Origin of the sequence: Streptomyces sp. NPDC006365 (assembly GCF_042870755.1) — a bacterium.
Taxonomy (GTDB): domain Bacteria; phylum Actinomycetota; class Actinomycetes; order Streptomycetales; family Streptomycetaceae; genus Streptomyces; species Streptomyces xiangluensis.
The window spans coordinates 85,487-141,990 of the sequence record NZ_JBIAHS010000003.1 but is presented as its reverse complement, the minus strand read 5'-3'; the positions used below and the strand labels follow the sequence as shown (position 1 = coordinate 141,990).

The following is a 56,504-nucleotide window of genomic DNA, read 5'->3' as shown; positions in this document are numbered from 1 at the left end:
CCGATGTGATGCGCGCCAAGGAGAACGTCACCGTCACCGACTTCCCGTCGATGATCCGCGTCGACGGCGAGCGGGTGCTCACCTTCGACTTCGAGGAGATCTCGGGCGCCCTCGGCTTCGACTTCGACGTGTCCGACTTCGAGGAGATCATGTCCACCCACTACGGGCGCATGGTGCACCTCGACGACCGCACGGTGCTCTTCGCCAACCCCGAGGACGCCGCCGAATACATCGACTTCGACCTCAGTCCGGTCGACTGACGCCCGGGAGGAGCAGTCATGTACCGCAAGGACGGCGTCGACTACTTCATCGTCGACGGACACATCCACTTCTGGGACGCCAGCGAGGAGAACACCGCCAACAAGTACGGCGATGGCTTCATCCGCTGCTTCTACGACTACCAGCGCAACCTCAGCCCCCAGGAGTGGGTGTGGCCGCTGGAGAAGTTCCGCAAGTACAGCGAACAGGACCTCGTCCACGACCTGTTCGAGACCGGATACGTCGACTGGGGCATCTTCCAGCCCACGTACCTCAACGAGTTCTACCGCAACGGCTTCAACACCACCGAACGCAATGGTCAGCTGGCCCGCAAGTACCCCGACCGGCTCATCGCCAACGGCTCTTTCGACCCGCGGGAGGGCGAGGCCGGCCTGGAGCGGCTGCGGAAGCTGCACGCCGAGTGGAACCTGCGGGGTGTCAAGCTCTACACCGCCGAATGGCGCGGCTCCTCCAAGGGCTGGAAGCTGAGCGACCCCGAAGCACAGGACTACCTGGCGCTGTGCCAGGAGCTCGGCATCCGCAACATCCACGTCCACAAGGGCCCCACCATCTGGCCGCTGAACCGGGACGCCTTCGACGTCGCCGACATCGACCACGCGGCCAGCGCCTTCCCCGGCCTGAACTTCATCGTGGAGCACTCCGGGCTGCCCCGCCTCGACGACTTCTGCTGGATCGCCACCCAGGAACCCAACGTGTACGCGGGCCTGTCCGTCGTCATGCCGTTCATCCACACCCGCCCCCGCTACTTCGCCCAGATCATCGGCGAGCTGCGGTACTGGCTCGACGACGACCGGATCGTGTTCGGCAGCGACTACGCGATCTGGAGCCCGAAGTGGCTGATCGAGAAGTTCGTCGACTTCCAGATCCCAGAGGACCTCCAGTCCGAGTACGGCGTCCTCACCACCGACGCCAAGCGCAAGATCCTCGGCCTCAACCACGCGCGCCTGTACGACCTGAAGGTCCCCGGGAGTGCCCAACTGCCCGCCGCCTCGGTGGCGGCATGACCGCCGTCACCGAGGCGGTCGACCGGGTCACCGCCGTCAACGCAGCCCTGGCGGCGGTGCTCGACCCGGAACTCGACCGCCCCATCACCGAACTCGGCTTCGTCCGCTCCGTCAGCGTCGGCGCCGACGGCTCGGTGGAGGCCAGACTCCGGCTGCCCACCTACTTCTGCGCTCCCAACTTCGCCTGGCTGATGGTGGAGGATGCCCGGCGCGAGCTGGCCCGGCTGTCCTGGGTGGGGGAGTGCACGGTGGTCCTGGAGGACCACTTCGCCTCCGATGAGATCAACCAGGGTGTGGGAGGCAAGAGGACGTTCGACGAGGCGTTCCCGGGGCTCGCCGACCCCGACCGCATGCAGGAGCTGCGCGCCGTCTTCCTGCGCAAAGGGCACCTGGCGGCCCAGGCCCGCCTCGGCAAACGGCTGCTGGAGCGCGGCTGGACCCACCGGCAGCTGGCCGACGCGGTCCTGGGCGACCTGCCCGAGCGCCTGACGGTGACGCTGCGCCGCCGACGCGCCCTGCTCGGCCTCCAGGCGGACGCGTCGGCGCCGCTGTTCACCGACAACGAGGGTCGCGCCGTGCCCGCCGCCGGTGTGGAGCGGCACCTGCTCATGGGCCGCACGGCCGGTGTCGGCATCGGCACCAACACCGAGTTCTGCGAGGGCCTGCTCGCCACTCGTTACGGGCCGGCCGGCTGGACGGAAGTGAGCCGTAGAAAGGAGGAAGCGTCATGAAAGCCGTACGACTGCACCAGTACGACCACCAGCCCCAGCTCGACGAGGTGCCCGACCCGGTGATCTCCTCACCGCTGGACGTGATCGTGAAGATCGGCGGCGCCGGCGTGTGCCGAACCGACCTGCACATCATCGAGGGCCAGTGGGAGGCCAAGAGCGGGGTGAGCCTGCCGTACGTCCAGGGGCACGAGAACGCGGGATGGGTCGCGGAGGTCGGATCCGCCGTCACCTCGGTCGCTCCCGGCGACCCGGTGATCCTCCATCCGCTCGCCACCTGCGGACTGTGCGCCGCCTGCCGGCGCGGTGACGACGTGCACTGCGCGGCGAGCGCCTTCCCCGGCATCGACTCGGACGGCGGGTTCGCCGAGTACCTGCGCACCAACGCCCGCGCGGTCGTCCCACTCGATGCGGGCCTCGCCCCGGCCGACGTGGCCGCGCTGGCCGACGCGGGTCTGACCGCGTACCACGCGGCGAAGAAGGCGGCCCACACGCTCGCTCCGGGTGCCAAGGCCGTGGTGATCGGCGCGGGCGGGCTCGGACACATCGGCATCCAGGTGCTGCGGGCGCTCACCCCCGCCGAGCTGATCGTCGTCGACCGGTCGGCGCAGGCACTGAAGCTCGCCGAGACGCTCGGCGCGCACCACACCGTCGTCGCCGACGGCAGCCAGGTCGACCAGGTCGCCGCGCTCACCGGAGGGCAGGGCGCCGAGGCCGTGCTCGACTTCGTCGGCGAGGGCGGCGCTCTGGAGGACGGCGTACGGATGCTGCGCCGGGCCGGCGACTACTACGTCATCGGTTACGGCGGAACCCTGTCCGTGCCGACCATCGACATCATCTCCACCGAGATCAACTTCATCGGAAACCTGGTCGGCTCCTACACCGACCTGGTGGAACTCATGGACCTCGCGGCCCGCGGACTGGTCACCCTCCACACCGTCACCTACCCGTTGGACGACTTCGGCCGGGCCCTGGACGACCTGAATCAGGGCCGGGTGCGCGGGCGCGCCGTCCTCGTGCCCTGAATCAGTACCCAAGCAGGTGGCGGCGGCCGATCCGTGGACCCCGTTCGTGAGGGTCGGCGCACCGCGGAAACCGCACGCCCGGCCGCCGCCACCGTCCGTACACCTGCCGCATTGCGTACGCACCTGCCCGAGCCGTACCCGAAGGGACGACACCGCCATGGCGAAGGAACTGCGCTTCAATGCCGAAGCGCGCGCACTGCTGGAGAGCGGGGTGAACGCGCTGGCCGACGCCGTGCGTGTCACCCTCGGTCCGAAGGGCCGCAACGCGGTCCTGGAGAAGCTGACCGGGCCGCCCACCATCACCAACGACGGCGTCACCATCGCCCGCGAGATCCAGCTCAAGAACCCCTTCGCCAACATGGGCGCCCAGCTCGTGAAGGAGGTGGCTACCCGCACCAACGGCGACGTCGGCGACGGCACCACCACCGCCACCGTGCTCGCCCAGGCGATCGTCCGCGAGGGGCTGAGGGCGGTCAACGACGGTGCCAATCCGGTGCTGTTGAAGAACGGCATCGAAGCCGCCGTGGCGGCCGCCGTCGACTCGCTGACCACCCAGTCGCGCCCGGTCCGCACCGACGGCGAACTCGTCCGAGTAGCCGCCCTGTCCGCCAACAACGACCCCGCAATCGGCGAGGCCATCGCCCAGGCCGTGGCCCGCGTCGGCCGCACCGGCGTCGTCACCGTGGAGGAGTCGTCGGCCTTCGGGATCACCGTCGAGTACGCCGAGGGGCTGGAGTTCGACAGCGGCTGGATCTCCCCGTACATGGTCACTGACCAAGGACGCATGGAAGCCGTCCTGGAGAATCCGTACCTCCTCTACTGCGACACCAAGATCACCAAGGTGCAGGAGCTGATGCCCGTCCTCGAGCTGGTGATGCGCACCGGCTCCCCGCTGGTCGTCATCGCCGAGAACGTCGACGGGCCCGCACTCGGCATGCTCGTCACCAACGCGGCGCACGGCACCTTCCGTTCGCTCGCCGTACGCGCTCCCGGCTTCGGTTTCCGGCGCATCGCCGAACTGGAGGACATGGCCGCGCTCACCGGTGGCCGGGTCATCACCGGTACCGCGGGCCGCACCCTGGAGAGCGCCACCCTCGACGACCTGGGGCGCGCCGAGAAGGTCATCGCCACCGAACGCTCCACCGCCGTCCTCGGCGGCGCCGGCGGCGACGAACGGGTGGCCGAACGCATCGAGAACCTCAAGATCGAGATGGAGCGCGCCACCAACGAGCACGACCAGGACAAGCTCGGCGAACGCATCGCGAAACTCTCCGGCGGCGTCGCCGTCATCCGTGTCGGCGCCGCGAGCGGCGTCGAACTCAAGGAGAAGCAGATGCGCCTGGAGGACTCACTCGCCGCCACCCGGGCAGCGGCCGAGGAGGGCGTGGTGGCGGGCGGTGGCGCGGCGCTGCTGCACGCCAGGGCCGACATCGCCGCGCTCGACGGACCCGAACCCGGCCGCGGCGACGGGGACGCCGCGGCGGGCCGCGCCATCGTCGCCAAGGCGCTCGCCGAACCGCTGCGCTGGATCGCCATCAACGCCGGTCTCGACCCCGACGAGGCGGAGAACAAGGTGGCCACGCTGCCCGTCGGCAGTGGCCTGGACGCCTTGCGCGGCGACTACGCCGACCTGCACCAGCGCGGGATCATCGACCCGGTCAAGGTCACCCGCAGCGCGCTGCTCAGCGCCGCGTCCATCGCCGCCCTGCTGCTCACCACCGAGACGCTGATCGTCGAGGAGATCATCGGCAATCCCGGCTCCATCCACTCCCCGGAGATCGGCGACCTCGCCGAGGGGCTGCCGCGGCCGTCCAACATCCCGTAACCAGAGGCGTGTTGGGTGGCGGGGCGGGTGCAACGCCCGCTCCGCCACCATGCCCCGCGGCGGTCCCACGCCCTTGGGCCACCTGAACGTCCGCGCCTCGCGTCCGACAAGGAGAACAGCGACGCGTACAGGCGGCTCGTCGGCCCTGCAGTGTCCCTCGCCTTCGCGTGACCACGTACTGCGCCTGAGGGGCAGCCCGGTGGTGGCGCTCGACGTGGCTTTGCCGACGAGCGTGTTCGCGGGCTGAGCGCCCCTTCGTACGTGTTCCAAGGAGCCGTCTCAAGGAGCATTGAATGATCTTCATCGCCGTACGATTCACCGTCCGCCCGGAATACCGAGACCAGTGGCTCGACCGCGTGGCCGACTTCACCGCCGCCACCCGGGCCGAGCCCGGCAACCTCTTCTTCGAGTGGTCCGTCGACACCGCCGACCCTGGGCGCTTCGTCCTCCTGGAGGCGTTCGCCTCCCAGGAGGCGGGCGCAGAACACGTCAACTCCGACCACTTCAAGGCGGCGATGGCCTGGATGCCGGACGTGGTGGCCGTGACACCCGACATCATCAACGTCGAGACGGAGGGGCAGGGATGGTCGCGGATGGCGGAGGTCACACCACGGAAGTGACCGCGCCGGGCAGCGGGCGTTCTCGCGCTGACCGGTCGGTTCGGCCGACCCCCGCAGGGAGCGTCCGGTGCCTGATGAACCTGTCCCTTGCCATCTCTGTCCAGCGGAGCCACACATGCCGAAGAGATTCGCCCGCAGCGCCTGGATCGCCTGTGCGACGACGATGGTGTTCCTGCTGGCCGCATGCGGGATCGGGAGCGCGAGTGCGGCCCGTGCCGAGCGGCCGGTTGTCCTGACGACGTTCACGGTCCTGGCCGACATCGCCGCCAACGTCGCGGGAGACCACCTCCGGGTGGAGTCCATCACCAAGGCCGGTGCGGAGATTCATGGGTACGAGCCCACACCGGACGACATCAAGAAGGCAGCCGGAGCGGATCTGATCATCGACAACGGCCTGCAACTGGAAGCGTGGTTCGGGCAGTTCGTGGCCGAAATCGACGTGCCACACGCGGTGGTCAGCGAAGGAGTCACGCCGATCGACATCGCCGAGGACGCCTACCGGGGACGGGCCAATCCGCACGCGTGGATGTCACCGCTGAACGTGCAGATCTACGTGGACAACATGGTGAAGGCGTTCAGCGACCTCGACCCGGACAACACGGCCGCGTTCAAGGCCAACGGCACGAGCTACAAGCGACAGCTGCAACGGCTTCACGACGAACTGGTGGGTGCGCTGGGCCGCCTGCCGGACAATGAACGTGCACTGGTCACCTGTGAGGGCGCCTTCTCCTACCTGGCACGCGACGCGGGCCTGACCGAACGGTACGTCTGGGCCGTCAACGCCGAGCAGCAGGCCACTCCGCAGCAGATCACCCGCACGATCGAGTTCGTCGAACGGAACAAGGTCCCCGCGGTGTTCTGCGAGTCCACCGTGTCCGATGCTCCGATGCGCCAGGTCGTCTCGGCTACCGGCGCGCGGTTCGGCGGTGTGCTCTACGTCGACTCGCTGTCCGGACCGGACGGTCCCGTGCCCACCTACCTCGACCTGATCCGCCACGACGCGGACACCATCGTCAACGCGCTGACCGGGACCGCCCGATGACCGCGCCGGCGATCCACGTCGAACAGGCCACGGTCCGTTATGGCGACGTCGTCGCACTCGATCGCGTCACTCTGTCGCTGGCCGCCGGACGCGTGTGCGGGCTCGTGGGGATGAACGGCTCGGGCAAGTCGACGCTGTTCAAGACCATCATGGGTTCCCTGAAGCCGGACAGCGGCACAGTGCGCGTCAACGGTGGCCCGCCCAAACGGGCACGCAAGTCCGGAGCGATCGGCTACGTACCCCAGAGCGAGGACGTGGACTGGGCGTTCCCGTTGTCAGTACGGGACGTCGTGATGACCGGCCGCTACGGGCACATGGGCTTCACCCGGCGCCCGCGTCGCGCCGACCACGAGGCTGTGGACCACGCCCTGGAGCGAGTGCAGCTCACCGACCTCGCCGACCGCCAGATCGGACGGCTCTCCGGCGGCCAGCGCAAACGCACGTTCGTCGCCCGCGGAATCGCCCAGGGGGCCGGCATCCTGCTGCTGGACGAGCCCTTCGCCGGTGTCGACAAGAGCTCGGAGGCCACTATCACCCGTCTGCTGCGCGAACTGGCCCGCGACGGGGCCGCCGTCCTGGTGTCCACCCACGACCTGCACGCTCTTCCCAGCCTCGCCGACGAGGCGGTCCTGCTCATGCGCACGGTCCTCGTTCACGGCTCACCGGACGAGGTCCTTCAGCCCGACAACCTCGCGCGGGCGTTCGGTCTGGACGCACTCCGGCGAGAGGAGACGGTGTGACCCTCTACGAGTTCCTCCTGGAACCCCTCACGTACAGCTTTATGGTCCGGGCCCTGGCAGCTACGCTCGTCGCGGCCGTGGTCTGCGCGGTGCTGTCCTGCTGGCTGATACTCATCGGCTGGTCGCTCATGGGCGACGCCGTCTCCCACGCTGTGCTGCCCGGCGTGGTACTGGCCTACATCCTCGGTGTGCCGTTCGCGTTGGGCGCCATCGTCTTCGGCGTGCTGGCCGTCGCGCTCATCGGTGTGGTCCGGGACACCAGCCGGGTCAAAGAGGACGCGGCGATCGGCATCGTATTCACCACCCTGTTCGCGCTCGGTCTCGTGCTGATCTCGGTCACCCCCAGCCAGACTGACCTCAACCACATCATCTTCGGCAGCCTGCTCGGCGTCGACAGCGCCGACCTGATCCAGATCGCCGCCCTCGGCGCGGTGACCCTCGCTGTGCTGATCCTCAAGCGCCGCGACTTCACCCTCTACGCCTTCGACCCGACACATGCACAGGCCATCGGCCTGTCCCCCCGTCTGCTCGGCGCCGCCCTGCTCGGGCTGCTTGCCTTCACCTGCGTCGTGGCTCTCCAGGTCGCCGGCGTCATCCTGGTCGTGGCCATGCTGGTCATCCCCGGCGCGACCGCCTACCTGCTGACCGACCGATTCCAGCGCATGCTGCTCATCGCACCGGTCTTCTCCGCGGCCGCGGCCGTCGCGGGCCTGTACCTGAGTTACTACCTCGACACCGCCTCCGGCGGCATGATCGTCCTGGTCCAGGGCACCGTGTTCGCCCTCGTGTACCTCTTCGCCCCACGCCACGGGCTCATCGGCAACCGGATCATCAGACACCGACGCCGACATCAGCAGGCACACGTGTGAACGCCCCGGCGAACAGTGGTGGCGGAGGGCCCCGTGGCCCAGGTGACCTGACGGCCGTCGGCCAGGCCGAGGACCTCCCCGATCACCTTTCAGCAGCTCGGGCTCATCGTTGGCAACTCGTCGCGACAACAGCGTCTTGCCGTCGGTATTCAGCGCGGGGCCATGATGGTGTCCTCTGCTGAGCCGCATGGACGGGCGGCTGTGCCGCTATGCGTACTCGCCGAGCGCCGCGCACGGTCCGCAGTCCCACGTCCGCAAGAACATGCCCCCCTCCCGGTAGGGGTGCTCCGCCAACAACCCGAAGCGCAGTGCACGGCTGGGTCCCGCGCCCAGTCGTCGGCGTGGGCGGCCCTCTTGCCCGTTGGGTGTCGGCGACCCGGCGTGCGGGATCGGAACACCATGTCTGTGGATGTGCCCCCATTGGATCGACCTGAGTGCGCGGATCTTGTTCGGACTCGGCTCGCTGCAGAGCCATGCCGGACGCGAGAGCTCGATCAGTGCCACCTCCAGAATGCGCTTCCGATTGCGCTGTGCGTTCGACTGCTGAGGCCCGTCCCGCCTCAACTCCGCTCACTCTCCTCCCGGGTTTACATCCCAGCCTTGCTAACCGGACTGCGGTCCGCTACGTTCTCGGAGTAGCGGACAGCGGTCCGCTTAGTGACGCGGCGGCGCCGGATACGGCCAAGACCCATGGCCGACTATCAGCCCTCGTGCCCAACAACGCGCCGGTACGCGACCGGCGTACGCCACTACCACCTGCCCGTCCGACCCAATCGCGTTCTGTCCGCGGAGGGACCAAGTGCTTGACATCGCCCACGAGTTGAGTGGATGGATCGAAGAGGGCAGGGAGTTCGCCGTGGCCACCGTGGTCGGCGTCAGCGGCAGCGCACCACGCGGACTCGGGGCGGCTCTGGCCGTCGATCGCGACGGCAACGCCGTCGGATCGGTCTCCGGCGGTTGTGTGGAAGGAGCCGTTTACGACCTCTGTACGCAAGCGCTCGAGGCCGATGGCAGGTCGGTCGTCGAACGGTTCGGCTACAGCGACGAGGACGCCTTCGCCGTCGGTCTCACCTGCGGTGGGATCATCGACATCCTGGTCACGCCGGTCACCGCCGGCGCACCGGGCAGCACGGTCTTCCGGTCCGCCCTGACCAGCGCCGCCCGCAACGAGCCGGCAGCCCTCACACAGGTGTTCCGCGGCCCGGCCGATCTCCTGGGCAAGAGCCTGCTCGTTCGCCCCGACGGCACCTACGAGGGATCGCACGGAGACGACCATGCCACGCTGGACCGGACCGCGGCCGCCCAGGCGCACGCCCTGCTGGAGGCTGGCCGCACCGGCACGGTCGAACTGTCCGCGAGCGCAGCGAGACGGGGGTCCCCCCGGACGGAGTCTGGGGGAGGATCCCACTGTCCTGGCGGTCTCACCCTGCTCGTCGAAGCGAACATGCCGTCACCCCGCATGATCGTGTTCGGGGCGATCGACTTCGCGGCGGCACTGGTCAGGGTCGGCAAGTTCCTCGGCTTCCACGTCACCGTGTGCGACGCCCGCCCCGTCTTCGCCACCCGGGCCCGCTTCCCGGACGCCGACGACATCGTCGTCGACTGGCCCCACCGCTACCTCCTGAGCACATCGACCGACGCGCGCACCGTCCTGTGCGTTCTCACCCACGACGCCAAGTTCGACGTACCCCTGCTGAACGAGGCTCTGCGGATGCCGGTCGCCTACGTCGGTGCCATGGGCTCCCGCCGCACTCACGCCGACCGCGAGCGCCAATTGCGCGAAGCCGGCCTGGGCGAGCGGGAGTTGGCCCGGCTCAAGTCACCGATCGGCCTTGACCTCGGCGCCCGTACGCCCGAGGAGACCGCCCTGTCCATCGCGGCCGAGATCATCGCCGCCCGACACGGCGGCACAGGCGTCCCCCTGACCAACGCCCAGATGCCCATCCACCGCGACGCAGGTCAGCTGGCCGTACTGCGGGCCGTACTGGGAGTCGCCTGAAGGCCGCGCCCGACGCGTCACAAGTAAGGCATCCGAGCCTCTCCGGACGGGGGTGGAGACCAGCAAGACCACATCCATATACCGCAGATCATTTTGGAGACTGTCATGAAGTCCCGCATCCTCAGCCGCCGCGTCACTCTCATCGGCGTCGGTGTCCTCACCACAGCCGCACTGACCGTGGGCACCACCGCCTTCGCCGGCACGACCTCGGCCAACGACAACACCATGTTCTGACCCACGCAGGGGTCCACACGATGGCGCCGGGTGATGCGGATCCTGTCCGGCTCGCCGCGTCCCGGGTGCTGCTGCGGCCGGGGGAGTCGGAGTGCCGAGCATCAGTCCGCCGCGCTCAACGCACTCCTGAACGCAGCATCCCGCCCTGCCGTCCGGCGACAACCACCCTGCTCCTACCGCCCGTTGACGGAACAGCAACCCGCCTGGGCAACGGGCACGGGGCGCCCTCGCGGGGGCACAGCCACCCGTAAGTCCCTGACAACCACCTGTATCCCAACAAGGGAGAGTGGACATGTCCACCGAGCTTCCTGACTCAGCCGCATTTCCATCCGCCGAGCCTCCATCGGCGCCGACCCGACGTACATTCATCGCGACGACCACCGTGGTCGGAGGGGCTGCCCTGGCCGGCGGCCTGGTCGCGGCGCCGCCCACGCTCGGTGCCGAGGAAGCGGTGGCCGCCGAGGCGCCGCCCGGCAGTCGCGTTTCCTTGACCGTCAACGGCGTCCGTCGCACCGTCACGGTCGACAACCGCACCTCGCTGCTGGACCTGCTGCGCGAGCACCTGGACCTGACCGGCGCCAAGAAGGGCTGCAACGCCGGTGCCTGCGGCGCCTGCACCGTCCTGGTCGACGGAAGCCGGGTCAATTCCTGTCTGACACTGGCGGTGCGGCTGGAGGGCGCCGAGGTCACCACCATCGAGGGCCTGGCCAAGGGCGACCAACTGCACCCGCTGCAGCAGGCGTTCATCGACGAGGACGCCTTCCAGTGCGGCTACTGCACCCCCGGCCAGATCGTGTCCGGTGCCGCCTGCATCCAGGAGGGCCACACCGATTCCCCGGAGGAGATCCGGGAGTGGATGAGTGGCAACCTCTGCCGCTGCGGCTGCTATGTGAAGATCGTGCGCGCGGTCGAGCAGACCGTCCGCGGGAAATGAGGCCCGGCCACCATGTATCCCTTCTCCTTCACCAAGGTCTCCGACACCCGGGGCGCCCTCGACGCCGGTCGCCGCGGCGGGCGTTACATCGCCGGCGGCACCACCCTGGTCGACCTGATGCGCGAGACCGTCGAACGCCCTGAGACGCTGGTCGACATCAGCGCCCTGCCCTTGCGCGAGGTCACGGCCACCGAACGCGGCGGCCTGCGGATCGGCGCGCTGGTGCGGATGGCCGAGGCCGCCGCCCACCCCAAGGTCCGCACCCTCTACCCGGTGATCTCCCAGGCGCTGGAGCTGAGCGCGTCGCCCCAGCTGCGGAACATGGCCACGATCGGCGGCAACATCATGCAGCGCACCCGCTGCACCTACTTCCGTGACGTGACCGCAGCCTGCAACAAGCGCGAGCCGGGCTCCGGCTGTGCGGCCCGCGACGGCTTCAACCGCACCCACGCGATCCTGGGCACGTCCGAGTCCTGCGTGGCCACGCACCCTTCCGATGCCGCCGTGGCCTTCGCGGCGCTGGAGGCGAGCGTGCACCTGCTGGGCCCGGACGGCGAGCGCACCGTCCCGTTCGCCGACTTCCTGCTGCGGCCCGGCAGCACTCCGAACCGCGAACAGGCGCTGCGAGAGGGCGAGTTGATCACCGCAGTGGAAATCCCGGTCTACCCGCGCCCGCTCAGGTCGGGCTATCTGAAGGTGCGGGATCGGCAGTCGTACGAGTTCGCCCTGACCTCGGCGGCCGTCGCGCTGCATATCCGCGGCGGGGTGATCCGCGAGGCGAAGGTCGCCGCCGGGGGAGTGGGTACCGTGCCCTGGAAGCTGCCCGCCGTCGAACGGCAGCTCATCGGCGAGCGGCCCTCGAAGGCCCTGTGGACCGAGGCGGCCGAGCGGGCGGCGGACGGGGCCCGCCCCCTTCGGCACAACCGCTTCAAGGCCGAGCTGCTCAAGCGGACCGTCGAACGCCAGCTGCGCACCGTAGGAGGCACCAAGTGAGCCAGCCACAGGCAGCCGTCGGCGCGTCCGTCGCCCGGGTCGACGCACGGCTGAGGGTCACCGGGAGAGTGAAGTACGCCGCCGACAACAGCCCCGACGGGGTCGTGCACGCCGTCATCGTCGACAGCAGTGTCGGCCGCGGCCGTATCACCGGCATCGACGCCCGCGCCGCCCTCGCCCAGCCGGGCGTTGTGAAGGTGATCAGTCACCTCAACGCGCCCAAGCTCCCGCCTCTGCAGGGGGGATGGCCGCCCGCGACGTCGCTGCGTGCCTTCCAGGACGACCGCGTCCGGTTCTTCGGGCAGCCCGTCGCGGTGGTGGTGGCGACCACTCTGGAGGTGGCACAGCACGCCGCGAGCCTGGTGGAGGTCTCCTACGACGCCCAGTCTCCCTCGACCGACATAGGTGCCGCCGACCCCACGGGCAGTCCCCAAACCTATGCGCGCGGCGACGCGGACGGGGCACTGGAGACCGCCGACGTCAAGCTGGACCTGGCGTACCGGATGGCCCGCAACCACCACAACCCGATGGAGCCGGCCGGCACCGTCGCCCGTTGGGACGGTGACAGGCTCACCCTCTGGGAGAAGACCAACTGGGTGGGAGGTAGCGTGATGACCATGGCCGCCGAGTTCGGCATGGCGCCGGACAAGGTCCGCATCATCGCGCCGGTCGTCGGCGGCGGCTTCGGCAGCTCCGGCCGAACCTGGGTGCACACCGTCATCGCGGCCATGGCCGCCCGCGAGGTGAAGCGCCCCGTGAAACTCGCGCTCACCCGCAGGCAGACGTACTTCGGTGTGGGATACCGGCCCGCGTACGAGTACGGCCTGCGGCTGGGCAGCGACCGGCGGGGCCGCCTGACCGCGTCAGCGCACGACGTCCGCGCCGAGACTTCCAGCTATGAAGCGTTCAGGGAAGGCGTTCTCGTTCCCGGCCGGATGCTCTACAGCACGCCCAACGTCCGCCAGACGTACGGGCTCGTACCGCTGGACGTGAACACGCCGACGTACATGCGCGGCCCCGGCTACGCCAGCGGCGCCTACCCCGTCGAGTCGGCGATGGACGAACTCGCCCACGAACTGGGTCTCGACCCGATCGAGCTGCGGCTGCGCAACGAACCCGCCGACGACGAGTCCAGCAATCTGCCTTTCTCCACCCGCCGCCTGCGCGACTGCTACCGCGCCGGCGCCCGCGAGTTCGGCTGGCACCGGCGCAACCCCAAGCCCCGCTCGACGCGCGACGGTGACTGGCTCATCGGTATGGGGATGGCCGCCGGTGTCTACGACACCCAACGCGGCGAGGCCCAGGTCTCGGTCAGGTTGGACGCCGACGGCACCGCCCTGCTGCAGTCCGCCACCAGCGACATGGGCCCCGGCACGGCCACATCCATGACCCAGGTCGCCGCCGACGCCCTCGGTCTGACCATGCGCCAGGTGACCTTCCGGCTTGGCGACTCCCTCATGCCCCCGGCCACCATCCACGCCGGATCGCGGACCATGGCCAGTGTCGGCTCCGCCGTCCTGGACGGCGGCGACAAACTGCGCAAGCAGGCGATCAAGCTGGCGGTCGAGGACGAAGGATCACCGTTGCACGGCGTTGATCCCGCCGACGTCGTGGTACGCGGCGGCCGGTTGCACGTCAAGGACAACCCCGCGCGCGGGGAGACGTACCAGCGGCTCCTGGCCCGCAACAACCGCACCCACCTCGAAGCGCTCGGCTCGTACGCCGGGGCGCCCGAATCGGAGAAGTTCTCCTTCTACGCCTACGCCGCGACCTTCGCGGAAGTAGCCGTCGACGCCCGCCTCGGCCTGGTACGGGTCCGGCGCATGGTCGGTGTGTACGACGCCGGCCGGATCATCAGCCCGAAACTCGCCGACAGCCAGGCCATCGGGGCCATGGTCGGCGGCATCGGCCAGGCCCTCCTCGAGCACACGGTCACCGACCACCGCGACGGCCGGATCGTCAACGCCAACCTCGCCGACTACCTCGTGCCGGTCCACGCCGACATCCCCGCTGAACTGAAGGCCATCTACATCGACGGGGAGGACTACGAGGCCGACCCGATCGGCGTCAAGGGCCTCGGTGAGATCGTCATCGTCGGAGTGGCGCCCGCCATCGCCAACGCGGTCTTCAACGCCACCGGCCGCCGCATCCGCGAACTGCCCATCACCCCCGAAGCCCTCCTCTGAACACCCGGGTGGGTCGGTCCACGCGCCGGCCACCCAGGCGTTCCCACCAACGTCCGGCGGCGTACGACACGACTCCGCCGGGCATCAGGGCCGCCGCCGAGACCTCCTCCCCCGGGGCACGGCGGCGGCCCGCTCAAGCAACCCGCTTCTGACGTAGACGACCGTGGACAGGGCGAAGGAGGCGAGCCTCGCCGCGCAGCGCACCTCTCCCGCCCGGAGAGAGGGAGTAACCCCTCAGCCAGTAATCCGTCCGGACATCAGGTGCCGGCGTCCGCCGCGTGCGTGGTGGTGCCGGGGCCGCCGTTCCTCGCTCGGCGGGCTGTGTGCCTTCGGGATCGGCGAGCCGGGCGAGTGTGAGGCCGCGTCGAGCGTGACCGCCATGAACTGGGCGGCGGTGAGGGCGCGTTGGGGCCCGACGTCATTGCGTATCGGGACGAGGGCGTGCGCCGCCCGAAGCCCTTGCTAAGCGGACTGCTGTCCGTTAGCTTTTACCTCGCTACCGGACCGCTGTCCGGTTGAGTTGTTCGCAACCGGTGGCCGCATGCGGCGTGAACCCCGAGGGGTCGGCGTCGCCGGTCCACCTGGCGCCGGCCCTTGGCTGCGAGTCGATCTGCCGCGCCGTCAGCCTTCGGGTGACCCCGGAAGGCTTCTCGGCATCCAAGGGGCGTGAGCGACGTCGGGCACCTTCGGGCGCCATGGCCGCGGCCACACGTCGACGGGATTCGATGCGTCGCTTTCGCCCTTCGGGTCCCAGGCCACTTCCAACATCGCCAGTCCTTCCGAGACAACGGAGACGAACCATGAATCTGCCCCGCCGAAACGTGCTGACCGGGGCGGCCGCCGCCGCGGCCGCTGTCACTCTGAGCGGATCACCGGCGACCGCGGCGCCCGGTGGAAGTCGGCACACCGGCTCAGCGCACCTGGCGGGAGAGACTGGCAGTGGCATGCCGAAAGGCCGCATCCTGATCCGCAACGGCCACGTCATCGACACAGAGCCCCAGCCGGTCGCCCACGCTCACACCGACGTCCTGATCGAGAGGGGCAAGATCACCGCCGTCGGGCGCAACCTCCCGTCCAAAGGCGCCACCGTCATCGACGCCACCGACCGCATCGTGCTCCCGGGCTTCGTGGACACCCACCGGCACGTGTGGCACTCGGCGCTGCGCAGCGCGGCCGTGGACGTCGACCTCGCCGCCTACTTCCGCCTCCTGGGGCAGGTCGGCCCGAAGTTCCGGCCGCAGGACGTACACATCGCGACGCTGGCCGGCGCGCTGGAGTGCCTCGACGCCGGCATCACCACCCAGCTGGACTTCGCGCACATCGCGTACTCACCCGAGCTCGCGAACGCCGCCGTCGGCGCCCTGCAGGAGGCGGGGCTGCGTGCGGTCTTCGGCTACGGCACCCCGGTCAACGTCACCGGGGGCGGGAGGCTCGCCGACGTCCGCCGGATCCGCGAGCGTCTGGCCGACGACAACGCGCTCGTCACCATGGCGTACGCCCCGCTCGGCCCCTTGTCCACCACGATGGAGACGGTGGCCAAGGACTGGCGCATAGCCGACGAGCTGGACCTGCCGCTGACGATCCACCTCGCCAGCAGCCCCACCAACGAACAACCCGTCTTCGCCCTGCGCGAGGCCGGCCTGCTCCGCGAGAAGACCCTCTACGTCCACGCCAACGGCATCGGCGACGACGAGTTGAAGCTGATCGCCGACTCGGGCGCCACCGCCTCTGCCACGCCCGGCGACGAGGCCGGCCGCCTGCGGCGCGCCGGCATCACCACAGGCACCGGCGTCGACACCGTCGCCTTCGCCCCCGGCGACATGTTCTCCACGATGCGGGCAGCGCACCTCGCCGGCCAGATCGCCGAAGACCCCCAGCTGACCGCCAAGAACGTCCTGCGGATGGCCACCCTGGACGGCGCCGCCGCGATGGGACTGGCCGACCGTACCGGCTCGCTGCGCCCCGGCAAGCAGGCCGACATCATCATGCTCCGCCTGGACGACCTCAGCATGCTCACCGCCGAGCGCGACCCCATCGGGGCGGTGGTCACGGCGGCGCAGTCGCACAACGTGGACACGGTCCTTGTGGCAGGGAAGGTCGTGAAGGCCGCGGGCCGGCTGGTCCACGCCGATCTCCGCCGTACCGCCAGGGCCCTGCGCGCCACCGCGGCCGCGATCAGCGGTCGCTGACCGGTAGCCACCGCCTCCGGCCCGGACCGCAGAGAGCTTGATCACCGGCACCGACCCGCCGCTGCTCATCCGAACCACGGTGGGGCCCGAGGCCGAGGGCAGGTCGCCTCCCGAGAGGCCGGCGTGCGGCTGTGGATGCTGGAGCAGACTCTCGGGATCACGCCCGCGATCGAGGGCGAGGGAAGCCGAAGTCGCGCCGCGAGGTGAAAGCTTTCCGTAAAGCTATTGCGCTAGTGACCTATAGTTTAGAAGGTGACAGCGACATCAGATCCCGTGGACGAGTGGATTCAGGCGTGGCGTGCGGAACTGCCCGAGGTCGTGTTCCCCTCGTCGGAGCTGAGCAAGCGGATCATGTTCCTCTCCGCGGCCCTGGACCGCATCACGCGGCGCGATCTGACCGAACTCGGGCTGACGGTCGCTGAGTGCGACGTGCTGGTGACGTTGCGCAGGGCCGGTGAGCCATACCGCATGAAGCCCAACCAGTTGGCCCGCTCCCTGATGCTTTCCACCGGCGGTACCACCAACGTCACCCACCGACTGGTGGCCCGCGGCGCCGTCGAGCGGGAGGACGACCCGGCTGACGCCCGAAGTACCTGGATACGGCTGACGCCGGACGGCATCACGCTCGCCGAGCGCGCGGTCCTCGCCATGTCGGCCGAGCACGACGCCTTCTTCGAGGGTGTGCCGGCAGAAATCGTCGATGCCGCGACCGCCGCACTTCGGGACCTCATCACCGCCTGCCCGGCCCTGCTCCCTCGCGGCTCCGCGGCGCGGGACGCCCGAGCCGAGGGCCGGGTCTGAAGAAGCCGCCGTCACGCACAGTGACGCCGGTGCCGAGAAGCTCCGGGATCTCGATTACGCGTCCGCGCTGCGCGCGGCCGTCTCGGGTGCATGGGCGGTGTACATGATTCCTGCTCTGGCAGGCGTAGTCCGTGCCTGTCCTCGGTGGAGTCCGTGCCCCCACTTCTCCGGCCCGCTGACGACCGTGGCTGAGATGGTCGCTGTCATCGCGGTGCGAACGGTGTCGACCTACGACCGGCCGGCTGCCTCTCGTGTCCGGCCCCTGGAGTCAGCGGTTCGACAACACCCCACGGAGGCGGTCGGCATGCTCTCGACTTTCGCCCCCTGATCTTGCGAGGAGCCCCGCGCGTGACCGCGCGGGGCTCCTCAGGCTGAGCTTCGGGTTGTGCGCAAGGCCTTTCCCAGCGCTCGAAGGCGTTGGTGGGAGTCGTTCACGCGGGCTTCATCTGTGCGACGACCTGCGCGCCCCTGCCGGTTTTCAGCGACGTCGCAGGCCGCCGTCGACCAGGTGGACCTGGCCGGTGATGAACGAGGCGTCGTCGGAGGCGAGAAACGCGACGAGGTTGGCGACGTCTTCGGGGGCCTGCTGTCGCTGCAGGTTCTGAATGTCGACGTAGTGGGCGAAGGCCTCCTCGGAGAGGTGGGAAGTCGTCCGGATCCGGCAACGTTCGATCAGTGCCGACCCGACCGCCGCTTACGGGACAGCTCCGCCTGCGACGTAGTGGGGCCGCGGGTCAGTGATCATTGACGGTGGCTGCGGTGGCGCGCAGTGCACGGACGGCCTGGGTGAGGTCGCCGTGGAGGAGCTTGCCGCTGGCCTTCACGACTTGTCCGGCCACGAGGACGGTGTCGACGTTGTCGGGGTTCGCGGCCGTCACCACAGCGGCGATCGGGTCGCGTTCGGTGGTGAGCATGTTGAGATCGTTCAGGCGCAGCAGGATGACGTCGGCCTGCTTGCCGGGGCTCAGCGAGCCGATGCGGTCGGCCAGTCCCAGTGCGGCGGCGCCGTCGAGCGTGGCCATCTTCAGGACGTCTCCCACGGCCAGCGGAGGGTTGTCGGCGATCTGGCTGGCCAGCAACGCCGCGCGCATCACGGCGAACATGTCGCCGGGCAGTGAGGAGACCGCGTCGACGCCGAGGCCGACGGTGACGCCGGCGTTGCGCAGTCGGCCGGCCACGGGCGCGCCGACCCGCATCTGAGCTTCTGTGGCAGGTGTGACCGAGGCGGTGCCGCCGGACTCGGCGATCAGCTTCAGTTCGTCGTCGTCGAGCGAGTTCCCGTGCACATACAGGGTGTTGCCGTGGAGCAGGCCGTGCTCGCGCAGGGCGGTGATCGGCCGCGCGGCGACCGGACCGCTGCTGACGTGGATCGTCAGGGGGAGGCCCAGCTCGTCGGCCAGGTGCCAGTCGGCGGTCACGGTCTCGATCGGTGAGAACGACGGCCCGGCCGGGGCCAGCGACATGGTGACCAGGGCGTGGTCGTCGGACAGGCGCTCGCTGCGGATCCGGCGTATGTCGGAGGGGTGCTGGTCGCCGTGGAACGGGAAGCCGTAGCCGAACACGGTGCGCAGCCCTGACGTGTGGAGGGCGTCGATGGCCGCGTCGGCGTGCTCGGGGGTGTGCAGCGCGTGCGAGTAGTCGATCAGGGTGGTGATGCCGGTGTCCAAGGCATCCAGCGCGCCGACCAGGGTCGCGGCGTGGATGTCCTGCGGCCGGAACCGCGGACCGTACTGCCCCAGGACCAGCCCCATGTAAGCGCCCAGGTCCAGGTCTGCGGCCCCGGCGCGCACCGCCGTCTGCCACAGATGCCTGTGGGTGTCGACGAACCCCGGCAGCACGATCCGGTCGCTGGCGTCGATCACGGTAGCGCCGTCGGCCGACAGTCTTGGCCCCACCTCGACGATCCGGTCGCCCTCGATCAGGACATCGGTGCCGGGCCGGGCGATCGGCGCGGGATCGGTGTCGATGACGTAGCCGTTGCGCAGCAGGAATCGGGACTCGGCCATGGCCGCATCTTCCTCTCATAGGAAAGCTTTCCTGAAAGCTACCTTGAAAGTAATGTGCTGGCAACAGCCTCCTCGTCGGGGCTGGCGAAACGGTCGTGCGCCTCGGCGGCGTGGTGGACCGAGCGGTGTGCTCGCCGCTGGTCAAGTTGTTTCGATTCCGCTGGGCTCGAGCCCCGTGGGGGGCGTCATGACGGGGCGGTTCCGCCCGGACGACCGCGCCCACCGCGGCCGGGATGTGAAATCGAGTCGGCTGGTGGCACCACCCCGGCCACCCTCACCCCACGTATGGGGAAGCCGCCGGGCATACGACCGACCTGGCGATGATGACGTGGTCGCAGGACCGGACACCGGAGGACACCGGGCCCAAGGCGGCGTCGGCCTCGATCAGGCGGGAACCGAACCTCGGCGCCTGACCCGCTTCGGCCCGGGCGAAGGTCTGCTCACCCGCGGGTCAGGCCCAACTCGCCCGCACGCATGCCGGCCTGGAAGCGGGAGTCCGCGCCCAGGGCGACGAGGAGCTCGGCGACCCTGCGGCGGTACGTGCGCAGCGACATGCCCAGTTCGCGTGCGGCGGTCACGTCGGTCATGCCGGAGCCCAGTGCATACAGCACCTCGCGGGCTTTCGTGTCGATCCGGGGCCGGTCGGCGTCGAAGAAGGCCGCCAGGTCGGTGGCCGACTCCCACGCGGCTTCGAACAGCGCGTACACCCCGCTGACCAGGGCGGGTTCGGCGCTCATCGTGTAGGTACGTTCACCACGACCGTGAGTGGACCGGGTCCGGGGCGTGGGGTCGGTGAGGAACATGGTTCGTCGGTCGATGAAGACCGTTCCCTGGCGCAATGGGGTGGTGGTGATCCGCACCTGCATGCCGTGGGCGGCCATCTCCCGCAGTATCTCCCGGTCGTGCTCGTCGGCGAGCACGGCGGGACTGTACAGCTTACGGGCCTGACGTGCTCCGTCACGTCGTATCCGCAGGCGGGCGGACTCGCGGGCGCCGGGCCAGGTGTCGAGGTCGCGTGCGGCGCTGACCCATTCCGCGTCAAACAACTCCACCAAGGGCTTGATCCGCGCGCGGAGCTCAAGATCACCTTTGAGGGCCATGTTCTGTGGCATGCGTTCATTGTGCCTTTGGCAGCAAGGTGCCACAGCCTCGTCAGCGGGTTCCGGGCCGTGCAGGCTGGGCCCATGAGTAATGAATTCCGCCTCGGCGGCGACCTGGCCGTCAACCGCCTCGGCTTCGGCACCATGCGTCTGCCGTCCAAGGAGGGCATGGGCGGTCCCGCCCGCGACCCCGAGACCGGCCGTGCCGTACTGCGCCGCGCCGTCGAGCTGGGCGCCAACCACATCGACACCGCCGACTTCTACTTCAGCGCCGGTGGTGCGGTACGCGCGAACACCCTGATGCGCGAGGCCCTCCATCCCTACGCGTCCGACCTGGTCATCGCCACCAAGGTGGGCCCCGTCATCCGCGACGGCGGACTCCACCACGCCACCCCGGCCGACATGCGTGGCCATGTCGAGGCCAACCTCGAAGGCCTGGGCGTGGACCGCCTCGACCTGGTCTACCTGCGCATCGGCCGCATGGAACCTCCGCGCGGCGAGTCCCTCGCCGCCCGCTTCGAGGCCCTCGCGGCGCTGCGCGAGGAGGGTCTGATCCGTCACCTCGGCCTCAGTAACGTCGACACCGGCCATCTCGCGGAGGCTCGCGCGATCGCCCCGGTCGTGGCAGTGCAGAACGAGTTCCACGCCGCCAAGCGCAACGACGTGGAACTGCTGGCTGCCTGCGAGGAGGCCGGCATCGCGTTTGTGCCCTTCTTCCCGCTCGGTGGCGGCCGGGAACTCGACGACGAGCGGCTGGCCAAGGTCGCTGCCCGGCACGGCGCCACCGTGTCGCAGATCGGCCTGGCCTGGCTGCTGGCCTCCTCGCCGGTGACCCTGGCCATCCCTGGCACGGGCTCCCTCTCGCACGTGGAGGAAAACATGGCCGCCGCCGGGATCACCCTCAGCGAAGAAGACCTCGCCGACCTCTCGTGACATCCGGGGCTGTGAAAAGCCCCAAGGAGAACGGGGGCCGTCGAAACGCCTCAAGGAAAACCGTCCCACGAGTAGCGTTGTGATGACGGGCGCGACCGCCGGACACGGTAGGGACGAGGCCCGTCATCACGTCGGCCGACCCCCGGTTCCCGAGCGGACCGGCGCAGTGCCGGTGACCATGAGGCGACCTTCGTCGTCAGCCATCTCGTCCACTGCCTGTCGGCACGGGCTCTCCTGCTCGCCAGTGCCAGACGGCGGACGCCTGCTCACCACCAGGAGCGCCACACACACCCGGCCATGACGCCGTTGCCGCCCAGGACGCTCGAGCCGCGGGCCTTCGCGCGTCCCTCCGCAAGCGCCGTGGCGCACGCTCGAGCTTTCGCGCGCCTCGGGGCGCACGTCGTGCGGTTCGACGACCCAGCGGCCATGCCCAGGTCGGTGCCGTGCGGTTGTCCTCGTTCGGCCCGCGGGCCGAACGCCACGTTTTCGAGGGAAGGGCTGCGCCAGGCCGTGGTCATCGTCTTCGTCGTCATCGCAGTCGCCGTTCTGGCGGCGTTCGTCACGCTCCACTGGTACGCGTGGCGCCGTCTCATACGCGAAACCTCGCTCCCGCGCTCCACCCACCGGAGAGTCGGGAACGCCGTCTTCGTGGCCGGGCCGGTGCTCACGATCGGTGGTCTGGCGGGCGGATCGGCGGGAGTCCCCTTCGTCCTCCAGCGCGTCATTGCCTGGCCCGGAGACCTGTGGCTGGCCCTCTTCCTGTATCTGCTGCTGGCACTGCTGGCAGGCGAGGCCGTCCGGCCCGGGCTGCGGTGGTGGCTCGCCCGGCGGGACGCAGGCGCCGACACTGAGCGACGGGCCTCACCGGTGGTGGACACCACGGCTGCACGGCCCGGTGAGCCCGGTCCGGCGGAGGACCAGGATCAACTCGTCGCCTTCGGCGACAAGCGGTCCGGCCGGGCGGACCTCGGCGACTCTGGTACCGCGCAGGCCACTGCCGAGCCGGTCACGGTGCCGGAACACCCGCGCGGCCCGGAGCCCGAGCACTCGCCCGGCTCCGCTCCCTCGCGCCGCCTCTTCGTCTCCCGTGTCGTGGGTGGGGCGGCCGTGGCTGTGGCTTTTGGCACCGTCGGCTACGGCACGTACGGCGTACTCCGTGGTCCTGCAGTGAAGCGGCTCACCATTCCGCTGGCCAAGTTGCCTCGCAGCGCGCACGGCTTCCGGATCGCGGTGGTCAGCGACATCCACCTCGGCCCGATCCTGGGTCGCGGATTCTCGCAGCGGGTCGTCGACACCATCAACGCCACCCGGCCCGACCTGATCGCCGTCGTCGGTGATCTGGTGGACGGCAGCGTCGAGGACCTCGCCCCGGCCGTCGAACCACTCGCCCGGCTGCGGGCACGGCACGGCTCCTACTTCGTTACCGGCAACCACGAATATCTTTCCGGCGCCGAACAGTGGGTCGAGAAGGTCCGGGAGCTGGGGTTGCGCCCGTTGGAGAATGCCCGTACGGAACTGCCCGGCTTCGATCTGGCGGGCGTCAACGACGTCCAGGGTGAAGACGAGGGACAGGGCCCCGACCTCGGCAAGGCGCTCGGCGACCGTGACCGCTCCCGCGCCTCCGTCCTCCTCGCCCACCAGCCCGTCGTCATTCACGACGCCGTCCGCCACGGCGTCGACCTCCAGCTCTCCGGTCACACCCACGGCGGCCAGCTGTGGCCCGCCAACCTCCTCGCCGAGCTGGCCAACCCCACCGTCGCCGGCCTGGAGCGGTACGGCGACACCCAGCTGTACGTGAGCCGCGGCGCAGGGGCATGGGGTCCGCCGGTCCGTGTGGGCGCGCCGTCGGACATCACCGTCGTCGAACTCGCCTCGAAGCAGGCATAGCCCCTCTTCCGCACGCCGACGAGAAACCGCCACAACTGCGCCTTGTCGGCCCGCATGCAGCAACCGACCGCGTGCGAACAACCGACCGCGTGCGATGCACCGCAAGGAAAGCGATCCATTGACCGCCGCTTCGAACGGGGCCCGTCGATCGTCCGCGCCGTGGCCGCTGCCCATGGCGGCGGCGCCCGCACCGCGCCCCGGGAAAGCGGAAACCTGATCGTGACGGTCACCGTCCGGACGCCCCCCGGTCGTCCTGAGGGAAGTGTGTCGCATCCGGTATCCGGCCCCGGTACCTGCGGGGGTCAGGCACTCGGCAGGAGGACGACTCCGTCGTGGTCGGCGTGGAGGATGTCGCCGGGGATGAACGTGACTCCGCCGAACGACACGGGTACGTCGACGGCGCCTGTGCCGGCTTTCCCGCTCTTGCGCGGGTTGGTGCCCAGGGCCTGGATCCCGATTTCCATTCCGGCCAGAACGGCACTGTCACGGACGGCCCCGTACACGATCACGCCGACCCATCCGTTGTCACGTGCCCGCCCGGCCATCACATCCCCCAGGAGCGCGGTGCGCAGCGAGGCTCCGCCGTCGACGACCGCGACGCAGCCCTCGCCGGGTGTGCGGAGCAACTCGTGCAGCAGGGCGTTGTCCTCGCGGCAGGAGACAGTGCGTACGGGACCGGCGAAGGACTGGACGGCCCCGTACGAGGTGAACTGCACGTCACAGACGCGCAGGTGGTCTCCGTGCTCGTCGACGAGGTCGGCGGTGGCCATGGGTGTCGTGTGCATCGCAACTCCAGGGTGCGGTATCAGGGTTCACCGCGAGCTGCACCGGGTTCCGGGGGGCCGGAAAGGGGCGGTCGCGGAGGGGGATGGGCGTCGCGAAGCAGGCGAACTGGGAGTCGGGAGTGGCCCTTGCCCGTCCCCTGCCCCTGTCGGTGATGGCGCCGTTGGTTGTCACCAGGACGGAATCAGGTTCCGTCGGCGGTGTCGGAATGACTGAGCCGCCACACTGCTGTCGCTCCGAGGCTGGTGTCGATGTGCTTGCGCATGACCTCTGCCGCGCCGGCGCTGTCGCCCAGGGCGACACATTCGACGAGGGCCTCATGCTGCTTGGCCTTCTGGTCCCGGGCGTCCTGGCCCGGGTCCGTGCGGAGCGCCAGGAGGCGATAGCGGTCGGCCTTGTCCCAGAGGGCCTCCAAGGTCCCGATCAGCAGGTCGTTGTGGGACGCGGTGTAGATCGCGGCGTGGAAGCGGCGGTGTGCCACCAATTGCGCGACGCTCGGGTGGGGGTGAAGAGGTGCCAGGCCCTCCGCTGCGGCGCGGATGGCCTGGATGTCGGCGTTGGTGCGCCGTTCGGCAGCCAGTGAGGCGGCCAGTGGGTCCAGGGACCGTCGGATCTCCAGCAGATCGCGGGCTTCCTCCGCGCGCAACGGCGAGACCCTGGCGTCCCGGTGGGCGTCCAGTTCGACCAGGCCCTCGCTCTTGAGGCGGCGTAGCGCCTCGCGCAACGGCGTGGTGCTGATGCCGATGAAGCTTGCGAGTTCCCGTTGCTGGATCACCGAGCCGGGCCCCAGTTCCCCGGAGAGGATCCGGTCGCGGACCTGGCGGTAGGCGAAGTCGCTCTTCGTCTCGTACGCCTCAACCGGCTGCGACATGCGGCCCCCTCTGAGTATCGACGGTTATAACGTATCGCTTCGGCGGTGGTTGGCCAATGGTCATCCTACTCTGCGGGAGCCTGGTGAAATCGCCTTCCCTGGGAGTTCTCGTAAGGCGCTCATCCGGGATTCGCCCTGGCTGACGGCGCGCGGATTCAACCCTGAAGGGTTGACGTCATAGGTTATAACCGTCACTGTTTGCGGCGACTCACCTGAGGCGCACGTCTGGTCTCTTCAAGGAGGAAGAGCATGACCGCTACCCCCCGCAGGATCGTGCCGTATGCCGGCCAGGCCACCGCGACCGCACAACACCGCCGCCTGTTCCGGACCGCTCTCGCCCTCGGCGCGGTGGCGTCGCTCGCCCTGGTCTCGGCCTGTGGCTCCGGAGGCGAGGAGCCGGGCGCCGACAACGTCATCCAGTCCGGGAAGGCCCCGTCGTACTACCCGGCCGCGTACAAGGACGTCATCGCGGCGTCGAAGAAGGAGGGCGGCACCCTCACCATCTACTCCAACACGGACCAGGAGAACTGGGCGCCGATCTTCCGCGACTTCCAGAAGAAGTACTCCTGGGTCAAGAAGATCTCCGCCAACAACCTCGACAGCGACGAGGTCTTCCAGCGGGTCCTCAGCGAACAGGCCACCAGCGGTTCACCCGCGGACGTCCTGGTGTCGAACGCCCCGCAGGCGTGGGCCGACTTCGCGGAGCGCTCCGGAACCCTGATGCCCTACAAGTCGCCCGAGCTGGCCAAGCTCCCCGCAAGCGCCACGCTCCTGCCGAACGTGTACTCGATGTCGATGGACCCGATGTCCCTCATCTACAACTCCTCGCTCGTCAAGGAGAAGCCCACCGGGCTGAAGTCGCTCGCCGACATCGTGGCCAAGGACCCCGGCACCTACAAGGGCAAGATCACTACGCGCGACGTGGCCGGTGCCTTCGGATTCTCCGTCTCCCACGCCTTCACCGACGCCCGGCCCGAGGCGTGGGCGTCGCTGGAGAAGCTGCTGCCCCTCGGCAAAGCCGAGTCGTCCTCCGGCACCCAGTTGGAGAAGGTCCTCTCGGGTGAGTACCTCGCAGGCTTCTTCGTCAGCGCCGGCCCCGCCTATCCCAAGGTGGAGCAGAGCGGCGGTCTGCTGGACCTGACGTTCCTCGACGACGGGACCGTTGTTCTGCCGCGCGGCGTCGGAATCGCCGCCAAGGCCCCGCACCCCGCGACAGCCAAGCTGTTCACCGACTTCGTCCTCTCGGCGGAGGGCCAGCGCGCCGTCGCCGAGGGCGGTCTCACGTCGTACCGCGACGGCATCGAGGCAACCGACGGCCGTCACACCTACCAGGAACTGGTCAAGGCCGTCGGCGACAAGAACGTCATCGACGTCAAGTACACCAAGGTCCCCGACGACGAGGTGAAGACGTTCACCACCCGCTGGGACGGGCTCCTCGGCCGCTGATCCGCCAGACCCACGAAAGGCGCTGAGAAACCATGTCCGCTACAACGACGCCGACATCGCCGCCGAGCAGCGACAGCCCGCCCCGGACCGGCGGTCACCCGGCACCCAGGTACCGGCGCGTCCTCGGCCGCGGACGCGAGGTGTGGCTGCACTACACGGTCATCATCGTCCTCGCACTTCTCGTCCTCGCGCCTGTCGTGCCGACGTTGTACCAGTCACTGCTCGACCGACCGCTGTACGAGGCCGGCGGCGTGCTCAGCCTGGACAACTACGTCAAGCTGTTCACCGAGGCCGGCTTCGGCCGGGTGGCTCTCAACACGGTGCTCTTCGCGGGGCTCACGACCGTGTTCACGCTGCTCATCGCCATCCCTATGGCGGTGGCCGTGGTGCGGACGAAGATTCCCGGCGGACGGCTGCTGGCCGGCGCCATGCAGTGGCCGTTCTTCATCTCGTCGCTGATCCTCGGCTTCGGCTGGATCACCATGTATGGGCCCGCCGGGTTCGTCAGCGTGAAGGTCAGCGACGTGCTGGGCTCTGTCCCCTGGAATCTCTACTCCATCCCGGGAATGGCGCTCACAGAGGCCGTCGCCCTGGCGCCGATCGCGTACACGTTCTGTGCGGGTGCGTTGCGTCAGAGTGACGCCTCGCTGGAGTCGGCCGCCCAGGTGTGCGGAGCGGGACCGCTCCGCATCCTGTTCCAGGTCATCCTCCCGATGCTGCGCCCGCCCATCGTCTACAGTTCCATCCTGGTCATCTCGATGTCCGTGGAGACGCTCAGTGTGCCGCTGCTGTACGGGCAGCCGGCCAACATCCAGGTCTTCTCGACCTTCCTCTACCGCAACGGCCTCCAGTCGACCAATCCCGACTACGGAGTGCTCGGCGCCGCCTCCGCCCTCATCCTCTTCGTCACCGTCGGCCTGGTCGCCGTGCAGGCCAAACTCCTCAAGGATGCCCAGCGGTTCGTCTCGGTGCGCGGCAAGGCCACCCGTCCCCGCCGCCTCGACCTGGGCTGGCTGAAGTGGATCAGCCTGCTCTCCATCGTCTTCTACGTCGTGATGGGCGCCCTCGTGCCCATCGTGGGCCTGATCTTCCGTTCGTTCACCCTGGTGTTCAGCCCGCTCCAGTCCCCGCTGAGAACCCTGACCACGGCGAACTACGAACGCATCTTCAACTACACCGCCTACACCGACTCCATCATCAACAGCCTGATCGTCGCAGGCGTCGGATCGGTGCTGGTGAGCGTCCTCGGTCTGCTGGCCGTGATGGTGGCGCGCCGCTCCACCTTCCGCTTCCGCCGGGCCACCGAATACCTGGCGCTCGCCCCTCAGGCGATGCCCGGCATCATCGTCGGCATCGGCCTGTTCTGGGCCTTCGCCTACGCCCCGTTCAACATCGGCACAGTGCTCCAGGGCTCCCTGTGGGCCATCATCATCGGCTTCGGACTGCGGGCCCTGCCCACCGGATTCGGATCCCTGGCACCGTCGATCATGCAGATCGGCCAGGAACTCGACAACGCGGCCCGGGTCTCGGGCGCCGACTGGATCAAGGCCTTCACCATGATCCTGGCCAAGCTCCTCACCCCCGCGTTCGGCGGTGCGCTCGTCCTCACCTTCGTGACGATGCTCAAGGAGTACTCCCCGGCCGTCTTCCTCGGCTCGGCCGACAGCAAGATCATCGGTACGACGATGCTCGAACTGTGGGTCCAGGGCAACACCGGCTCCGTCGCCGCACTGGCCGCCCTGCAGATTGCCATCACCGCGGCCTTCGTCGGGCTCGCCGGACTCCTCCTGAAGGGACGTAACACCGATGCCTGACGTCAAGGTCTCGCACCTCAACAAGCAGTTCGGCACCAATGTCGTCCTCGACGACATCCACTTCACCATCAGGGACGGCGAGTTCTTCACCCTTCTCGGCCCCAGCGGCTGCGGGAAGTCCACCACCCTCAACTGCGTCGCCGGACTTGAACAGCCCTCCGGCGGCTCGATCTCCGTCGGCGACACCACCTTCGTGGACACGGAGAGGAAGCTGTTCGTGCCTCCCGAGGGCCGCAACCTGGGCATGGTCTTCCAGTCCTACGCTCTCTGGCCCCACAAGACCATCGCCGCCAACCTCGCGATGCCGCTCCAGATCCGCAAGGTCGGCAAGGCCGAGCAGCGCCAGCTCATCGACGACGCCCTGGACAAGGTCGGCCTGTTCCATCTGCGCGAGCGCTATCCGCACCAGTTGTCCGGCGGCCAGCAGCAACGCGTCGCTCTCGCCAGGGCGCTGGTCTACTCGCCCAGCGTCCTGCTCCTCGACGAGCCGCTGTCCAACCTGGACGCCAAACTCCGCGAACAGGCCCGCGCCTGGCTCAAACGGCTCCAGGAAGACCTCGGCATCACCACCGTCTACGTCACCCACGACCAGGACGAGGCCCTCGCCCTGAGCGACCGCATCGCGGTCATGTCCGGCGGCCACATGCTCCAGGTCGGCACGCCCCAGGAGATCTACGAGACCCCGGCCACCGCCGAGGTCGCCGCATTCGTCGGCCGCTGCAACTTCCTCAAGGCCACGGTCACCGAAGCCACCCGGCACGGAGCCGTCCTGGAACTGGCGGCCAACGACCAGGCCGTGTCGGTCACGACAACCCAGCGACTGGGTGCGGGCGACACCGTCACCGTCGCCATCCGTCCCGAGCGCCTCTCCGTGCTGGCGGCTCCCGACCAGGCGGCGCCGGGCGCCAACGTCATCAGCTCGGAGGTGCTCACCAGCTCCTACCTGGGCTCCCGGTTCGAGTACGACCTCAAGGTCGGCGACCTGGTCGTCCAGGTCGTCAGCGACCGCGGCGGACTCACCGGCCAGGTCAGCCTCAGCGTCCAGCCTGAGGCATGCCTCGTCTACACCGACACCGCCGTGCTCTCCGAGGATGCCCAGGCTCTCCTGACCGTCACCGGCTGAATTCCCCACTCCTCCAGAGACACAAGGAGTCCCGTGACCCCCACCGGCACCCCCCGCCGCTACACCCTAGGTGTCCTGTACGGCGACGGCATCGGCCCCGAGATTGTTCCCGCCTCGGTCCTGATCGCCGACGCCGCCCTCGCGGCCACCGGCGCCCCGTCCATCGACTGGAGGGAACTGCCCCTGGGCTTCCGGGCCATCGAGGAGTTCGGGCAGGCAACTCCCAAGGCCACCCTCGCCGCCCTCGCCGAGACCGACGGATGGCTGCTCGGCCCGCACGACAGCGCGGCCTATCCCGAACCGTTCCGTTGTGAGCTCAACCCCAGCGGCACCATCCGCAAGCACTTCGACCTGTACGCCAACGTGCGCCAGGCCAAGGCGTTCGAGGGCGGCCACCCCGTCGTCCCCGGCACCGACCTGGTCATCATGCGGGAGAACACCGAGGGCTTCTACGCCGACCGCAACACCCACCGCGGCACGGGCGAGTTCATGCCCACGCCGGACGTCGCCATGGCGATGGGCATCATCACGCGCACGGCATGCGAGCGCATCGCCCGGGAGGCGTTCGAGCTGGCCGCGCGACGGCGCAAGAAGGTCACCATCGTGCACAAGGCCAACGTCCTCAAGCTGACCACCGGACTGTTCCGCGATGTGTGCCGTGAAGTCGCCCTGGAATACCCCGACATCACCGTCGACGACTTCCACCTCGACGCCATGACCGTGCATCTGGTCCGGCGGGCGCACGAGTTCGATGTCCTGGTCACCGAGAACATGTTCGGCGACATCCTCTCGGACCTGGCCGGCGAACTGGCCGGATCGCTGGGCGTCGCACCGTCCCTCAACGCCTCCCAGGACCGCGCGATGGCACAGGCGGCACACGGCTCCGCGCCGGACATCGCCGGGCAGGACCTCGCCAATCCGGTCGCGATGACCCTGTCCACCGCCATGTTGCTGGACTGGTTGGGCGCCCGGTACGAGGACGAGGCACTGACACGCTCCGCACGGATCGTCGAGGAGGGCGTGACCTCGACCCTCGCGCGGGGAACGAGCACCAAGGACATGGGCGGGTCGGCGGGGTGCCGCGAGTTCGCCGAGGCGGTCGCGGCCTCGATCGGGCGACTGTGAGCGGGCACCGGGCCGGTCGCCCGCCCACAGCGGCCGTCATCAACGCCACCTCGGCGTCGGTGGAGCCGGCCAGGACCGCCCTCGCCGAGGGCTACCCCGAGGCATCGGTGTGGAGCCTGCTGGACGACCGCCTCATCAGCGACGCCGAGGCGTCCGGCGGGCTCACCCCGGCCCTGTCTGACCGGATGCTGTCCCTGATCGCCTACGCCGTCCACGGCGGCGCGGACGCCGTCCTGCTGTCCTGCTCCATGTACGGTCCGGTTCTGGAACAGGCCCGCCGGGAACACAGGCTGCCCATGCTCAGCTCGGACGAAGCACTCTTCGCCGAGGTCGCCCGTCGGCGGTTCGGCAGTGTTCTGCTCCTCGGCCACCTCATCCCGGCAGTTCAGGACTCGGTGAATCGGCTGACGCGGATGGTGATCCTCGGCATGTTCTCCCTCTCTCCCGCGCGCACGGGAGTGGAGAAGTCGCTCGGTCTGCCGGTCCTGAGCGCTCCGCTGCCGGCGGCCCGCGCCCTGCGCGAGCGGGTGGCAGCGGGGGCCTGGAACCGGCTCTCCGAATCCGAATCAGCCCCTACGGAGGCATCATGAGGGGCCGTAACCATCTGGCGGGCTCCGGGCTGGACACACTGGGCACCCGGGCGCGCCTCGAAGTCGCCGGGCAGTCGCTCACGTACCACCGCATCGATCGGCTGGCCCCCGCCGACCTCCCCGTCAGTCTGCGGATCCTGCTGGAGAACGTGGTGCGCTTCCACGACGGCACGAGCCGGGGCGACGATCAGGCTCAGGCGATCCTGGCGCGCGGGGCCAGGGAGACACCGGTCGACCTGTACGCCTCGCGGGTGTTCCTGCACGACACCAACGGGGTGCCGACCGTCGTCGACCTGGCCGCCATGCGGGACGCCATGGCCACCCTGGGAGGCGACCCCGGGCTGGTCAATCCCGTCATCGCGTCGGAGCTCGTAGTCGATCACTCGGTCATCGCCGATGTCTTCGGACGGCCGGACGCGCTGACCCGCAACGTCGAGCTGGAGTACGCCCGCAACGGCGAGCGGTACCGCTTCCTCAAGTGGGGACAGCAGTCGCTCAAGAACTTCTCGGTCGTGCCGCCCGGCACCGGGATCATGCACCAGGTCAATGTGGAGCACCTCGCCCGCGTGGTCATGGTCGAGGACGGCCTCGCGTTCCCCGATGTGTGTCTCGGCACCGACTCGCACACCACGATGGTCAACGGGCTCGGTGTGCTCGGCTGGGGCATCGGCGGTATCGAGGCCGAGGCCGCGATGCTCGGTCAGTCCATGTCCGCCCTCGTCCCGGACGTCGTCGGCGTACGTCTCACCGGCGCGCTCCCCGCCGGAGCCACGGCCACCGACCTGGTGCTCACCATCACGGAGTTGCTGCGGGCCCATGGAGTCATCGGTAAGTTCGTCGAGTTCCACGGCACCGGTGTCTCGGCCCTGCCGGTCGCCGACCGCGTCACCATCGCGAACATGAGCCCCGAGTTCGGCTCGACCTGTGCTCTTTTCCCCGTCGACGACGAGACGCTGCGCTATCTGCGGTTCACCGGACGGTCCGAGGCTCAGGTCGCTCTGGTCGAGGCGTACGCCAAGGAGCAGGGCCTGTGGCACCACCCGGCAAGCGCGCCCCGGTTCACGGGCACGGTCGACCTCGATCTGTCCACGATCGTTTCCTCGCTGGCCGGGCCCTCCCGGCCGGAAGACCGCGTTCCGCTGGACCAGGCCAAGGCCCGCTTCCGTACCGCCGTCGACTCGATCCGTAAGCAGGGCACGAACGGTGACACGGCCACTACCGCCACCGTCGTCATCGACGGCATCGCGCACGAGGTACGCGACGGAGCGGTGGCCGTCGCGGCCATCACCTCCTGCACCAACACCTCCAACCCGGCGGTGATGGTGAGCGCGGGCCTGCTGGCCCGGAACGCCGTCAGGGCGGGACTGCGCAGCAAGCCCTGGGTCAAGACCACCCTCAGCCCCGGCTCACGGGTCGTCATGGACTACTACCGGCGCGCCGGCCTGATCCCCGACCTGGAGGCCCTCGGCTTCCACCTGGCCGGGTTCGGCTGCATGACGTGCATCGGCGCCTCCGGTCCGCTCATCGGCCCGGTGTCCGAGGCGATAGCCGACACCGGTCTGACCGTCGCGTCCGTGCTGTCGGGAAACCGCAACTTCGAAGGCCGTATCCAGCCCGACGTCGCCATGAACTACCTGGCCTCTCCGCCCCTTGTCATCGCCTACGCCCTCACCGGCACGATGGACGTCGACCTCCGCACAGAGCCCCTCGGCCACGGCCCGCAGGGAGACCCCGTCTACCTGCACGACATCTGGCCCGACCCGGCGGAGATCGCGGCCGTGATGGCCGGGAGCATCGACGCGACGATGTTCACCGACGCCTACGCGAACGTCTTCGCCGGCGACCGCCGGTGGCAGGACATCAGCGTGCCGGCCACCGAGAGCTTCGCGTGGGAGGAGGACTCCACGTACATCCGCCGGCCCCCCTACCTCGACAACATGGCGAGGGAACCCGAGGCCGTACGGGACATCATCGGGGCGCGGGTGCTGGTGAAACTCGGCGATCAGGTCACCACCGACCACATCTCCCCGGCCGGCGCCATCACCGGGGGCAGCACCGCGGCCCGGTATCTCGCCCAACTGGGCGTACCCAGCAGTGACTTCAACACGTACGCCTCCAGGCGCGGAAACCACCAGGTGATGATGCGGGGCGCGTTCGCCAACGTCAGGCTCCGGAACCAGGTTGCTCCCGGCACCCGCGGCGGCCGTACCCTCAACTTCCTTGCGGGCGGCCGTGAAAGCCCGATCCACGACGCGGCGGCCGCCTACCGCGCGGCAGGCGTTCCCATGGTCGTCGTGGCCGGGCGGGACTACGGCGGCGGATCCTCGCGGGACTGGGCCGCCAAGGGCCCCGCGCTGCTGGGCGTCCGCTCGGTGATCGCGCAGTCCTTCGAACGCATCCACCGGTCCAACCTCATCGCCATGGGCATCCTGCCCCTGGAACTCCTCGACGGCGGTCCCGACGACCTGGCCCCCACCGCGGCCGAAGCGATCACTGTCGCCGGCCTGGAAACCCTCAACACCGGCCGCGTCCCGGCCACGGTCCGCGTTCTCTCCAACGGCCGCGCGTTCGCCGCCCGAGTCCGCCTGGACACCCCACGCGAGGTCGAGTACTTCCGCCATGGCGGAGTCATGCCGTACGTCCTGCGCGGCCTGCTCGCGGCTACAGCCGGCACAGCCGAGACGGCAATTGAAGTGCGCCCATGAACCCACTCGTCCTCCCAAGAGAGGAAACGATGACACCAACCAGGCGTGAATTCGGTGCGTTCGTCATGGCCGGCGTAGGTGCGACGGCGATCCCGTCAACCCCGCTCGCGGGGGCGGCAGAGGCCCGGGCCGCCGCCGAGGAGGTGCCCTGGGGCGGCCCGCTGGCGCCCGACCAGCCGCTGGCCAAGGCCTACGACGACGCGGCCAGGGCGCTGGCGGACGTGGACGACAACCCGATGATCCGCTGGCAGTACCGCGTGTGGTGCCAGACCGGCTATCGCAGCCCGGGCAGCGCGGGTACCGGGCAGCCCGTCGATCAACTCGTCGACCCCGCCACCGACTTCGTGTCTCCCAAGGGTTCCTCTACCGGAACCATGTCCGGCCCATGCCCGCGGGTGGGGTCCAGTTCCTGGACAACGCCTGGTACTTCGGCACCGACTTCACCGGGCTCGTGCTCGTCAGGAGTCTGGGGATGCGGCGCTGCGTCGGCCGGGGCGGTGCAGTGCCGATGACTCCGATCAGGCAACCGCACGCTGGCAACAAGGAACGAACCAGAGGAAACTCACTGCGCCCCGGGGGCTCCCACCCGCAGGCCAGGGCCTCGTCGGGTTTCCTGCTCCTCAGGAGCTGGGGCGCACAGTCGGCGAGTTGCCGCACCTCGCAGTGGTGGACCTCGAGGACGAGCGCCTCGCGGTTGGGGAAGTTGCGGTACATCGTCCCTTGCCCGACTCCCGCTTTTTTGGCGATCAGGCTGAGCGGAGCGTCCGCGAACCTCGACAGCTCGGTCAATGCCACCTCCAGGATGCGCTCGCGATTGCGTTGGGCATCCGAACGCTGAGGTATCTCGTTTTTCGGTTCCACTCGTCCTCCTCCCGGGCATGCCCGGTCTTCCCCTTGTTGACGGGTTGTTGACGGGATACACGTCCGCCGTCTTCCCGCGTATCGGACTATTGTCCGCTTAGGTGCTGCCATAACCGGCCCTGTGCGGCCGCTGTGAAGGGTCGATGACAGATGTCACCGGTGATCGCTCCGTCGCATCGCCTGTTGCCGACTCGGCATCCGATCCGACTCCTGACCGCGCCCCTGATTCGTCTGCCTGTCGAATCGTCGCCACGGCGTGTTCCGGGAACGAGACAGGAGGATGATCGTGCGCCCGACGCCTTCGGCGACGTCCAGGGCCATCACTGTGAACATCAATGGCGAGAGGCACCCGCTGTCCGTCGATCACCGCACTTCCCTCCTCGATGCTCTGCGGGAGCATCCCGGCCAGACGGGCACGAAGAAGCGGTGCGATCAGGGGGCGTGGGGTGTCGGCACCAGGCTGGGCTGCGACTGTCAGGTGTTCATTGGCGGACGTGTTGGCGCCGTCGCCATGCCATAGGGTGCCGACGAAGAAGACGGCTGAGCCGGGTGGCGTGACGGCCTTCACCTGGGCGTCGTCAGTCGGTTGGCGGTCGCCCGGAGTCCTCGTCGCTGTAGCCGACCCGCTCGGCGACACCCCCCATCATCGTCCTGGAGTGCACGCGCAGAGGTCATGCACGGCTCCTTTTACGCAGCCGCCGGAGGCCGATCCGATGGCTTTGCCGTCACGATCCATGGCGAGGGTCGCTCCAAGTCGCCGTGGTGCGCTGCCGCTGACGCCGCCAACGGTGGCCGCGGCGAACTCTCTGGTCTCTTCGAGTCATCGACTCAACTCTTGGCGATATCAAGCACTTGGACTCTCCGCAGACAGCACGCGATCGGGACGGACGGGCGGATGGCGTCGAAGTGGGTCGGGGCGTGCCGGACTGGTGGCGAGTACCACCGCCGCGCCCACGATTTCGATCTCGCCGGTTCCTTGATCCTGGCGGGGCGTCGGGGCCGGGCCCATCCACCCGTGCGCCTGATGGCCTGACCGAATGCCGGTCGCGTGCCACCGGCCGCTCGCCTCAGCTGCAGCTGGCGCTATGGTGAACCTAAGTGGACCGATGTCCGCTACCCGGAACATACCGGACAGTTATCCGGTTGGCAAGGGGTTGTGGGGGTGTGAGCCCGGAAGGAGGGGGGAGTGGAGTCCAGGAACGGCGGGCCTCAGCGCTCGGACGCACAGCGCAATCGGGAGCGGATTCTGGAGGTGGCGCTGGCCGAGTTGTCGCGTGCTGTGGATGTCCCGCTGAGTCTGATCGCCAAGAAGGCGGGGGTTGGGCAGGGCACGTTCTATCGCAACTTTCCCAACCGTGAAGCGCTCGTCCTGGAGGTCTACGGCCACGAGGTGCGACTGCTCACGGACGCTGCGACGGAACTGCTCAAAACCCGCGCGCCCGACCAGGCTCTGCGTGCATGGCTGGACCAGCTCGCCCGCTTCGCTGTCGCCAAGGCCGGCCTGTCGGACGCGATGCGTCAGATCGTCGGTACGACGGACGGCCCTGCGCAGCCGGGATACGCGCGGGTGGTCGCGGCGATCGAAGCTTTGGTCGCGGCCAATCACGAGGCCGGCACCATCCGTCCGGGGCTGACCACCGACGACTTCGTCCTGGCCATCGCCGGCATCTGGCAGATCGGTGCCCGTGGGGACTGGAAAGCCCAGAGCACTCGGCTCCTGGACCTCATCATGGACGGGCTGCGCGCGGGAGCGCCAGGGCGAGGGTGACGATCGGAAGGCCGAGATCTGTGGGGATGTCTCGGCCGCTGTGTTCGGGCAGGAGGCCGTCGTCTCCGCCCTCGGCGCCGGCGGATTGCTGGTCGCCAAGGAGTGCTTCACTCGCATGCAGGCTGCCGTGATCGGTGCGGCCAAGCAGCAGGAGGTTTCCCGCCTGGTGTGGATGTCGTCATTCAGTGCGAGGGCACCTTCGGGTCGGCGACCGTTCCACAGAAGATCATGTACTTCTACGGCCGCGACGGCCGCGATCGCAAGGGCCTCGGCGAGGTGGCCGGTGACCATGTTGCTGAGGCCGAGGTGGTGGATCAGGCCCTCCTCGCGCATCGCGGCGAGTGTGGGAGTCGAGGTCGGGACTCAGTGCTCAGGGCGGGCTGCCACCCTTGCCGTCCGGACAGCTGTCCACTAGGGTCTTCTCTGGAGATGGACAGCTGTCCGCTTTGCCGTCCTCACCAAGGAGCACAGCGTCATGTCTCAGTCACCCGCTCTTCCGGATCCCGGCCAGAGCCGTGTGGACACGATCGACTCGCTCGACGGCCTCCATACCGACCTGGCTCGACGGCACAGGGCCACGAAAAGCAGTGGGGCCACAGTGTCCGCCGCCGTTGTCGACGCCGACCTCGCCACCCTGGAACGCGACGGATACGTCATCCTGGACAACCTGCTCACCGAAACCGAGTGCGAGGACGTCCGGGCAGCCGTGACGCCCCTGCTGGACAGGGCAGGTCGTAACACTTTCGAGGGCCGGCTGACCCAGCGCGTCTACAGCGTCCTGAACAAGACGCGAGCCTGTGACCGCATGGTCGACCACCCGAGAGTGCTGGCCCTGCTGGACCAGCTGCTCCTGCCCAACTATCTGCTCTCCCAGCTCCAGGTCATCAACATCCAGCCCGGCGAGGACGCCCAGTTGCTGCACCACGATGATGGCATGTACCCCGTACCCCGTCCCCGGCCACCACTGAGCGCGGCCACGGTGTGGGCCATCGACGCCTTCACCGAGGAGAACGGCGCCACCGTGGTCCTGCCGGGCACAAATCGCTGGGGCGACCGTCAACCGGCAGAAGACGATGCCCGGGTGAAGGCCGTCATGTCACCGGGCTCCTGCGTCTTCTTCGTCGGCACTCTGTGGCATGGGGGCGGCGCCAATGCGTCCGCCGATGCCCGCTTGGCCGTCACCGCACAGTACTGCGAGCCATGGCTCCGGCCGCAGGAGGCGTTCACTCTGTCCACCACCCGTGACACGGTCCGCGTGGTGTCCGAGGACATCCGCCGGATGCTCGGCTACAGCATCCATCCGCCCTTCCTCGGAATGGTCGACGGCATGCACCCCAAGCGCCTGCTCGACGGCCGCTCCTGAAGGCTCATCACCCGAGTGTTTTGCTCCGCTCCGATGAACACGCTGGGACCTGCCCGCACAAGTCGGTCGAGGCCATGCATCTCTGTGCGTGGCGGGACGGTGGCTCGTGCGAACGCCTGTCGTCAAGCCAAGACTCGATATGACAGTCGTTATAGGCAGGTGTATGCTGCTGCTCTCTATAACGACCGTCATAGGAGGATGTCATGACCATCATCACCGTGAACGCACCGAAGGGGCGCCTGAGCCTTGAGCAGCGCCGTGAGCTGGCCGAGACACTGACGGACGCGGTGCTGGTACCCGAGGTGGGGCAGCGTGCGCCCGCCGCCCGGCCCGGGTTCCAGGTGCACTTCGTCGAGCGCGAGCGGGACATGATGGCCATCGGCGGCCGGCTCCTGGCGGACGCCGAGCCGGAGCTCGACGTGATGGCGATCGACCTCGCGGTCATGGATGCCGCCTGGCAGCCGGATGTGCGGGCCGAGGTCATCGAGCGCGTCCTGGCCGCACTGGCGGCGGCCTGCGGACTGGAGAAGCCGTCACCGGCGTGGTGGGTCAACTTCCGTGTGATCGAAGAGGGCAGTTGGGGGTCGTCCGGCGGCGTGCTGTCCGTCCTGTCGCTCCTTGAGAGCGGGGTGTTCACGGAGGAACGGGTCAAGGCGGTCCGTGCCGCGCTCGGTGCCTGAAGGCCGGAGTCGTAAAGGGTGGCTTCGATCAGTCCTTGATCGTGGCGAGGATGAGTGCCTGCAACTGCTCCGCGGTGTCGTCAAGGGGCTGGGTGCTGCGCTTGGCGCGGCACATGGCGACGGTTCCCTCGACGGCCGCGACGATGAGCGTCGCGAGCTGTGCCGCCTGTTCGCGTTCGGCGCCGTGCTCGCGCAGCGAGGCGGCCAGCAGGCTCTCCCATTCGGTGAAGACGTCGGCGGCGGCCGCGAGGGCAGCGGGTGTCTCGTCGGTGGCGGGCTCCTCGATGGAGACGGCGAGGACGGGGCAGCCGGCCCGGAAGTCGCTGTCGACGACGATCTTGCGCCATAGGGCGAGGAAGCCCCGCAAGCCGGCGACCGGACCCGCCTCCAGTGCCTTGTGCAGGCTGCGCGTGGTCCATGTGCCGGTGTAACGGACGGCTTCCGTGGCCAACTGCTGCTTGCCCTCGGGGAAGTAGTGGTACGTCGAGCCGAGTGGCGCCCGGGCGTGCTTGGCCATTTCGCGGATGCTCGTCGCGTTCAGACCGCGTCGGCTGATCATATCGGCGGCTCCGGCGACGATCCGCTCGCGCGCCGTCAGGGTGGGCTTGGGCACGTACGTGATCCCTTCAAAGACTTCGCTGGCTATAACGGTTGTCATAGTCTACCGTGATCGTCGTCCATAGCGACTGTCATAGTCCGACGTGTCGTCGAACGAAACGAAGAGAGGTACGTCTTATGCCGATGACCCGTCCAACGGCCCCGGCCGATGTCCTGACCGATGTCTGACCGCACTCACAGCCCGCCCCACCCCACCGCACCGAGAAAACCGATGCGCGCCTCCCTCACCGACCCGTCGGCCGCCGACGCCGACACTCCGGCCGCGCGAGCGACGGACGAGGATCTGGAACACCAGAAAGCGGCCATCAGTCGCCTCGGCCGCGAACTGCGCGCTTTGGTGGAGGCCACGGTCCGCACCGCCGCCTCCCCGGAGACCCTCCACCGCGTGGCAGATGACGTCCGTCGGGTCACCGGCCGACTGACGGGACGGTGGCGCGCGCGGGCGGAGATCCCCGCGGTGGACGAGTTCCCCGGGGGGACACGGATCTACAGCCCCGTCGTCGGAGCCGGCAGCCCTCTGGCGCCGCCCGTGCACGTCACGCCCACCGAAGACGGCCTGGTCGGTCACTGCACCCTGGGCATTGCCCACGCGGGCCCGCCCGGCTACGGCCACGGCGGCATGAGCGCCATGCTCCTGGACGAACTCATGGGGCGCACCTGCGCGGCAGCCGGAATGGCCGGCCTGACCGTCTCCCTGCAGATGCGCTACCACCGGCCCGTCCCGCTGGAGACACCCCTGCAGATCCTCGCTCGCGTTACCGGCACGGACAAACGCAAGATCTTCGTGGTCGGATCCATCACCACTCTGGCGGACCACGCCACAGACCTGGTCACAGCTGAGGGTGTCTTCGTTGCGCCCGATCCTCGCCGGATCCGCGCCCTGTTCCCCGACCTGTAAAAGGACGGTGAGCGAACGCCTCTCGCCGACGAGTCGGCGGACGCGGGCATGTTTCACACGCCCAGACGGCTTCCTGCCGGCCTGCGGACGTTCCACGCGCGTACTCGGTGGACCGGGCCGGGCTTACGAAGCCCGCGGGCCTGGCGATGGAGAGATGGTCGGCGTATGCAGATGGAGATCCGGGCCGCTGCGATCCGGGGTATCGATCGATTGATCGACGATCTCGGGGGTGACGGGACAAGACTGTTGGCCGAGTTCGGCGTTTCGCCCAGCGATCTGGATTCCGAGGACGGACTGTTGCCGACGGCGACGGCCGGGCGAATCCTGCGCGTCGCCGCGAAGAAATTGATCTGTCCGGATCTCGGGTTACGTTTGGCTGCTTATCAGGACATATCGATGCTCGGCCCGTTGGCTTTGGCGGTCGGCAATTGCGACACGGTCGGTGAAGGGCTGGACTGTGCGTCCCGATTCCTGTTCGTGCACAACCAGGCTATTCGTCTGTCGCGTGAGCCTGATCCCGAGCGCTATGCGGGGGTGGGGGCAGTCGAATACCGGATGTTGCATCCGGATGTTCCGTATGAGCCCCAGACCATCGACGCGGGCCTGGGGCAGCTGCATCGTATTCTCATCACGATGAGCGGCGGATACGAACTGCTCGGGGTCTATATGCCCCATCCGCCGCTGACGGACGAGTCGGTGTACGCCGAGTTCTTCGGCGCGCCGGTCCGGTTCAACGCCGGCCAGGCCCTGCTGCGGGTGCCGACGAAGCTCTTCGCCCATCCGATGTCGACCCCGGTGAATCCCGAACTGCGGCGCATGGTCGTGGAGTACTTGGAGTCGCACTACACCGACCCACGCGACAGTGTCTCGACCATGGTGCGGTCGGCGGTCAGTCGTGCGCTGGGTACGGTTCCCGCGCGGATCGACATGGTCGCGCACTGGCTGCACATGCATCCGCGTACGCTGCAGCGGCGACTGGCGGAGGAGGACAGCTCGTTCCAGACGATCCTCGACGACGTACGCAAGAACGCGGCCCACCGGTTGCTGACGGGTACCGATATGCCGTTTTCTCAGGTCGCGTCGTTGGTGGAGTTGTCCGGACAGGCGGCGCTGACACGTGCGGCCCGCCGCTGGTTCGGCAGAACGCCCACGCAGGTCCGCCGTGACGCCAAAATCGGACCTGCACTGAACGGTGTCGCGCAGAGTTAAATTTTTGTCGCCCAAGGTTAAGTAGAGGGTCTGGAACGCTCCGATACTCGGGTGCCATGACGAGTTCCGCAAACCCTTCTTCGCTGCCCGATCACGTCGAAGTCGTGATCGTCGGCGCGGGGATCTCCGGCATCGACGCCGCGTACCGGGTGCAGTCGCAGTGTCCCGATCGGTCGTATGTCGTGCTGGAGGCCCGTGAATCCCTGGGCGGGACGTGGGATCTGTTCCGGTATCCCGGAGTCCGTGCCGACTCCGATATTTACACGCTCAGTTTTCCGTTCCAGCCGTGGACCGGCGGGAATTCTATGGCCGATGGAGGCGAGATCCTCGACTACCTGCGGCGCACCGTCGAGCAGTTCGGTATCGACCGCCATATCCATTGCGGCACGAAGGTGGTGGCGGCGGACTGGTGCAGTGAGACGGCCCGCTGGACGGTGACCATCGAGCGGACCGGGGGCGAGGACGGGCCGCAGCGGTCCACTGTGACGTGCTCGTTCCTTTTCACATGCACCGGCTACTACGACTGCGAGCGCGGACATGACCCGCAGTTCCCGGGAGTTGAGTCGTTCACCGGTACGGTGGTGCATCCGCAGTTCTGGCCCGACGAACTCGACTACGTCGGCAAGCGTGTTGTTGTGATCGGCAGCGGTGCGACCGCGATCACGGTGGTCCCCGCGATGGCGCGCGACGCGGCGAAGGTGACCATGCTGCAGCGCACGCCCACGTGGATCAGTTCGCTGCCGCGCCGGGACCGGTTCGCCGACAAGCTCCGGCGGCGTCTGCCCGCCGGGTTGGCGCATCGGGTCATCCGGGCTCGGAACGCCGCCTACGCCAACGGGTTCTACCACTACTGCCGACGGTTCCCGGACCGGGCGCGGACGTTACTGACCACGGCCGCCACACGGCGGATCGGCGAGGAAGCGGTGCGTGAGCACTTCACGCCGACCTATGCGCCGTGGGACCAACGGGTGTGCATCACGGCCGACGCGGACCTGTTCAAAGCGATCAAGCGCGCGGAAGTCGACGTGGTCACCGATCACATCGACGGCTTCGTGGCCGAGGGCATTCAGCTGCGGTCGGGGGCGGTGCTACCGGCCGACATCGTGGTGACGGCGACCGGGCTGCGCATGCTTGCGCTGGGCCACATCGACGTGAGCGTCGACGGCAAGCCGGTCGAGCCCGCGCGTCACATGCTGTGGCGGGGCGCCATGCTCAGCGACGTGCCGAACTTCGCGCTCTGCTTCGGCTACGTCAACCTGTCCTGGACGATGCGGGCGGATCTCACCGCGCGACTGGTGTGCCGCATCCTCAATCACATGCGCCGCGCGGACCTCGCGGTGGTCACCGCACCCGCGGAGCCCGGGGTGCGCGAGAAGCCCATGATCGAGCTGGCGTCGAGCTACGTCCAGCGGGGCGTGGCCACCTTCCCCAGGCAGGGCGACCGCAGCCCCTGGCGGATGCACCAGACCTATCCGTTGGACGCGGCCGACGTCGCACGCGCGAATCTCCGCCGCGAGCTGCGCGGAGTGCCCCGCGCGTCGTTTGTGCTGCTCGATGCCGGCTCGGCGGTCGGTGACCATCGCCGACTGGGAGGCTGACCGTGGCACACGTGGACGGCGTGTGTGACGCACGCTTTGCGGAGGTGAGCGCACTTCTCTCCGAGAGCCTCGACTCGGGCGAGGAACTCGGTGCCTCGATCGCGGTCGCGATTGACGGAGAGCCGGTGGTCGACCTGTGGGGCGGATGGACCGACCCGAGCCGTACCGTGCCGTGGCGGCGCGACACGATCACGAATGTCTGGTCGTGTACGAAAACGGTCACGTCCCTGGCGGCGTTGCTGCTGGTCGAGCGGGGATTGCTGGACGTCGATGCCCCGGTGGCCCGGTACTGGCCGGAGTTCGCGGCCCAGGGCAAGGAGAGTGTGCTGGTCCGACAGCTGTTGTCACACACCTCCGGTGTCTCGGGGTGGGACCGGCCCGTGACCGTCGCGGACGTCTGCGACGTACCGACGTCGACGGCCAGGCTGGCCGCGCAGGCGCCTTGGTGGCCCCCGGGCACGGCGTCGGGGTATCACCTGCTGAACTACGGGCACATGGTGGGCGAGTTGATCCGGCGGATCGACGGGCGGACACTGGGCCGGTTCGTCGCCGAGGAGATCGCCGGCCCGTTGGACGCAGACTTCCACATCGGCTTGCCGGACTCCGGATTCGGCAGGGTCGCCGATGTCGTTCCGCCGCCGCCGTTCCGGTCGACCGACCTTGCCGGCGCCGATCCGGACGGCGTGTGGATGAAGACCTTCACCAACCCTCTTGGCACTGCGGACGAGTCGTGGACTCCCGAATGGCGTCGAGCGGAGATCGGCGCCGCCAACGGCCACGGCAATGCCCGGTCGCTCGCCAGAATCCACTCGGTCGTCGCCTGCGGCGGCGCGCTCGACGGTGTATGGCTGCTGTCGCCGCAGACCATCGAGCTGATCTTCAGTCAGCAGTCCGACGGCCCGGATCTGGTGCTGGGGGCGCATCTGCGATTCGGCATCGGCTACGGCCTGCCTTCGCCCGCGGTGCCGTATCTCCCCCGTGGACGGATCTGTTTCTGGACGGGATGGGGCGGATCGGTGGTCGTGATCGACACCGAACGCCGGGCCTCGATCTCCTACGTCATGAACAAGATGGGCCCCGGGCTGCTCGGCAGCGACCGCACGATTCAGTACGTCAGCGCAGCTTTCGCGGCGCTGGAATAGCAAAAGGACCGCCGATGAGTGGTCTGGGGGACGGATTTCCTGGCCGCACAGGTCGCGCCGCACAAGAAGGTGAGAGACGTCGAATTCATCGCCGCGATACCCGAATTGTCGGCAGGCAAGATCCTGCGCAAGGAGCTGCGGGCAGGGGGCCCTGGGCACGGTCACGGGTCGTCGGACCACTCGCCGGCCGATGACTGATTTGGCCCGGACCGCCGGTGCACCGGACCGCACGGCGCACGGAGAGCACCGGTAGCCGTGTCTCCCACCGCGACGTCCTCGACGTCGGCTGCGACGAGACCGCCCGCGAAGCGCCGTGAACAGCGGAGTACGGCTTCTGCCGCGATTATAACGAATGTTATAATCGAAGTTGAAAGGGGTAACCGATGGCCAATCAGGTTGTCGTAGTGGCGACTCTGGTCGCGAAGCCCGGCCAGGAAGAGCTGGTCGAGAAGACGTTGAAGGCGGCGGTGCCCGCGGTGCACGCCGAGCCCGGATGCCTGCGGTATGCGTTGCACCGCAAGGCGGGTGACACCGGTGAATTCGTCGTGATCGAGAAGTGGGCCTCCCAGGAGGCGCTGGGGGCGCACTTGAAGGGTGCCGCCATGCGGGAGGTCGGCGCCGCACTGGCGCAGGCACTCGCCGCACCCCTGCACGCAGCGTTCCTGGACGCGATCCCCGCCGGCGACCCGGGCACCGGAGCCGTCTGACCGAACAACGGGGGACCGGGCCGGCAGGCAGATCGGCCGACCCGGTCCCCTCCACGAAAACGAGGAGCATTCCCATGAAGAGCCTGATGTTCGTCGCGCCCGGACAGCTGCGCTTCGACGAGGTCGACGCCCCCACCATCGTCGAGGGCACGGACGCACTCGTGCGGCCGCTCGCGGCCACGACGTGCGATCTCGACCACCATGTCATCGGCGACAAGACCCCGTTCTCCGGATTCGGCCCGTTCCCGATCGGCCACGAGTGCGTGGGCACGGTGGTCGAGGTCGGCCCCAACTGCACGGACATATCGGTCGGCGACGTCGTCGGTGTCGCGTGGCACATCGCGTGCGGCACCTGCGCGCAGTGCAAGCTCGGACACACCGCCCGCTGTCTCCTCCACGGCGACGCCCAGTACGGCCTTCCGGTGAACGGGGCCTGGGGTGGGACCTTCGACGAACTCATCCGCGTCCCCTACGCGGACTTCAACCTCGCCAAGCTGCCCGCCGGAGTCGATCCGGTACACCTGGCCTCGATCGGCGACAACCTCGCGCTCGGCTGGGAGACGGTGATCCCGACCGTCGCCGGTATCACCGACCCGAAGATCGCGGTTTTCGGCGGCACCGGTTCCATCGGCCTGTACTGCGTCGACGTCGCGGTCCACTGCGCAGGCGCCCGCACCGTCTACTACGACGACGATCCGGTCAGGATGAAGGTCGCCGAGCAGCTCGGCGCCGAGGTTCACGACATCCACGGCAAGCGTGAGAAGGACTTCCACCTCGCTGTGGACGCCAGCTGCGACCCCGAGCGGCTGCGCAAGGCACTGCTGTCGGTCATGCCCGAGGGCCACGTCAACAGCGTCGGCATTTACTTCGACGACGTCCAGCTTCCCCTGCTCGCGCTCTACCAGCGGGGGGTCCACTTCCACAACGGCAAGGGTCACGCGCGACCGAACATGACACCGACGCTCGAGGCGGTGGCCTCCGGGACGCTCCATCCCGAGTTGGTCACCAGCGGAATCTACGGCTGGGACGAGATCCCCGACGTGCTGACCTCCGACCGCGCCGGCCACAAGCCGATCTTCGTCCTGGAGAACTGAGGCATCGGAACCGTGGGTCCCTCGGGGCGATCACCGCTCGAACGGCGATGTCGATTTGATCGGCGGCCTGTTCGGGCGGTTCGAGGCCGTAGCGGTCTCCCGCTGGCTCGGCCACAGGTCTATCAAGGTCACCGCCGATACCTATGCGCGCGTGGTTCCCCATGCGTGGCATCGCTGCCGAGAGAGCCGTCCGCGTACCTCGTTCGACCGCTTGAGCTGGGGATTTGCCCTTGCGCAGAGCGGCCAGCTCGGCGCGGTTGTTGCTGGTGAGCAGGTCGTTTCGCGCCTTTGCCGCCTTCGCCTTGTCTCCGCCGTGGTCGAGGAGGGACTGGACGATCAGGTCGCGTTCCGTGGACTCCCAGGCGGACAGGGGGTGTTGGGCTTGGGAGAGCAGGGACGGGGGGAGGTCGGACTCCTCGATCAGGGGGCCCGAGCGGTGCGCCTGCGCGTAGCGGAGCGAGCCGTCGAGTTGGCGGACGTTCCCTGGCCAAGGCGCCCGGGACAGGGCCCGCAACGCGTCGTCCGTGCACCGGAGGTCTCCGCTGTCGCCACCATGGCGGGCCAGCAGGCAGGTCACCAGCGCGGGGATGTCGGGCTGTGACGCTGGACGCCGGCGACCTGGCCGCGATCGAGCGGCGCCCGCCGCCGCGAGCGCCTCGCAGCGACGAACCGGCATGACCGGGATGGAGCCCACTGGCGGCCCGCTGCATGAGCAGCCCGGATCGCTCCGTTCCGGGAGGCCGGTAGGGAAGGTTGCTGCACAGCGGACAGGAACCGGACAGCGGTAATGCGTGCGTGGTGCAGGCGAAGACGACGGGCAGGTGCCGGGGGAGCTTCCACGGGCCACCGAGCTGGTTCTGAACGGGACTTTCGTCGCCGGCCAGGCATTGGGGGCAGTAGCGGCTGGAGAGATTGATCGCCCAACGCCGTTGGGCAGCGGCATGGTTGCGACCGCAGCGAGACGGGTCGCGCCGAGCGGCGCATACCGGGCGGTGAGCCCCGATCCGGTCAGCGTGAGTGTCTGCGCTTCAGCGGCGGAGAGCCGTGTGGCTTCGGCGAAGGGCCGGCAATGCGTGAGGGCAAGGCGAGGGGATGGTCGGCAGGCAGACGACGGTGCAGGGTACTGAACCCGCATCAGTCAGCGATGCGGGCCGGTGACAGCTCCAGCCGGTAGGAGAGCCGCAGGAGGAACTCGGGAAGCGACTCTTCGAGCAACGGGGCCAGACTGCGAGCCAGTACCCGGCGTTCGGAGCCCTCTGTCGCGGGCACGAGCCCCCTCGGCGGACGAGTGTCTGACAGGCGGTCGGGCCCGCGCTGCAACCTGCCGTTCCGGCGAGCCCGACCTCGCCGGGGTGCGGCCAGGAGCCGTCCTCCTGGGAGATCCGGCCAGGGGCGCAGCGTGTGCAGACTGCGGTTCTCCGTGTGTGCGAAGGACGGCCGTCGCTCGGGCTCAGCGTAGGCCGGCGAAGAGGTCGTTCTCGGGCAGGGGCGCGCCGGTGCTGTCGTAGACCCGGACGAACGTCTCCACGCCCATGAGCTGCGTGAACCTCTCCTTGCCCATCCGCAGGAAGAAGATGTTCTCACCCTGGCTGGCGTGCGCGGCCAGCGCGTCGAACTTCTGGCTGCCGAACTCAGTGGTGTCCACCCACGTGGTGATCTCCTCGTCGGGCAGGCCGATTTCGGGTCCCTCTCCGGCGTCGGACGGATCCGGCTCCTCCCAGTCCGCGCCGAACTCGCGCATGATCTGCCCGAACTCGCTCATCATCGAGCGTGGCGCCGTCGTCCAGTACACCTTCGACGCCATCCCGGTCAGCGACAGCGCTGCCATCGTGATCCGGTTCGCCTGGATGTGATCGGGGTGGCCGTAGAACCCGTTCTCGTCGTAGGTCACGACGACATCGGGCTGATAACGCAGCATCAGTTCGGCCAGCCGAGCGGCTGCCTCATCCACGGGCGTACTCCAGAACGATCCTGCCGCGGTGTTTGCCGACCAGCCCATCATCCCGGAGTCGGTGTAGCCGAGCAGTTCAAGGTGACCGACCCCCAGGATTTCACAGCTCGCTTCGAGCTCGCCTCGACGCATCACGGCAACGGCAGCCGGATCATGCCCGGGGTCGCCCGGCTTGGCACCCCCCGGACCGTCACCGCAGCTACCGTCGGTGCACGTGACGAGCACCGTGCGGATGCCCTCCGCCGCATAACGCCCCAGGACACCCCCTGTTCCCGTAGCCTCGTCGTCCGGGTGGGCGTGCACTGCCATCAGCGTCAAAGGCCGGTCAGCCATGAATCCATCTCCTGGGGGTCAAGCGATCGGTGCCAGTCTGCGGCACAGCGGTATGTGACCGCCCGCAGCCCGCCGAGTCCGTCCGGTGTCCCGAAGGATCCGACCGGCCTGGGTTCACCCGCTGCTGTCCTTCAACTGATCATTTCAGAGCTGATCATTTCAGAGCGGGCCCTGGCCGGATAGACCGCTTCGGGAAGGGGGAGCCCGGGAGAGCGCCCTTCGGCCACCGCGCAAGAACGCTGCGGCCCGGCCGCGGGGAGGCGAGGATGCAATGAGGATTGCCGATCTTTCAGTGCGGCGAGCGGTTCCTCGTCAGCCTTCGCCGAAATCCTTGGCCTTGACGAAGCGGCGGTCCGTCGTCGACGGGCCATCCACCGTTCCATGCAGAATCCAGTAACCGCCGTCCTGCTTGTAGCCGCCGGTCATGCCGATCAGCAGGTCGTCGCGCCCGTCCGTGTCGAGATCGGTCAGGTGGAGGTCCCAGCCGAAGTCGTCGTCGTACCCCTGCGGGGGACGCTTGAGGCCGATCGAGGATCGGCCGATCCTCAGGGTGCGGGATGCGCTGAGGCCGCCCTTACTGCCGAGCAGCACCGCCACCGGGGCGCCCTTCAGGGAAAGGGCGGCGACGTCGTCGCGGCCGTCGCCGTTGCTGTCGCCGACGGCGACGCCGACACCCATCCGCAGCCCGAGCCCGCCGCCGGCCGACCTGCCCCGGCCCGGTCCCTTGCCGCTGCCGTACACAGCGAAGGGCTGATCGACGGTGTCGCCGTCGTCGCGCCGGGCGAGGATGTCGTCGCGGCCGTCGCCGTCGAAGTCACCGGTGGTGACGGGGGTGGCGCCCTGGCCGGTGATGCCGGGTACGTCTCCAGCGGGCTCGAGCCCCTTGGCGGTGCCCCGGTAGAACGCGGCGTCGAGGACGTCGTCCGGCATGTCCTCCTCGAAGCGCACATCCTCCTCGTCGTACTCGGCCTTGGTCACCAGATCGTCGCGGCCGTCGCCGTCGAAGTCACCGACGACGGTGTGCGCTATGGACGCCCAGCCGCCGTAGCCCACGTCGAGGGTCGAGGTGCTGCGCGGCGCGCCGCCATCACGGTTCAGCGGGCCGTGCAGGACGGTGACGTGCTGCGGCTTCAGGTCGGCATCGCCGCCCGGAGCGGCGAGGGTCAGCAGGTCGAGCGCGTCGTCGCCGTCGAAGTCCCCGGCGGCGGTGGCCGGGAGGACATCCGTGGGCAGCTTGGTGGCGCCCGCAGGACCGTCGGGGCCGCCCAGATGATGTGCTGCTCGAACATCGACTCCTCTCCGTGCCATACGAGTTGGCTTACGACGACGTCGGCGTGACCGTCGTCGTCCAGGTCACCGGTGAACTGCGTCGACTCGTCGTCAGCCCACGGCTAAGGAGTGTGCTGGGCTTGGGGCTCGACGTAGCGGTCCGTGAGGCGGGAGGCTGCGCCCGGCTTCGTGCCGCCGGGCGCAGCGAAGGCGATAAATCGGCTGTTGTGCCATGTGAGCGCGGCCTTCGGGTCTTCGTACCAGCTGTTGACGACCGCGTCGGCGTGCCCGTCGCCGTTGATGTCGTCCCGGTTGACCGGGGTGCGCCCCCGTTCGACAGGGGAAGGGGTCGGCCGCGCGGACTTGCGGTCGCCGTCGCCCGAACAATCCGTGAGCAGGAGAGCGGCCACGCAGAGAAGAGCCGGGGCGGCGCCGAGACACCGCGGCAGTGGAGACATGCGGCACAAGCCTGCCGTGCGAGGCTTACGGGCCGGTAACAGCCGAGTCATGATCGCGGCTCGATCGATATGCCGTGATGACCCCAGCAGTTCGACTCCGCAGTGCCGGGGCATCTGGCTCATCGAAGTGAGGCAGACGCCAGTGGCCCCATTGCCAGAGGCACTGGGCTGGGCACCTCGGCCAGACACTCCAGCAGGCCCGGGATCTCCCCGGGTGCGGCCCCGGGATGCTCGCGGAGTTGGTCAAAGGCAAGCGGGATCGGCGATGACGCGTCGGCAGGCACGGTTCATTCGCCGGCGGTGTCCTCGGCCTCCCAGCGAAGCAGGTCGCCTGGCTGGCACTTGAGCACTTCGCAGAGCGCGGCGAGCGTCGCAAAGCGCACCGCCTTGGCGCGGCCGTTCTTGAGTACCGCCAGGTTGGCGGGCGTGATCCCTACGCGGTCGGCGAGTTCGCCCACGGACATCTTCCGCCTGGCCAGCATCACGTCGATGTCGACGGCGATCGGCATCAGATCACCTCGTCCAACTCGGCCTGCATCTGCGCCGCTTCGACGTCGCGGGCGACGGCCTGGGCGAGCAGCATCCGCAGCACGAGCACGATGAGCGCGACTCCCAGGATGGCCACGCCAATCCCGCCCATGATGAGCGTGACGCCCGGGTCGTCCCGCTGGCCGGGCGCATTCAGGGCCGTGACCGCGAACCACACGAGAGCAGCCGCAACGATCGCGCCGATGATGACGTCCACGTACCGGAAGGCGGCGTGGGAGAACACGGTTCCGCGTCGCACCATCGTTACCAGTCGCCATACACAGACCAGGGCGACCTGGGCCGTCCCGATGCCCAGGATCGTGATCACGCGCAGCGGGGTCAGCGGGAGCGACCCGTCCTCCGGGTCGCTCCCGCTGACCAACGCCCACACCAACAATGCCTGTACGAACACGGTGCCGGTGAGCACCACCACGAGCACGGCGCGCAGCGCGCGCACTGTCAGCTTTCCCATGACCCATCCTCCCATCGAGCTACGATGGGAATCTATCGAATCTCGATAGATAGAGCAAGGGCTGGGCCGGAGGGTGGGCAGCGGTTTCGCGCGATCGAGGCCATGGAGCTTCATGCCGTCGGCCACGCACAGCTCGTCGCGGCGGTGGACCCGGCCGGGGAGACGCTGCGCCGCTGGGCCGACGTCATGGCGCACGCGCCACGCGAGCTGTCGACGGCGGTGATGCTGTCCTCGCAGGGCACCACCACCGCCGCGTTCATCACCGCAGTCGTGGCCTCGGACAGCCCGCCCGTCATCCGCGACGCCGTCGAACCGCTCCTCGGCATCGGCGACGTAAGGGCCCAGCAGGCCCACGTCGTCCCCTACACCGAGCTGCTCCCACCGCACCATCTGCACGCCAACACCGGCCAGATGCCCGCCGGCACGACCAACGGACTGCTCACTGACATGACCCCGGACGCCGCCCGCGCACTGGTCACGGCGTCGGCCGGCCCCGACCCGGTCCTGATCCAGCTGCGTTCACTCGGCGGCGCGACCCACGACCCTGCCCCCTGGGCCACCGCGTTCGCCCACCGCCACCAGAACACCCTCGTCATCGCCACGGCGTTCCTGCCGGACGCCCCCGCCACACTGGCCACCGCCTGGCGTCCCCTCGCCCCGCACACCGACGGCGCCTACGTGAACTTCGAGAGCGCCCCCGACGAGGCGACGTTCGCCCGCGCCTACCCGGGACCGACCCGCACCCGTGTCACCGACCTGTGGAAGCGCTACGACCCCGACGGCGTCCTACGCCATCAGCCGACCTGACTGCGCCGTCGGCCGACTCAATCTACCGACCATGAGCCCGCTGCACCCGCCGCGAGCGCCCGACCTCTCATCTCACCCTGTACTGGAGATACTTCATGGCCACGTTGCTGCACATCGACTCCTCTGTGTTCCCGGGCGGCGCCTCCGCGTCCCGCGCCGTGACGGAGACCTTCCGCACGACCTGGGAGGAGCAGCACCCGGAGGGCACGGTGATCTACCGCGACCTCTCCGTCGACCCCGTCCCGCACATCACCGCCCAAGCCCACACGGCCGGGTTCGCCGACCCGGACGCCCACACGCCCGAGCAGGCCGCCGCCTTCGCCGAACGCCTGGAGCTGATCGAGGAGTTGGAGCGTGCGGACGCGGTGCTGATCGGCGCGCCGATGTACAACTACACGATCCCCTCGACCCTCAAGGCCTGGCTGGACAACGTGATCCTCTTCGGCCGCACCTCGGGCGACAACCCCTCCGCCAAGGGCACCCCGGTCACCGTCGTCGCCAGCCGCGGCGGCTCCTACGCGCCCGGCACCCCGAAGGAGCCGTACGAGTATGTGCGGAACTACCTGACGGCGACCCTCGCCGGCATGCTCGCCCTCGACCTCGACTTCATCGTTCCGGAACTCACCATGGCCCCGCACCATCCGGCCATGGCCGAACTGGTGCCGCTGTTCGAAACCTCCCGCGACCGCGCCTTCCAGGACGCGGCCACCAAGGCCAAGGCCCTCGCCGAGCGCCTCGCCGCGTAAAACACGAGAACGCCGTGCGCGTCCCTGCCACCGGGACATCGCACGGCGTTCTGACCGGTCATCGCCGACCGCGGCTGCCGAAGCACAGGGCTGCTCCCCGCACGGTCGCGAGACGGGCCGGGCCGAACTCCCGGCCTTTCGGCCTGCTGCGCAGGTACTCGGGACGTCCGGTCGGCCTCTAATCAGTGCGGTTTCGTGATCTATCTAGTCGGTTCGTCGCCGGAGCGTCGTCGGTAGTGGCTGTGGCGGGCTGTCGCCTGGTGTTGTCGCCGCCAGTCGGACCGGTGCAGCAGCTCGGCCGCTGCGGGTCTGCTGTAGCGGTGCTGATGCGCGATCTAGATTTTTCGGAGTTCGGCGGTCTGAGGATGTCGAGAACGTGCCACCGGCTCCGTCCCAGGGTCATCGGCGGCCACCACCGGCCGCACGAGGAAGAAGGAGAAACCAGCATGGCGGTTCAGCGGATGGACAACGTCGGCATCGTCGTCGAGGACATGGATGCCGCCATCGCGTTCTTCGTGGCACTCGGTATGGAGCTGGAGGGCAGGGCGGAGGTCGAGGGCCTCGTCGCCGACCAGTGCACCGGACTCGACGGCGTCCGCTGTGACATCGCGATGGTCCGGACCCCGGACGGTCACAGCCGGCTCGAGCTGGCCAAGTACCGCAGCCCCGCAGTGATCAGCGCCGGGCCACGCAACCGGCCGCACAACATTCTGGGCACGCACCGCGTCATGTTCGCCGTCGACGACCTCGAGGACACCGTTGCCCGCCTGCGCCCTCACGGCGCCGAACTCGTCGGCGAGATCGCCCGGTTCGAGGACAGCTATCTGCTCTGCTACATCCGCGGCCCGGAGGGCATCATCGTCGGACTGGCCGAGCAACTGGGCTGAGAAGGAGGAACCGAACCACGCAGCCGAACGAGATCATCGAGGTTCTGAACCGCCCGATCAGCCAGGAGCTGCTGGCCCGTGACGTGACCCGCCTGTCGTACGTTGCCAAGGACGGACCCCCGTGCAACGTACAGATCGCAAGCGCAATCCCGTGGCTGTGTCACTTCCTGTGGGATCTGGGTCTCGTTGTGTGGAGCGTGACGCTGCGTGCCCGAAGTCGCGAGCGGTGTAGGGCTGTTGTCCGCGACACCGACCTTCTCCTCCACGGCCCCGTCGCCGCCATCCCCGTACCGCACCGCGCCCCGGGCACGCGGAAACTCCGGGGTCCGTGGCATTCGTGACAGGGCACCACGATCCGGATCAGGTCAGCTGCGGCGTGGATTGGATGCCATTGCGGCAGCGCGCCGGCCGGCACGGCGCTGCAAACTCTCCGAAGTGCGGCTGCCCTCGTGCGGTACGACGAGCTCACCGTCCAGCACAAGGCCTCACCGAGTCCGGAGGCGGAGTGGGAACCGGAGCGGGTCGAGCGGTGTACCAGAGATGACGGTGCATCGCGGGCCGGGTATACCGGTCGGATCGGGGGCTTCCTGTGAGGTGGCGCGGGGGTAAGTACAGGGGCAGTTGGGGCATCTTGGTCGCCGCCGTGCTGGCCGTGCTGGCCCTGGCGTCGGCATGCGTCGAGGCGGACAGGGGCAAGGACAGGGACCGGAGCGCGCAGGCGGCTGAGCGCGCCCACTCCTCAGGGGCGGCGACATCCCCCCGGATCCCGTCGGGGACCGATCTGCCCGGCAGTTCGGTCGCCGTCGACTTCGCGAGGGACGGCAGTGGCTTCGCGCTGCTCGCCGAGTGTGGGAAAACACGCTGCCAGCAGCGGGTCGCCGTGCTCGACAAGGGCGCTGATGCCTGGCGGCTCGAGCGTTCCCCGCTGGCGGACGTCACCGTGGAGCACGGCATCACGGCGACGCTCAGGGTGCTGGAACCCGGTCGCGCGCTGATCACGGAGGGCGTGTGGCCGCCGCCGGACCGGACCTGGTTCACGAGTGACGGGGGACGCCACTGGCGGCAGGGCTCCGCCGAGCCCTCGGGCACGGTCCCGGTGCTGCCCGAGGGCGGCACACTGTTCGAGGACTGCACACGGATGGACCAGGAGGGCAACAACTGCGAGCACTCCCGCGTCCTCACGGTCCTGCCCACCACGGGCGAGTTCCGGGCCCTGGCCACTCAGCCGCCACTGAAGCCCCCGGTCGTCCCGGCCGGGCAGACCGAGGACCTGGTCTTCGCTTCCGGCCGTGATCCGCGCTCTGGCCGTGTCGCGCTCGCCGTCAGCGAGGACGGGGGGCGCAGCTGGCGGTTGTCCCAGCCGACGGTAACCGGAGAGTCGGTCTGGGACCTGCGCGTGACCGGAGTCGGAAAAGTGCTCTACGCGGCAGAGCCGGGCGAGCTGCCCGACGAGGAGAACGTGAAGAACGGCCTGCTCGCCCTCTACCGCAGCACGGACGGCGGCGGCACCTGGGAGCGGGTCTGGGAGCACCGCAAGGGCGTGGATCCGCGCTCCCTGCTCGGCACGCCGGTCGCCGCCGCCGACGGCAGCCTGACGATCCACAGTGAGGACGGCGTCTGGCGCAGTACGGACGGAGGCCGGTCCTTCGCACGCCACCGAAACTCCGGAGGGATGTCGGGCTGGGCGACCACGACCGCGCTCGGTTATCTGTGGGGCGACAGCTTCGGCGTCGGGAGCTGGCGCCTATCCACCGACGGCGTCCAGTGGACACGGTTCGAACTGGGCAACGGGACCTGAGCGTGGTGTTTAACCTCGGCTGTTCACCTGACCCGCTGATCTTGGTTCATTCCTGGGACAGCGGGCGGCCGTTCTTCACGCTTCGAGGTGTCGAGCAACGTCGCGTGAAGGAACGGCCTCTGGTGAAAAGTCTCGCCGCTGAACAGACCGCTGACGCCGCGTTGGGCGTCTTGTCCCACTTTCGTGTCGAGTTCTACGACTGCCTCTACACACGGGCGGATGCGCTCTTCGAGCTCACCGACGCAGTGCTGTGCTCGGACGGCCCGGTGACGTCGCTGGTCGAGTTGACGCTCACGGCCGAGCACCGGCGCGGGCACGGGGCGATGTACGACGCGGTCAATCACGGCTGGCTGGAGCCGCGCAGCCTGCGCAGGCTGCTGGCCTCCACGCCGCTGCCGCGTGCCTCCGACGGGCGGATCGTCCTTGCCGTCGACGTAAGCAACTGGCTGCGTCCCGACGCCCCCACCAGCCCGGAGCTGCTGTTCTGCCACGTCTACGGACGAGGCCGCAGCGCGGATCAGTTCATCCCCGGCTGGCCCTACTCCTTCGTCGCCGCGCTGGAGAGGGGACGCACGTCCTGGACGGCCGTGCCGGACGCGATCCGGCTCGGGCCGGCCGACGACGCCACCGCGGTGACCGCCATCCAGTTGCGCGAGGTGGTCACCCGGCTGGTGCATGCCGGGCAGTGGCGGCCGGGCGACGCGGACATCCTCGTCGTCATGGACACTGGCTACGACGTCACCCGCCTCGCCTACGTCCTGGCCGACCTGCCCGTCCGAAGTAGACCGCGTCGCCGCTGAACGTCGCGTCGCCGAAGTTGACCATGCCGTGGAAGTGGCTGTGTGAGAAGTCGCCGACGTCGAAGAGTGGCGAGACGGTGGTCACCCGCAGGGAGTCACCGGCTTCGTGGCGCAGACCTTCGCAGATGGCACTGGGTGCCGGACGCGATGCGTCCGGCACCCAGAACGGAGCACTACCGACGAGACGCGGCTCGGCCTCGCCGGTACAGGATGGCGCCGCCCATCAGCAGGAACGCGGCGACGACTGAAGCCACGAACGCCTGCTCCCCAGCCCCCGTGTCGGGGAGGGAGGGCGGCTCCGTCGCGGGTGAGGCGGGCGGCTTTGTCGAGGGCTCGGGGTGTGGCTTTGTCGGGGGCTCGGGATGCGGGGCGGTCGGCGGCGCCGACGTGGGCGGCTTTGTCGCCGGCGGTGCGGTGGAGGGCTGTGTCGACGGCGTATCGCCGTAACCTTCCGGCGTGTTCGAGTCGTCGCCATAGCCGCCGTCGTCGCCGTAGCCGCTTTCGACGTTCTCGTCGCCATAGCCACCTTGATCAGTGGCGGGCGAGGACGGCTTTGTCGCCGGCGGTGTGGTGGAGGGCTGTGTCGACGGCGTATCGCCGTAACCTTCCGGCGTGTTCGAGTCGTCGCCATAGCCGCCGTCGTCGCCGTAGCCGCTTTCGACGTTC

At 68.9% G+C, this 56,504-nt stretch carries 53 protein-coding genes and 6 pseudogenes (1 of these 59 cut by a window edge); 41 read left to right on the top strand and 18 right to left on the bottom strand.

Annotation, left to right across the window (positions count from 1 at the left end; all coding sequences use genetic code 11):
* The 9 genes from mimD to ACFYO0_RS09745 all read left to right on the top strand — a co-directional run.
* A protein-coding gene (mimD, locus tag ACFYO0_RS09785) for a propane 2-monooxygenase effector subunit MimD (RefSeq protein ID WP_388673049.1) crosses the window boundary here: on the top strand, positions 1-260 show its 3' portion. The gene continues 94 nt to the left of window position 1, outside the view; 260 of the gene's 354 nt are visible here — the last part of the coding sequence; its start codon lies off the left edge, out of view; the stop codon is at positions 258-260.
* Positions 261-278: 18 nt separating this feature from the next.
* Positions 279-1,283 (top strand): amidohydrolase family protein, encoded by a 1,005-nt coding sequence (locus ACFYO0_RS09780; protein WP_388673047.1) that lies wholly within the window; start codon positions 279-281, stop codon positions 1,281-1,283.
* Positions 1,280-2,014 carry an iron-sulfur cluster assembly protein gene (locus tag ACFYO0_RS09775; RefSeq protein ID WP_388673045.1) on the top strand — a complete coding sequence of 245 codons (735 nt, stop codon included), beginning with the start codon at positions 1,280-1,282 and terminating at the stop codon, positions 2,012-2,014. The genes ACFYO0_RS09780 and ACFYO0_RS09775 overlap by 4 nt, the downstream gene beginning before the upstream one ends.
* On the top strand, positions 2,011-3,036 hold the full coding sequence (locus ACFYO0_RS09770; RefSeq protein WP_388673043.1) for an NAD(P)-dependent alcohol dehydrogenase: 1,026 nt from the start codon (positions 2,011-2,013) through the stop codon (positions 3,034-3,036). The genes ACFYO0_RS09775 and ACFYO0_RS09770 overlap by 4 nt, the downstream gene beginning before the upstream one ends.
* Before the next feature lie 157 nt (positions 3,037-3,193).
* The gene (groL, locus tag ACFYO0_RS09765; protein WP_388673041.1) at positions 3,194-4,861 is read left to right on the top strand and encodes a chaperonin GroEL; all 1,668 of its coding nucleotides are present in this window, start codon (positions 3,194-3,196) and stop codon (positions 4,859-4,861) included.
* A 293-nt stretch (positions 4,862-5,154) separates the two neighbouring features.
* The gene (locus tag ACFYO0_RS09760; RefSeq protein WP_388673039.1) at positions 5,155-5,481 is read left to right on the top strand and encodes a putative quinol monooxygenase; all 327 of its coding nucleotides are present in this window, start codon (positions 5,155-5,157) and stop codon (positions 5,479-5,481) included.
* Between the two features lie 115 nt (positions 5,482-5,596).
* Positions 5,597-6,523: a metal ABC transporter substrate-binding protein gene (locus tag ACFYO0_RS09755; protein ID WP_388673037.1), complete on the top strand. Its 927-nt coding sequence runs from the start codon at positions 5,597-5,599 to the stop codon at positions 6,521-6,523.
* A complete protein-coding gene (locus ACFYO0_RS09750; RefSeq protein WP_388673035.1) occupies positions 6,520-7,263 on the top strand; it encodes a metal ABC transporter ATP-binding protein in 744 nt (247 codons plus the stop codon). The genes ACFYO0_RS09755 and ACFYO0_RS09750 overlap by 4 nt, the downstream gene beginning before the upstream one ends.
* Positions 7,260-8,132, top strand: coding sequence for a metal ABC transporter permease (locus ACFYO0_RS09745; protein ID WP_388673033.1), 873 nt, complete (start codon positions 7,260-7,262; stop codon positions 8,130-8,132). The genes ACFYO0_RS09750 and ACFYO0_RS09745 overlap by 4 nt, the downstream gene beginning before the upstream one ends.
* 35 nt (positions 8,133-8,167) lie before the next feature.
* Here the strand turns inward: ACFYO0_RS09745 and ACFYO0_RS09740 are convergent.
* Positions 8,168-8,321, bottom strand: a pseudogene (locus ACFYO0_RS09740) (IS110 family transposase); the annotation flags it as partial.
* A gap of 610 nt (positions 8,322-8,931) precedes the next feature.
* Between ACFYO0_RS09740 and ACFYO0_RS09735 the strand changes: the two are divergent.
* The 7 genes from ACFYO0_RS09735 to ACFYO0_RS09705 all read left to right on the top strand — a co-directional run bounded on the left by ACFYO0_RS09735 (position 8,932) and on the right by ACFYO0_RS09705 (position 17,468).
* Positions 8,932-10,131, top strand: coding sequence for an XdhC family protein (locus ACFYO0_RS09735; protein WP_388673031.1), 1,200 nt, complete (start codon positions 8,932-8,934; stop codon positions 10,129-10,131).
* A 105-nt stretch (positions 10,132-10,236) separates the two neighbouring features.
* The gene (locus ACFYO0_RS09730) at positions 10,237-10,365 is read left to right on the top strand and encodes a hypothetical protein (RefSeq protein WP_388673029.1); all 129 of its coding nucleotides are present in this window, start codon (positions 10,237-10,239) and stop codon (positions 10,363-10,365) included.
* A gap of 292 nt (positions 10,366-10,657) precedes the next feature.
* Positions 10,658-11,299, top strand: coding sequence for a (2Fe-2S)-binding protein (locus ACFYO0_RS09725; protein ID WP_388673027.1), 642 nt, complete (start codon positions 10,658-10,660; stop codon positions 11,297-11,299).
* Positions 11,300-11,311: 12 nt separating this feature from the next.
* Entirely contained in the window at positions 11,312-12,292 is a 981-nt protein-coding gene (locus ACFYO0_RS09720; protein WP_388673025.1) for an FAD binding domain-containing protein, read from the top strand.
* Positions 12,289-14,478 (top strand): xanthine dehydrogenase family protein molybdopterin-binding subunit, encoded by a 2,190-nt coding sequence (locus tag ACFYO0_RS09715; protein WP_388673023.1) that lies wholly within the window; start codon positions 12,289-12,291, stop codon positions 14,476-14,478. The genes ACFYO0_RS09720 and ACFYO0_RS09715 overlap by 4 nt, the downstream gene beginning before the upstream one ends.
* 944 nt (positions 14,479-15,422) lie before the next feature.
* Positions 15,423-16,667 carry an amidohydrolase family protein gene (locus ACFYO0_RS09710; RefSeq protein WP_388673021.1) on the top strand — a complete coding sequence of 415 codons (1,245 nt, stop codon included), beginning with the start codon at positions 15,423-15,425 and terminating at the stop codon, positions 16,665-16,667.
* A 252-nt stretch (positions 16,668-16,919) separates the two neighbouring features.
* Positions 16,920-17,468 carry a MarR family winged helix-turn-helix transcriptional regulator gene (locus ACFYO0_RS09705; RefSeq protein ID WP_388673019.1) on the top strand — a complete coding sequence of 183 codons (549 nt, stop codon included), beginning with the start codon at positions 16,920-16,922 and terminating at the stop codon, positions 17,466-17,468.
* A gap of 478 nt (positions 17,469-17,946) precedes the next feature.
* On the opposite strand, the gene ACFYO0_RS09700 is transcribed toward ACFYO0_RS09705, so the two are convergent.
* The 3 genes from ACFYO0_RS09700 to ACFYO0_RS09690 form a co-directional block, all read right to left on the bottom strand.
* Positions 17,947-18,126 carry an SDR family oxidoreductase gene (locus ACFYO0_RS09700; protein WP_388674208.1) on the bottom strand — a complete coding sequence of 60 codons (180 nt, stop codon included), beginning with the start codon at positions 18,124-18,126 and terminating at the stop codon, positions 17,947-17,949.
* Positions 18,127-18,202: 76 nt separating this feature from the next.
* A complete protein-coding gene (locus ACFYO0_RS09695; RefSeq protein WP_388673017.1) occupies positions 18,203-19,474 on the bottom strand; it encodes an amidohydrolase family protein in 1,272 nt (423 codons plus the stop codon).
* A gap of 440 nt (positions 19,475-19,914) precedes the next feature.
* The gene (locus tag ACFYO0_RS09690) at positions 19,915-20,586 is read right to left on the bottom strand and encodes a DNA-binding response regulator (RefSeq protein WP_388673015.1); all 672 of its coding nucleotides are present in this window, start codon (positions 20,584-20,586) and stop codon (positions 19,915-19,917) included.
* Positions 20,587-20,658: 72 nt separating this feature from the next.
* On the opposite strand from ACFYO0_RS09690, the gene ACFYO0_RS09685 reads away from it, so the two are divergent.
* A complete protein-coding gene (locus ACFYO0_RS09685; RefSeq protein ID WP_388673013.1) occupies positions 20,659-21,507 on the top strand; it encodes an aldo/keto reductase in 849 nt (282 codons plus the stop codon).
* A gap of 510 nt (positions 21,508-22,017) precedes the next feature.
* Complete coding sequence (locus tag ACFYO0_RS09680; RefSeq protein ID WP_388673011.1) at positions 22,018-23,394, top strand: metallophosphoesterase; 1,377 nt, start codon at positions 22,018-22,020, stop codon at positions 23,392-23,394.
* 302 nt (positions 23,395-23,696) lie between these two features.
* Here ACFYO0_RS09680 and rraA read toward each other — a convergent pair whose 3' ends face one another.
* Entirely contained in the window at positions 23,697-24,179 is a 483-nt protein-coding gene (rraA, locus tag ACFYO0_RS09675) for a ribonuclease E activity regulator RraA (protein WP_388673009.1), read from the bottom strand.
* Positions 24,180-24,361: 182 nt separating this feature from the next.
* The gene (locus ACFYO0_RS09670) at positions 24,362-25,048 is read right to left on the bottom strand and encodes a GntR family transcriptional regulator (protein WP_388673007.1); all 687 of its coding nucleotides are present in this window, start codon (positions 25,046-25,048) and stop codon (positions 24,362-24,364) included.
* Between the two features lie 249 nt (positions 25,049-25,297).
* On the opposite strand from ACFYO0_RS09670, the gene ACFYO0_RS09665 reads away from it, so the two are divergent.
* Genes ACFYO0_RS09665 through ACFYO0_RS09635 form a run of 7 tightly spaced genes read left to right on the top strand, consistent with a single transcriptional unit; the run spans position 25,298 to position 34,363 of the window.
* Positions 25,298-26,494: an ABC transporter substrate-binding protein gene (locus ACFYO0_RS09665; RefSeq protein WP_388673005.1), complete on the top strand. Its 1,197-nt coding sequence runs from the start codon at positions 25,298-25,300 to the stop codon at positions 26,492-26,494.
* 32 nt (positions 26,495-26,526) lie between these two features.
* Entirely contained in the window at positions 26,527-28,308 is a 1,782-nt protein-coding gene (locus ACFYO0_RS09660; protein WP_388673003.1) for an ABC transporter permease, read from the top strand.
* On the top strand, positions 28,301-29,431 hold the full coding sequence (locus ACFYO0_RS09655; protein ID WP_388673001.1) for an ABC transporter ATP-binding protein: 1,131 nt from the start codon (positions 28,301-28,303) through the stop codon (positions 29,429-29,431). The genes ACFYO0_RS09660 and ACFYO0_RS09655 overlap by 8 nt, the downstream gene beginning before the upstream one ends.
* A gap of 33 nt (positions 29,432-29,464) precedes the next feature.
* Positions 29,465-30,556 (top strand): isocitrate/isopropylmalate dehydrogenase family protein, encoded by a 1,092-nt coding sequence (locus ACFYO0_RS09650; RefSeq protein ID WP_388672999.1) that lies wholly within the window; start codon positions 29,465-29,467, stop codon positions 30,554-30,556.
* Positions 30,553-31,146: a hypothetical protein gene (locus tag ACFYO0_RS09645; RefSeq protein WP_388672997.1), complete on the top strand. Its 594-nt coding sequence runs from the start codon at positions 30,553-30,555 to the stop codon at positions 31,144-31,146. The genes ACFYO0_RS09650 and ACFYO0_RS09645 overlap by 4 nt, the downstream gene beginning before the upstream one ends.
* A complete protein-coding gene (acnA, locus tag ACFYO0_RS09640; RefSeq protein ID WP_388672995.1) occupies positions 31,143-33,851 on the top strand; it encodes an aconitate hydratase AcnA in 2,709 nt (902 codons plus the stop codon). The genes ACFYO0_RS09645 and acnA overlap by 4 nt, the downstream gene beginning before the upstream one ends.
* A 29-nt stretch (positions 33,852-33,880) precedes the next feature.
* Positions 33,881-34,363, top strand: a complete 483-nt coding sequence (locus tag ACFYO0_RS09635) for a hypothetical protein (protein WP_388674276.1) — start codon at positions 33,881-33,883, stop codon at positions 34,361-34,363.
* An 82-nt stretch (positions 34,364-34,445) separates the two neighbouring features.
* Here the strand turns inward: ACFYO0_RS09635 and ACFYO0_RS09630 are convergent.
* Positions 34,446-34,712: pseudogene (locus ACFYO0_RS09630) on the bottom strand (TetR/AcrR family transcriptional regulator); the annotation flags it as partial.
* Positions 34,713-34,998: 286 nt separating this feature from the next.
* Here ACFYO0_RS09630 and ACFYO0_RS09625 point away from each other — a divergent pair.
* Positions 34,999-35,208, top strand: a pseudogene (locus ACFYO0_RS09625) ((2Fe-2S)-binding protein); the annotation flags it as partial.
* Positions 35,209-35,355: 147 nt separating this feature from the next.
* Here ACFYO0_RS09625 and ACFYO0_RS09620 read toward each other — a convergent pair.
* Positions 35,356-35,469, bottom strand: a pseudogene (locus ACFYO0_RS09620) (XdhC family protein); the annotation flags it as partial.
* 429 nt (positions 35,470-35,898) lie between these two features.
* Here ACFYO0_RS09620 and ACFYO0_RS09615 point away from each other — a divergent pair.
* The 4 genes from ACFYO0_RS09615 (at position 35,899) to ACFYO0_RS09600 (ending at position 38,523) form a co-directional block, all read left to right on the top strand.
* The gene (locus ACFYO0_RS09615) at positions 35,899-36,480 is read left to right on the top strand and encodes a TetR/AcrR family transcriptional regulator (RefSeq protein ID WP_388672993.1); all 582 of its coding nucleotides are present in this window, start codon (positions 35,899-35,901) and stop codon (positions 36,478-36,480) included.
* Entirely contained in the window at positions 36,392-36,895 is a 504-nt protein-coding gene (locus tag ACFYO0_RS09610; protein WP_388672991.1) for an NAD(P)H-binding protein, read from the top strand. Before ACFYO0_RS09615 ends, ACFYO0_RS09610 begins: the two co-directional genes overlap by 89 nt.
* 60 nt (positions 36,896-36,955) lie before the next feature.
* Entirely contained in the window at positions 36,956-37,843 is an 888-nt protein-coding gene (locus ACFYO0_RS09605; RefSeq protein ID WP_388672989.1) for a phytanoyl-CoA dioxygenase family protein, read from the top strand.
* Positions 37,844-38,046: 203 nt separating this feature from the next.
* Complete coding sequence (locus tag ACFYO0_RS09600) at positions 38,047-38,523, top strand: 4-oxalocrotonate tautomerase family protein (protein ID WP_388672987.1); 477 nt, start codon at positions 38,047-38,049, stop codon at positions 38,521-38,523.
* Positions 38,524-38,551: 28 nt separating this feature from the next.
* Here ACFYO0_RS09600 and ACFYO0_RS09595 read toward each other — a convergent pair whose 3' ends face one another.
* Complete coding sequence (locus ACFYO0_RS09595) at positions 38,552-39,136, bottom strand: TetR/AcrR family transcriptional regulator (protein ID WP_388672985.1); 585 nt, start codon at positions 39,134-39,136, stop codon at positions 38,552-38,554.
* A gap of 216 nt (positions 39,137-39,352) precedes the next feature.
* Between ACFYO0_RS09595 and ACFYO0_RS09590 the strand changes: the two genes are divergently transcribed.
* The 6 genes from ACFYO0_RS09590 to ACFYO0_RS09565 all read left to right on the top strand — a co-directional run bounded on the left by ACFYO0_RS09590 (position 39,353) and on the right by ACFYO0_RS09565 (position 45,789).
* Positions 39,353-40,039 carry a PaaI family thioesterase gene (locus ACFYO0_RS09590; RefSeq protein ID WP_388672983.1) on the top strand — a complete coding sequence of 229 codons (687 nt, stop codon included), beginning with the start codon at positions 39,353-39,355 and terminating at the stop codon, positions 40,037-40,039.
* 165 nt (positions 40,040-40,204) lie between these two features.
* Positions 40,205-41,248, top strand: coding sequence for an AraC family transcriptional regulator (locus ACFYO0_RS09585; RefSeq protein WP_388672981.1), 1,044 nt, complete (start codon positions 40,205-40,207; stop codon positions 41,246-41,248).
* A gap of 56 nt (positions 41,249-41,304) precedes the next feature.
* Positions 41,305-42,846: a flavin-containing monooxygenase gene (locus ACFYO0_RS09580; RefSeq protein ID WP_388672979.1), complete on the top strand. Its 1,542-nt coding sequence runs from the start codon at positions 41,305-41,307 to the stop codon at positions 42,844-42,846.
* A gap of 44 nt (positions 42,847-42,890) precedes the next feature.
* Positions 42,891-43,988, top strand: coding sequence for a serine hydrolase domain-containing protein (locus tag ACFYO0_RS09575; protein WP_388672977.1), 1,098 nt, complete (start codon positions 42,891-42,893; stop codon positions 43,986-43,988).
* A gap of 383 nt (positions 43,989-44,371) precedes the next feature.
* A complete protein-coding gene (locus ACFYO0_RS09570) occupies positions 44,372-44,695 on the top strand; it encodes a putative quinol monooxygenase (RefSeq protein WP_388672975.1) in 324 nt (107 codons plus the stop codon).
* A 74-nt stretch (positions 44,696-44,769) separates the two neighbouring features.
* Complete coding sequence (locus ACFYO0_RS09565; RefSeq protein WP_388672973.1) at positions 44,770-45,789, top strand: zinc-binding dehydrogenase; 1,020 nt, start codon at positions 44,770-44,772, stop codon at positions 45,787-45,789.
* Between the two features lie 128 nt (positions 45,790-45,917).
* Here the strand turns inward: ACFYO0_RS09565 and ACFYO0_RS09560 are convergent, their stop codons facing one another.
* From ACFYO0_RS09560 to ACFYO0_RS09530, 7 genes are all read right to left on the bottom strand, one after another.
* The gene (locus ACFYO0_RS09560; RefSeq protein WP_388674206.1) at positions 45,918-46,793 is read right to left on the bottom strand and encodes a TniQ family protein; all 876 of its coding nucleotides are present in this window, start codon (positions 46,791-46,793) and stop codon (positions 45,918-45,920) included.
* A 130-nt stretch (positions 46,794-46,923) separates the two neighbouring features.
* Positions 46,924-47,058: a hypothetical protein gene (locus ACFYO0_RS09555; protein WP_388672971.1), complete on the bottom strand. Its 135-nt coding sequence runs from the start codon at positions 47,056-47,058 to the stop codon at positions 46,924-46,926.
* 181 nt (positions 47,059-47,239) lie between these two features.
* Complete coding sequence (locus tag ACFYO0_RS09550; protein WP_388672969.1) at positions 47,240-48,073, bottom strand: PIG-L family deacetylase; 834 nt, start codon at positions 48,071-48,073, stop codon at positions 47,240-47,242.
* 312 nt (positions 48,074-48,385) lie between these two features.
* On the bottom strand, positions 48,386-49,381 hold the full coding sequence (locus ACFYO0_RS09545; RefSeq protein WP_388672967.1) for a hypothetical protein: 996 nt from the start codon (positions 49,379-49,381) through the stop codon (positions 48,386-48,388).
* An 83-nt stretch (positions 49,382-49,464) separates the two neighbouring features.
* Positions 49,465-49,800: a hypothetical protein gene (locus ACFYO0_RS09540; RefSeq protein ID WP_388672965.1), complete on the bottom strand. Its 336-nt coding sequence runs from the start codon at positions 49,798-49,800 to the stop codon at positions 49,465-49,467.
* 287 nt (positions 49,801-50,087) lie between these two features.
* Positions 50,088-50,309 carry a helix-turn-helix transcriptional regulator gene (locus tag ACFYO0_RS09535; protein ID WP_054237256.1) on the bottom strand — a complete coding sequence of 74 codons (222 nt, stop codon included), beginning with the start codon at positions 50,307-50,309 and terminating at the stop codon, positions 50,088-50,090.
* Positions 50,309-50,800, bottom strand: a complete 492-nt coding sequence (locus ACFYO0_RS09530) for a DUF2975 domain-containing protein (RefSeq protein ID WP_388672962.1) — start codon at positions 50,798-50,800, stop codon at positions 50,309-50,311. The genes ACFYO0_RS09535 and ACFYO0_RS09530 overlap by 1 nt, the downstream gene beginning before the upstream one ends.
* 102 nt (positions 50,801-50,902) lie before the next feature.
* Between ACFYO0_RS09530 and ACFYO0_RS09525 the strand changes: the two genes are divergently transcribed.
* The 5 genes and pseudogenes from ACFYO0_RS09525 to ACFYO0_RS09505 all read left to right on the top strand — a co-directional run.
* Complete coding sequence (locus tag ACFYO0_RS09525; protein WP_388672960.1) at positions 50,903-51,607, top strand: hypothetical protein; 705 nt, start codon at positions 50,903-50,905, stop codon at positions 51,605-51,607.
* Between the two features lie 95 nt (positions 51,608-51,702).
* Complete coding sequence (locus tag ACFYO0_RS09520; protein WP_388672958.1) at positions 51,703-52,353, top strand: FMN-dependent NADH-azoreductase; 651 nt, start codon at positions 51,703-51,705, stop codon at positions 52,351-52,353.
* Positions 52,354-52,799: 446 nt separating this feature from the next.
* Positions 52,800-53,240, top strand: coding sequence for a VOC family protein (locus ACFYO0_RS09515; RefSeq protein WP_388672956.1), 441 nt, complete (start codon positions 52,800-52,802; stop codon positions 53,238-53,240).
* A gap of 631 nt (positions 53,241-53,871) precedes the next feature.
* A complete protein-coding gene (locus tag ACFYO0_RS09510; RefSeq protein ID WP_388672954.1) occupies positions 53,872-55,038 on the top strand; it encodes a WD40/YVTN/BNR-like repeat-containing protein in 1,167 nt (388 codons plus the stop codon).
* Between the two features lie 122 nt (positions 55,039-55,160).
* Positions 55,161-55,835 (top strand): annotated as a pseudogene (locus ACFYO0_RS09505) (transposase); the annotation flags it as partial.
* Positions 55,836-55,901: 66 nt separating this feature from the next.
* Here ACFYO0_RS09505 and ACFYO0_RS09500 read toward each other — a convergent pair.
* Positions 55,902-55,977 (bottom strand): annotated as a pseudogene (locus ACFYO0_RS09500) (oxidoreductase); the annotation flags it as partial.
* A 34-nt stretch (positions 55,978-56,011) separates the two neighbouring features.
* Positions 56,012-56,504: LPXTG cell wall anchor domain-containing protein (locus ACFYO0_RS09495; protein WP_388672952.1), on the bottom strand; the 493-nt coding region annotated here is incomplete at its 5' end.

Bases quoted from the DNA above. Each gene is read 5' to 3' on its own strand.
- ACFYO0_RS09780 (WP_388673047.1), top strand. From the start codon at position 279: ATGTACCGCAAGGACGGCGTCGACTACTTCATCGTCGACGGACACATC.
- ACFYO0_RS09775 (WP_388673045.1), top strand. From the start codon at position 1,280: ATGACCGCCGTCACCGAGGCGGTCGACCGGGTCACCGCCGTCAACGCA.
- ACFYO0_RS09770 (WP_388673043.1), top strand. From the start codon at position 2,011: ATGAAAGCCGTACGACTGCACCAGTACGACCACCAGCCCCAGCTCGAC.
- groL (WP_388673041.1), top strand. From the start codon at position 3,194: ATGGCGAAGGAACTGCGCTTCAATGCCGAAGCGCGCGCACTGCTGGAG.
- ACFYO0_RS09760 (WP_388673039.1), top strand. From the start codon at position 5,155: ATGATCTTCATCGCCGTACGATTCACCGTCCGCCCGGAATACCGAGAC.
- ACFYO0_RS09755 (WP_388673037.1), top strand. From the start codon at position 5,597: ATGCCGAAGAGATTCGCCCGCAGCGCCTGGATCGCCTGTGCGACGACG.
- ACFYO0_RS09750 (WP_388673035.1), top strand. From the start codon at position 6,520: ATGACCGCGCCGGCGATCCACGTCGAACAGGCCACGGTCCGTTATGGC.
- ACFYO0_RS09730 (WP_388673029.1), top strand. From the start codon at position 10,237: ATGAAGTCCCGCATCCTCAGCCGCCGCGTCACTCTCATCGGCGTCGGT.
- ACFYO0_RS09725 (WP_388673027.1), top strand. From the start codon at position 10,658: ATGTCCACCGAGCTTCCTGACTCAGCCGCATTTCCATCCGCCGAGCCT.
- ACFYO0_RS09720 (WP_388673025.1), top strand. From the start codon at position 11,312: ATGTATCCCTTCTCCTTCACCAAGGTCTCCGACACCCGGGGCGCCCTC.
- ACFYO0_RS09710 (WP_388673021.1), top strand. From the start codon at position 15,423: ATGCCGAAAGGCCGCATCCTGATCCGCAACGGCCACGTCATCGACACA.
- ACFYO0_RS09695 (WP_388673017.1), bottom strand. From the start codon at position 19,474: ATGGCCGAGTCCCGATTCCTGCTGCGCAACGGCTACGTCATCGACACC.
- ACFYO0_RS09690 (WP_388673015.1), bottom strand. From the start codon at position 20,586: ATGCCACAGAACATGGCCCTCAAAGGTGATCTTGAGCTCCGCGCGCGG.
- ACFYO0_RS09685 (WP_388673013.1), top strand. From the start codon at position 20,659: ATGAGTAATGAATTCCGCCTCGGCGGCGACCTGGCCGTCAACCGCCTC.
- rraA (WP_388673009.1), bottom strand. From the start codon at position 24,179: ATGCACACGACACCCATGGCCACCGCCGACCTCGTCGACGAGCACGGA.
- ACFYO0_RS09670 (WP_388673007.1), bottom strand. From the start codon at position 25,048: ATGTCGCAGCCGGTTGAGGCGTACGAGACGAAGAGCGACTTCGCCTAC.
- ACFYO0_RS09665 (WP_388673005.1), top strand. From the start codon at position 25,298: ATGACCGCTACCCCCCGCAGGATCGTGCCGTATGCCGGCCAGGCCACC.
- ACFYO0_RS09660 (WP_388673003.1), top strand. From the start codon at position 26,527: ATGTCCGCTACAACGACGCCGACATCGCCGCCGAGCAGCGACAGCCCG.
- ACFYO0_RS09655 (WP_388673001.1), top strand. From the start codon at position 28,301: ATGCCTGACGTCAAGGTCTCGCACCTCAACAAGCAGTTCGGCACCAAT.
- acnA (WP_388672995.1), top strand. From the start codon at position 31,143: ATGAGGGGCCGTAACCATCTGGCGGGCTCCGGGCTGGACACACTGGGC.
- ACFYO0_RS09635 (WP_388674276.1), top strand. From the start codon at position 33,881: ATGACACCAACCAGGCGTGAATTCGGTGCGTTCGTCATGGCCGGCGTA.
- ACFYO0_RS09605 (WP_388672989.1), top strand. From the start codon at position 36,956: ATGTCTCAGTCACCCGCTCTTCCGGATCCCGGCCAGAGCCGTGTGGAC.
- ACFYO0_RS09600 (WP_388672987.1), top strand. From the start codon at position 38,047: ATGACCATCATCACCGTGAACGCACCGAAGGGGCGCCTGAGCCTTGAG.
- ACFYO0_RS09590 (WP_388672983.1), top strand. From the start codon at position 39,353: ATGCGCGCCTCCCTCACCGACCCGTCGGCCGCCGACGCCGACACTCCG.
- ACFYO0_RS09585 (WP_388672981.1), top strand. From the start codon at position 40,205: ATGCAGATGGAGATCCGGGCCGCTGCGATCCGGGGTATCGATCGATTG.
- ACFYO0_RS09580 (WP_388672979.1), top strand. From the start codon at position 41,305: ATGACGAGTTCCGCAAACCCTTCTTCGCTGCCCGATCACGTCGAAGTC.
- ACFYO0_RS09570 (WP_388672975.1), top strand. From the start codon at position 44,372: ATGGCCAATCAGGTTGTCGTAGTGGCGACTCTGGTCGCGAAGCCCGGC.
- ACFYO0_RS09565 (WP_388672973.1), top strand. From the start codon at position 44,770: ATGAAGAGCCTGATGTTCGTCGCGCCCGGACAGCTGCGCTTCGACGAG.
- ACFYO0_RS09550 (WP_388672969.1), bottom strand. From the start codon at position 48,073: ATGGCTGACCGGCCTTTGACGCTGATGGCAGTGCACGCCCACCCGGAC.
- ACFYO0_RS09545 (WP_388672967.1), bottom strand. From the start codon at position 49,381: ATGGCACGGAGAGGAGTCGATGTTCGAGCAGCACATCATCTGGGCGGC.
- ACFYO0_RS09540 (WP_388672965.1), bottom strand. From the start codon at position 49,800: ATGTCTCCACTGCCGCGGTGTCTCGGCGCCGCCCCGGCTCTTCTCTGC.
- ACFYO0_RS09535 (WP_054237256.1), bottom strand. From the start codon at position 50,309: ATGCCGATCGCCGTCGACATCGACGTGATGCTGGCCAGGCGGAAGATG.
- ACFYO0_RS09530 (WP_388672962.1), bottom strand. From the start codon at position 50,800: ATGGGAAAGCTGACAGTGCGCGCGCTGCGCGCCGTGCTCGTGGTGGTG.
- ACFYO0_RS09525 (WP_388672960.1), top strand. From the start codon at position 50,903: ATGGAGCTTCATGCCGTCGGCCACGCACAGCTCGTCGCGGCGGTGGAC.
- ACFYO0_RS09520 (WP_388672958.1), top strand. From the start codon at position 51,703: ATGGCCACGTTGCTGCACATCGACTCCTCTGTGTTCCCGGGCGGCGCC.
- ACFYO0_RS09515 (WP_388672956.1), top strand. From the start codon at position 52,800: ATGGCGGTTCAGCGGATGGACAACGTCGGCATCGTCGTCGAGGACATG.